Annotated in this window: 50 protein-coding genes (2 of these 50 running past the window's edge); 35 read left to right on the forward strand and 15 right to left on the reverse strand. The window is 72.6% G+C overall.

Annotated features, from left to right (window positions below; translation table 11 throughout):
- From ACQ1X7_RS03770 to guaA, 3 genes are all read left to right on the forward strand, one after another.
- Window positions 1–1,214, forward strand: the 3' portion of a protein-coding gene (locus ACQ1X7_RS03770; protein WP_432476814.1) for a succinic semialdehyde dehydrogenase. The gene continues 403 nt to the left of window position 1, outside the view; 1,214 of the gene's 1,617 nt are visible here — the last part of the coding sequence; its start codon lies beyond the left edge, outside the window; its stop codon occupies window positions 1,212–1,214.
- Window positions 1,211–2,917 (forward strand): GMC oxidoreductase, encoded by a 1,707-nt coding sequence (locus ACQ1X7_RS03775; RefSeq protein WP_432476815.1) that lies wholly within the window; start codon window positions 1,211–1,213, stop codon window positions 2,915–2,917. The genes ACQ1X7_RS03770 and ACQ1X7_RS03775 overlap by 4 nt, the downstream gene beginning before the upstream one ends.
- A 608-nt stretch (window positions 2,918–3,525) precedes the next feature.
- Window positions 3,526–5,109, forward strand: coding sequence for a glutamine-hydrolyzing GMP synthase (gene guaA, locus ACQ1X7_RS03780; protein WP_432476816.1), 1,584 nt, complete (start codon window positions 3,526–3,528; stop codon window positions 5,107–5,109).
- Between the two features lie 4 nt (window positions 5,110–5,113).
- Here the strand turns inward: guaA and ACQ1X7_RS03785 are convergent, their stop codons facing one another.
- Entirely contained in the window at window positions 5,114–5,965 is an 852-nt protein-coding gene (locus tag ACQ1X7_RS03785; protein ID WP_432476817.1) for a helix-turn-helix domain-containing GNAT family N-acetyltransferase, read from the reverse strand.
- Between the two features lie 84 nt (window positions 5,966–6,049).
- On the opposite strand from ACQ1X7_RS03785, the gene ACQ1X7_RS03790 reads away from it, so the two are divergent.
- On the forward strand, window positions 6,050–7,369 hold the full coding sequence (locus tag ACQ1X7_RS03790) for an FAD-dependent oxidoreductase (RefSeq protein WP_432476818.1): 1,320 nt from the start codon (window positions 6,050–6,052) through the stop codon (window positions 7,367–7,369).
- On the opposite strand, the gene ACQ1X7_RS03795 is transcribed toward ACQ1X7_RS03790, so the two are convergent.
- Entirely contained in the window at window positions 7,332–8,396 is a 1,065-nt protein-coding gene (locus tag ACQ1X7_RS03795) for a tartrate dehydrogenase (RefSeq protein WP_432476819.1), read from the reverse strand. The genes ACQ1X7_RS03790 and ACQ1X7_RS03795 overlap by 38 nt on opposite strands.
- Before the next feature lie 99 nt (window positions 8,397–8,495).
- Between ACQ1X7_RS03795 and ACQ1X7_RS03800 the strand changes: the two genes are divergently transcribed.
- From ACQ1X7_RS03800 to ACQ1X7_RS03845, 10 genes are all read left to right on the forward strand, one after another.
- Window positions 8,496–9,707, forward strand: coding sequence for a DUF6986 family protein (locus ACQ1X7_RS03800; protein ID WP_432476820.1), 1,212 nt, complete (start codon window positions 8,496–8,498; stop codon window positions 9,705–9,707).
- 2 nt (window positions 9,708–9,709) lie between these two features.
- On the forward strand, window positions 9,710–10,588 hold the full coding sequence (pucL, locus tag ACQ1X7_RS03805; protein ID WP_432476821.1) for a factor-independent urate hydroxylase: 879 nt from the start codon (window positions 9,710–9,712) through the stop codon (window positions 10,586–10,588).
- Window positions 10,585–11,088 carry a 2-oxo-4-hydroxy-4-carboxy-5-ureidoimidazoline decarboxylase gene (gene uraD / locus ACQ1X7_RS03810; RefSeq protein WP_432476822.1) on the forward strand — a complete coding sequence of 168 codons (504 nt, stop codon included), beginning with the start codon at window positions 10,585–10,587 and terminating at the stop codon, window positions 11,086–11,088. Before pucL ends, uraD begins: the two co-directional genes overlap by 4 nt.
- Window positions 11,088–11,384, forward strand: coding sequence for a hydroxyisourate hydrolase (gene uraH / locus ACQ1X7_RS03815; RefSeq protein WP_432476823.1), 297 nt, complete (start codon window positions 11,088–11,090; stop codon window positions 11,382–11,384). The genes uraD and uraH overlap by 1 nt, the downstream gene beginning before the upstream one ends.
- Window positions 11,374–12,711 carry an allantoinase AllB gene (allB, locus tag ACQ1X7_RS03820; RefSeq protein WP_432476824.1) on the forward strand — a complete coding sequence of 446 codons (1,338 nt, stop codon included), beginning with the start codon at window positions 11,374–11,376 and terminating at the stop codon, window positions 12,709–12,711. Before uraH ends, allB begins: the two co-directional genes overlap by 11 nt.
- The gene (locus tag ACQ1X7_RS03825) at window positions 12,708–13,538 is read left to right on the forward strand and encodes a bifunctional allantoicase/(S)-ureidoglycine aminohydrolase (RefSeq protein ID WP_432476825.1); all 831 of its coding nucleotides are present in this window, start codon (window positions 12,708–12,710) and stop codon (window positions 13,536–13,538) included. The genes allB and ACQ1X7_RS03825 overlap by 4 nt, the downstream gene beginning before the upstream one ends.
- Before the next feature lie 98 nt (window positions 13,539–13,636).
- The gene (locus ACQ1X7_RS03830; RefSeq protein ID WP_432476826.1) at window positions 13,637–15,076 is read left to right on the forward strand and encodes a xanthine dehydrogenase small subunit; all 1,440 of its coding nucleotides are present in this window, start codon (window positions 13,637–13,639) and stop codon (window positions 15,074–15,076) included.
- A 259-nt stretch (window positions 15,077–15,335) separates the two neighbouring features.
- Window positions 15,336–17,759 (forward strand): xanthine dehydrogenase molybdopterin binding subunit, encoded by a 2,424-nt coding sequence (gene xdhB, locus ACQ1X7_RS03835; protein ID WP_432476827.1) that lies wholly within the window; start codon window positions 15,336–15,338, stop codon window positions 17,757–17,759.
- A 1-nt stretch (window position 17,760) separates the two neighbouring features.
- Complete coding sequence (gene xdhC / locus ACQ1X7_RS03840) at window positions 17,761–18,579, forward strand: xanthine dehydrogenase accessory protein XdhC (RefSeq protein WP_432476828.1); 819 nt, start codon at window positions 17,761–17,763, stop codon at window positions 18,577–18,579.
- Entirely contained in the window at window positions 18,576–19,916 is a 1,341-nt protein-coding gene (locus tag ACQ1X7_RS03845) for a guanine deaminase (protein ID WP_432476829.1), read from the forward strand. The genes xdhC and ACQ1X7_RS03845 overlap by 4 nt, the downstream gene beginning before the upstream one ends.
- Here the strand turns inward: ACQ1X7_RS03845 and ACQ1X7_RS03850 are convergent.
- The 6 genes from ACQ1X7_RS03850 to ACQ1X7_RS03875 form a co-directional block, all read right to left on the reverse strand.
- A complete protein-coding gene (locus ACQ1X7_RS03850; protein ID WP_432476830.1) occupies window positions 19,844–20,458 on the reverse strand; it encodes a hypothetical protein in 615 nt (204 codons plus the stop codon). The genes ACQ1X7_RS03845 and ACQ1X7_RS03850 overlap by 73 nt on opposite strands.
- 234 nt (window positions 20,459–20,692) lie before the next feature.
- Complete coding sequence (locus ACQ1X7_RS03855) at window positions 20,693–21,853, reverse strand: acyl-CoA dehydrogenase family protein (protein ID WP_432476831.1); 1,161 nt, start codon at window positions 21,851–21,853, stop codon at window positions 20,693–20,695.
- Entirely contained in the window at window positions 21,850–22,890 is a 1,041-nt protein-coding gene (locus ACQ1X7_RS03860; protein WP_432476832.1) for an LLM class F420-dependent oxidoreductase, read from the reverse strand. The genes ACQ1X7_RS03855 and ACQ1X7_RS03860 overlap by 4 nt, the downstream gene beginning before the upstream one ends.
- Before the next feature lie 142 nt (window positions 22,891–23,032).
- A complete protein-coding gene (locus tag ACQ1X7_RS03865; RefSeq protein WP_432476833.1) occupies window positions 23,033–23,584 on the reverse strand; it encodes a YbaK/EbsC family protein in 552 nt (183 codons plus the stop codon).
- A gap of 9 nt (window positions 23,585–23,593) precedes the next feature.
- Entirely contained in the window at window positions 23,594–23,869 is a 276-nt protein-coding gene (locus ACQ1X7_RS03870; RefSeq protein WP_432476834.1) for a hypothetical protein, read from the reverse strand.
- A gap of 8 nt (window positions 23,870–23,877) precedes the next feature.
- On the reverse strand, window positions 23,878–25,080 hold the full coding sequence (locus ACQ1X7_RS03875; protein WP_432476835.1) for a PspC domain-containing protein: 1,203 nt from the start codon (window positions 25,078–25,080) through the stop codon (window positions 23,878–23,880).
- A gap of 144 nt (window positions 25,081–25,224) precedes the next feature.
- On the opposite strand from ACQ1X7_RS03875, the gene ACQ1X7_RS03880 reads away from it, so the two are divergent.
- The 5 genes from ACQ1X7_RS03880 (at window position 25,225) to ACQ1X7_RS03900 (ending at window position 29,613) form a co-directional block, all read left to right on the forward strand.
- The gene (locus ACQ1X7_RS03880; protein WP_432476836.1) at window positions 25,225–26,565 is read left to right on the forward strand and encodes an ATP-binding protein; all 1,341 of its coding nucleotides are present in this window, start codon (window positions 25,225–25,227) and stop codon (window positions 26,563–26,565) included.
- Window positions 26,555–27,229, forward strand: coding sequence for a LuxR C-terminal-related transcriptional regulator (locus tag ACQ1X7_RS03885; protein WP_432476837.1), 675 nt, complete (start codon window positions 26,555–26,557; stop codon window positions 27,227–27,229). Before ACQ1X7_RS03880 ends, ACQ1X7_RS03885 begins: the two co-directional genes overlap by 11 nt.
- 102 nt (window positions 27,230–27,331) lie before the next feature.
- Window positions 27,332–28,768 (forward strand): APC family permease, encoded by a 1,437-nt coding sequence (locus ACQ1X7_RS03890; protein ID WP_432476838.1) that lies wholly within the window; start codon window positions 27,332–27,334, stop codon window positions 28,766–28,768.
- A complete protein-coding gene (locus ACQ1X7_RS03895; protein ID WP_432476839.1) occupies window positions 28,768–29,232 on the forward strand; it encodes a universal stress protein in 465 nt (154 codons plus the stop codon). The genes ACQ1X7_RS03890 and ACQ1X7_RS03895 overlap by 1 nt, the downstream gene beginning before the upstream one ends.
- Window positions 29,233–29,256: 24 nt before the next feature.
- A complete protein-coding gene (locus ACQ1X7_RS03900; RefSeq protein ID WP_432476840.1) occupies window positions 29,257–29,613 on the forward strand; it encodes a hypothetical protein in 357 nt (118 codons plus the stop codon).
- Between the two features lie 237 nt (window positions 29,614–29,850).
- Here ACQ1X7_RS03900 and ACQ1X7_RS03905 read toward each other — a convergent pair whose 3' ends face one another.
- The gene (locus tag ACQ1X7_RS03905; protein WP_432476841.1) at window positions 29,851–31,677 is read right to left on the reverse strand and encodes a flavin-containing monooxygenase; all 1,827 of its coding nucleotides are present in this window, start codon (window positions 31,675–31,677) and stop codon (window positions 29,851–29,853) included.
- A 79-nt stretch (window positions 31,678–31,756) separates the two neighbouring features.
- On the opposite strand from ACQ1X7_RS03905, the gene ACQ1X7_RS03910 reads away from it, so the two are divergent.
- Window positions 31,757–32,887: a glutamate--cysteine ligase gene (locus ACQ1X7_RS03910; protein WP_432476842.1), complete on the forward strand. Its 1,131-nt coding sequence runs from the start codon at window positions 31,757–31,759 to the stop codon at window positions 32,885–32,887.
- Window positions 32,888–32,949: 62 nt separating this feature from the next.
- On the forward strand, window positions 32,950–35,370 hold the full coding sequence (gene pcrA, locus ACQ1X7_RS03915) for a DNA helicase PcrA (RefSeq protein ID WP_432476843.1): 2,421 nt from the start codon (window positions 32,950–32,952) through the stop codon (window positions 35,368–35,370).
- A gap of 12 nt (window positions 35,371–35,382) precedes the next feature.
- On the opposite strand, the gene ACQ1X7_RS03920 is transcribed toward pcrA, so the two are convergent.
- Window positions 35,383–35,940: an NAD(P)H-dependent oxidoreductase gene (locus ACQ1X7_RS03920; RefSeq protein ID WP_432476844.1), complete on the reverse strand. Its 558-nt coding sequence runs from the start codon at window positions 35,938–35,940 to the stop codon at window positions 35,383–35,385.
- A gap of 157 nt (window positions 35,941–36,097) precedes the next feature.
- A complete protein-coding gene (locus ACQ1X7_RS03925) occupies window positions 36,098–36,811 on the reverse strand; it encodes a M23 family metallopeptidase (protein WP_432476845.1) in 714 nt (237 codons plus the stop codon).
- 330 nt (window positions 36,812–37,141) lie between these two features.
- On the opposite strand from ACQ1X7_RS03925, the gene ACQ1X7_RS03930 reads away from it, so the two are divergent.
- From ACQ1X7_RS03930 to sucD, 4 genes are all read left to right on the forward strand, one after another.
- Complete coding sequence (locus ACQ1X7_RS03930; protein WP_432476846.1) at window positions 37,142–37,564, forward strand: cobalamin B12-binding domain-containing protein; 423 nt, start codon at window positions 37,142–37,144, stop codon at window positions 37,562–37,564.
- A gap of 124 nt (window positions 37,565–37,688) precedes the next feature.
- Window positions 37,689–39,959 (forward strand): catalase, encoded by a 2,271-nt coding sequence (locus ACQ1X7_RS03935; protein WP_432476847.1) that lies wholly within the window; start codon window positions 37,689–37,691, stop codon window positions 39,957–39,959.
- A 124-nt stretch (window positions 39,960–40,083) separates the two neighbouring features.
- Window positions 40,084–41,250 carry an ADP-forming succinate--CoA ligase subunit beta gene (gene sucC, locus ACQ1X7_RS03940; RefSeq protein ID WP_432476848.1) on the forward strand — a complete coding sequence of 389 codons (1,167 nt, stop codon included), beginning with the start codon at window positions 40,084–40,086 and terminating at the stop codon, window positions 41,248–41,250.
- 15 nt (window positions 41,251–41,265) lie between these two features.
- Window positions 41,266–42,159 (forward strand): succinate--CoA ligase subunit alpha, encoded by an 894-nt coding sequence (sucD, locus tag ACQ1X7_RS03945; RefSeq protein ID WP_432476849.1) that lies wholly within the window; start codon window positions 41,266–41,268, stop codon window positions 42,157–42,159.
- A gap of 9 nt (window positions 42,160–42,168) precedes the next feature.
- Here sucD and ACQ1X7_RS03950 read toward each other — a convergent pair whose 3' ends face one another.
- Window positions 42,169–43,467: a hypothetical protein gene (locus ACQ1X7_RS03950; protein ID WP_432476850.1), complete on the reverse strand. Its 1,299-nt coding sequence runs from the start codon at window positions 43,465–43,467 to the stop codon at window positions 42,169–42,171.
- Window positions 43,460–43,954, reverse strand: a complete 495-nt coding sequence (locus tag ACQ1X7_RS03955; RefSeq protein ID WP_432476851.1) for an RNA polymerase sigma factor — start codon at window positions 43,952–43,954, stop codon at window positions 43,460–43,462. Before ACQ1X7_RS03955 ends, ACQ1X7_RS03950 begins: the two co-directional genes overlap by 8 nt.
- A 218-nt stretch (window positions 43,955–44,172) precedes the next feature.
- Between ACQ1X7_RS03955 and ACQ1X7_RS03960 the strand changes: the two genes are divergently transcribed.
- Together ACQ1X7_RS03960 and ACQ1X7_RS03965 are read left to right on the forward strand one after the other, a co-directional pair.
- Window positions 44,173–44,856, forward strand: a complete 684-nt coding sequence (locus ACQ1X7_RS03960) for a hypothetical protein (RefSeq protein ID WP_432476852.1) — start codon at window positions 44,173–44,175, stop codon at window positions 44,854–44,856.
- A 194-nt stretch (window positions 44,857–45,050) separates the two neighbouring features.
- On the forward strand, window positions 45,051–45,941 hold the full coding sequence (locus tag ACQ1X7_RS03965; RefSeq protein WP_432476853.1) for a class I SAM-dependent methyltransferase: 891 nt from the start codon (window positions 45,051–45,053) through the stop codon (window positions 45,939–45,941).
- On the opposite strand, the gene ACQ1X7_RS03970 is transcribed toward ACQ1X7_RS03965, so the two are convergent.
- The gene (locus tag ACQ1X7_RS03970; RefSeq protein WP_432476854.1) at window positions 45,938–47,758 is read right to left on the reverse strand and encodes a hypothetical protein; all 1,821 of its coding nucleotides are present in this window, start codon (window positions 47,756–47,758) and stop codon (window positions 45,938–45,940) included. The genes ACQ1X7_RS03965 and ACQ1X7_RS03970 overlap by 4 nt on opposite strands.
- A gap of 91 nt (window positions 47,759–47,849) precedes the next feature.
- On the opposite strand from ACQ1X7_RS03970, the gene ACQ1X7_RS03975 reads away from it, so the two are divergent.
- From ACQ1X7_RS03975 to ACQ1X7_RS04000, 6 genes are all read left to right on the forward strand, one after another.
- Window positions 47,850–49,085 (forward strand): cell division protein PerM, encoded by a 1,236-nt coding sequence (locus tag ACQ1X7_RS03975; protein WP_432476855.1) that lies wholly within the window; start codon window positions 47,850–47,852, stop codon window positions 49,083–49,085.
- Window positions 49,086–49,105: 20 nt separating this feature from the next.
- A complete protein-coding gene (gene purN / locus ACQ1X7_RS03980) occupies window positions 49,106–49,699 on the forward strand; it encodes a phosphoribosylglycinamide formyltransferase (protein WP_432476856.1) in 594 nt (197 codons plus the stop codon).
- A 6-nt stretch (window positions 49,700–49,705) separates the two neighbouring features.
- Entirely contained in the window at window positions 49,706–51,265 is a 1,560-nt protein-coding gene (purH, locus tag ACQ1X7_RS03985; protein WP_432476857.1) for a bifunctional phosphoribosylaminoimidazolecarboxamide formyltransferase/IMP cyclohydrolase, read from the forward strand.
- A 124-nt stretch (window positions 51,266–51,389) separates the two neighbouring features.
- The gene (locus ACQ1X7_RS03990) at window positions 51,390–52,484 is read left to right on the forward strand and encodes a calcium-binding protein (RefSeq protein ID WP_432476858.1); all 1,095 of its coding nucleotides are present in this window, start codon (window positions 51,390–51,392) and stop codon (window positions 52,482–52,484) included.
- Between the two features lie 26 nt (window positions 52,485–52,510).
- The gene (locus tag ACQ1X7_RS03995; RefSeq protein WP_432476859.1) at window positions 52,511–53,356 is read left to right on the forward strand and encodes a bifunctional methylenetetrahydrofolate dehydrogenase/methenyltetrahydrofolate cyclohydrolase; all 846 of its coding nucleotides are present in this window, start codon (window positions 52,511–52,513) and stop codon (window positions 53,354–53,356) included.
- 2 nt (window positions 53,357–53,358) lie between these two features.
- On the forward strand, window positions 53,359–53,685 hold the full coding sequence (locus ACQ1X7_RS04000; RefSeq protein ID WP_432476860.1) for a DUF3017 domain-containing protein: 327 nt from the start codon (window positions 53,359–53,361) through the stop codon (window positions 53,683–53,685).
- A 310-nt stretch (window positions 53,686–53,995) separates the two neighbouring features.
- Here ACQ1X7_RS04000 and ACQ1X7_RS04005 read toward each other — a convergent pair whose 3' ends face one another.
- A complete protein-coding gene (locus tag ACQ1X7_RS04005; protein WP_432476861.1) occupies window positions 53,996–55,015 on the reverse strand; it encodes a malate dehydrogenase in 1,020 nt (339 codons plus the stop codon).
- A gap of 42 nt (window positions 55,016–55,057) precedes the next feature.
- Here ACQ1X7_RS04005 and ACQ1X7_RS04010 point away from each other — a divergent pair, with 42 nt between their 5' ends.
- Together ACQ1X7_RS04010 and ACQ1X7_RS04015 are read left to right on the forward strand one after the other, a co-directional pair.
- Window positions 55,058–55,813: a hypothetical protein gene (locus ACQ1X7_RS04010; RefSeq protein WP_432476862.1), complete on the forward strand. Its 756-nt coding sequence runs from the start codon at window positions 55,058–55,060 to the stop codon at window positions 55,811–55,813.
- A 9-nt stretch (window positions 55,814–55,822) separates the two neighbouring features.
- Window positions 55,823–56,685 carry the start of an NADP-dependent isocitrate dehydrogenase gene (locus ACQ1X7_RS04015; RefSeq protein WP_432476863.1) on the forward strand. The gene runs 1,378 nt beyond the window's last position, so only the first 863 of its 2,241 coding nucleotides appear in the window; its start codon is at window positions 55,823–55,825; its stop codon lies off the right edge, out of view.

Genomic DNA, 56,685 nt, shown 5'->3' on the forward strand with positions numbered 1-56,685 from the left:
CGGCCCGGTACTACGCCCGCACGGCGCACGACCACCTCGACACCCGCCGCCGCCTCGGCGTCGTACCCGGCCTGACCCGGGTCGAGGTCAACCAGGTGCCCAAGGGCGTGGTCGGGATCATCTCGCCCTGGAACTACCCGTTCACCATGGCGCTCTGCGACGGCCTCCCGGCGCTGCTGGCCGGCAACGCCGTGGTCACCAAGCCCGACGCGCAGACGATGCTGTCCGCCTTGCTGGGAGCCGAGCTGCTCGAGGAGGCGGGGTTCCCGCGCGACCTGTGGCAGGTGGTCGCCGGACCGGGCTCCCGGGTGGGGACGTCGATCGTGCAGCGCGCCGACTACGTCTGCTTCACCGGGTCCACCGCGACCGGCCGGCTGATCGCCACCCAGTGCGCGGAGCGGCTGGTCGGGTGCTCGCTCGAGCTCGGCGGCAAGAACCCGATGCTGGTGCTCCGCGACGCCGACGTCGAGCGGGCGGCCGAGGGGGCGGTCCGGGCCAGCTTCTCCAACGCCGGGCAGCTGTGCGTGTCGATGGAGCGGCTGTTCGTGGCCGACCAGGTCTACGACCGGTTCGTCGAGCGGTTCGTGTCCCGCACCGAGGCGATGACCCTGGGTGCGACCCTCGACTGGGGCACCGACATGGGCTCGCTCATCTCGCAGGCCCAGCTCGACACAGTGACCGCCCACGTCGAGGACGCCGTCGCCCGTGGCGCCCGGGTGCTGACCGGCGGCCGGCCGCGTCCCGACCTGGGACCGTACTTCTACGAGCCGACGATCCTGGAGGGCGTCAGCCCGCAGATGGCCTGCTTCGGCGACGAGACCTTCGGCCCGGTGATCGCGCTGTACCGCTTCCACGACGAGGCCGACGCCGTGGCCCGGGCCAATGACGGCGACTACGGGCTGAACGCAGCGATCTACAGCCAGGACGGCGCCCGGGCCCGGGAGATCGCCCGCCACGTCCGGTGCGGCACGGTCAACGTCAACGAGGCGTTCGGCGCCACGTTCGCCAGCATCGACTCGCCCATGGGTGGGATGCGGCAGTCCGGCATGGGACGCCGGCAGGGCAGCGAGGGGATCCTGCGCTACACCGAGTCCCAGACAGTCGCCACCCAGCGGCTGATCCGGTTCGCGCCGATGTACGGCATGTCCGACCAGACCTACGCGAAGGTGATGAACGCCCAGGTGCGGATGATGAGGAAGCTCGGCCGCCCGTGACCCTGCACTACGACGTCCTCGTCGTCGGGTCGGGGTTCGGCGGCTCGGTGACCGCCCTGCGGCTGACCGAGAAGGGCTACCGGGTCGGCGTCCTCGAGGCCGGTGACCGGTTCGACGACGGCGACTTCCCGGTGACGTCGTGGGACAACAAGAAGTACCTGTTCGCGCCGGCGCTCGGGATGTACGGCATCCAGCGCATCGACATGGTGCGGGACTGCATGATCGTGGCCGGGGCGGGGGTCGGGGGTGGCTCGCTCGTCTACGCGAACACGCTCTACGAGCCGCTGGAGGCGTTCTACCGCGACCCGTCGTGGGCGCACATCACCGACTGGAAGACCGAGCTGGCGCCGTACTACGACCAGGCGAAACGGATGCTCGGCGTGGTCGAGAACCCCGTGCGCACCCCGTCCGACGACGTGATGGAGAAGGTCGCGGGCGAGATGGGCGTGGCCGACACGTTCCACCCGACGCCCGTCGGGGTCTTCTTCGGCGGCGCGGGCGCCGACCCGGGGGAGCGGGTGGCCGACCCCTACTTCGGTGGCGCCGGACCCGACCGCAACCCGTGCCGCAACTGTGGCGAGTGCATGACCGGGTGCCGCCACAACGCCAAGAACACGCTGGTCAAGAACTACCTGTGGCTCGCCGAGCAGAACGGCGCCCGGGTCCACCCGCTCACCACCGCCACGCGCGTGCGGCCGCGGGCGGGTGGCGGCTACGAGGTGCAGGCACGCTGGACCAAGGCCAAGCTGTCGCGGCGGACGGCCGTGACGACGTTCACCGCCGACCAGGTGGTGTTCTCCGCAGCCGCGCTCGGCACCCAGAAGCTGCTCCACCGGCTCAGGCTCGAGGGCGACCTGCCGCACGTGTCGGACCGGCTCGGGCACCTGACCCGCACGAACTCCGAGTCGATCCTCGGGGCGATCGCCCCGGACACCACCGTCGACTACAGCACCGGCGTCGCCATCACCTCGTCGTTCCACCCCGACGCCGACACCCACATCGAGCCGGTGCGCTACGGCCGTGGCTCCAACTTCATGGCGCTGCTGCAGACGGTGCTCACCGACGGCGACGGCCCGTTGCCCCGCTGGCGCTCCTGGCTGCGCGAGCTGTGGGCGCAGCGGAGCAACGCGCGGTCGTTCTACGACTTCCGGCACTGGTCGGAGCGCACCGTGATCGCGCTGGTGATGCAGTCGCTCGACAACTCGATCACCACGTACCTCACCCGTACGCCGGTGGGCTGGCGGCTGACGTCGCGGCAGGGGCACGGCCGGCCCAACCCGACCTGGATCCCCGCCGGCAACGAGGCGGTGCGCCGGATGGCGGCTGCGATGGGCGGCACCGCCGGCGGCTCGATCGGGGACCCGTTCGACCGGCCGCTGACCGCGCACTTCATCGGCGGCTGCGCCATCGGCGACTCGCCCGACACCGGTGTGGTCGACCCCTACCAGCGGGTCTTCGGGCACCCCGGGCTGCACGTCGTCGACGGGTCGGCGATCTCGGCGAACCTCGGGGTGAACCCGTCGCTCACCATCACCGCCCAGGCGGAGCGAGCGATGGCGTTCTGGCCCAACCGCGGCGAGGCCGACCCGCGGCCACCGCTCGGGTCGGCGTACCGGCGGCTGCAGCCCGTGCCGCCCGGCGCTCCGGCGGTCCCGGAGCACGCGCCGGCCGCCCTCCGGCTGCCCATCGTGGGCGTCACGTGAGTCCCGTGAAAAAACTTCCGTCGCTCGCGTAACCACCCCCCGGAGCACTCGTTGCACCGAGCAGGGCCCGGTCGACACATGCTCCCTCCGTGAACCGGGTCAGATGGGTCCACGTCCTGCCCCTGCGGCGACGTGGACGTCTCAGGGCCCGGCCACCCTCCCTCCCCGGCCGGGCCCTGACCCATCTCCGAGCCCAGGTCCACGCGAGCGAAGCGAGCGGGGGCCGTCGGGCGAGGAGGTTGAGGAGGCGCCGAGCAGGTCGGAGCGAAGCGACGGACCGCCCACGCCGTCTCGAGATCCCCGCACCATTGCATGGCCTCGGCCATGGTCGCCGCCCCGCAGTTCTGCCGGGGTTTCGAGGCTCGGCGCCGGGGCGCCTCGCACCTCAACCTCCGGCGCCTCGCACCTCAACCTCCGGCGCCTCGCACCTCAACCTCCAGCGCCTCGCACCTCAACCTCCGGCGCGTCGCACCTCAACCTCCGGCGCCTCGCACCTCAACCTCCGGTGCGTCGCACCTCAACCTCCGGTGCCTCGCACCTCAACCTCCGGTGCGTCGGCCCTCAACCTCCGGTGCGAGGCGGACACCGGCCCCGGATAGGCTGCGGTCATGTCGGACGCCCCCGAGCACGACCTGGTCCTGGTGGTCGACTTCGGTGCCCAGTACGCCCAGCTGATCGCGCGGCGGGTGCGCGAGGCCAACGTCTACTCCGAGATCGTGCCCCACTCGCTGCCGGTCGCCGAGATGCTGGCGCGCCGGCCCAGCGCGATCATCCTCTCGGGCGGCCCGTCCAGCGTGTACGCCGACGGCGCGCCCGGCATCGACGACCACCTCTTCGAGGCGGGCGTCCCCGTGTTCGGGATGTGCTACGGCTTCCAGCTGATGGCGCAGGGGCTGGGCGGCCAGGTCTCGGCGACCGGCGCCCGCGAGTACGGCCGGACCAGGGTCGCCGTCGCCAGCGGCGGCACCCTGCTCGACGGCCTCCCGGGAGCCCACACGGTCTGGATGTCCCACGGCGACTCGGTGACCGGGGCGCCCGCCGGGTTCGACGTCCTCGCGTCCACGACGGTCACGCCGGTGGCCGCCTTCGAGGACGTCGACCGGCGGATGGCCGGCGTCCAGTGGCACCCCGAGGTGATGCACACCGAGCACGGCCAGCGGGTCCTCGAGCACTTCCTGCTCGAGATCGCCGGCTGCCGACCGACCTGGACGATGCTCAACATCATCGACGAGCAGGTCGACCGGATCCGCGAGCAGGTCGGCGACGGCCGCGCGATCTGTGCGCTCTCCGGCGGCGTCGACTCCGCCGTGGCCGCGGCCATCGTGCAGCGGGCCATCGGCGACCGGCTCACGTGTGTGTACGTCGACCACGGGATGATGCGGCAGGGCGAGACCGACCAGGTGCGCCGCGACTTCGAGGCGGTCTTCAGCGACCTCGACGTCGTCGACGCCGCCGACCAGTTCCTCGACGCCCTCGACGGGGTGAGCGATCCCGAGGAGAAGCGGAAGATCATCGGGCGGGAGTTCATCCGCACGTTCGAGGCCGCCGAGGTGCGGGTCTTCGCCCCCGTCGCCCAGGGCCTCGAGGACGGCACCCAGGAGACGGCGTACCTCGTGCAGGGCACCCTCTACCCCGACGTCGTCGAGTCCGGCGGCGGTGCCGGCACCTCCAACATCAAGTCCCACCACAACGTGGGCGGGCTGCCCGACGACCTGCAGTTCGAGCTCGTCGAGCCGTTGCGGACGCTGTTCAAGGACGAGGTCCGGGCCGTCGGCGAGCAGCTCGGCCTGCCGCCGACGATGGTGTGGCGGCACCCGTTCCCGGGCCCCGGCCTCGGCATCCGGATCATCGGCGAGGTCACCCGGGACCGGCTCGACGTGCTCCGCCGCGCCGACGCGATCGCCCGCGAGGAGCTCACGAACGCCGGCCTCGACCGCGACATCTGGCAGTTCCCGGTCGTGCTGCTGGCCGACGTCCGCTCGGTCGGCGTCCAGGGCGACGGCCGCACCTACGGCCACCCGGTCGTGCTGCGACCGGTCACCTCCGAGGACGCCATGACCGCCGACTGGGCGCGGTTGCCCTACGACGTCCTGGAGACGATCTCCACCCGGATCACCAACGAGGTGCCCGAGGTCAACCGGGTCGCCCTCGACATCACCAGCAAGCCGCCCGGCACCATCGAGTGGGAGTGACGGCTCAGGCGACCTCGCTGCGGCGCTCGAGCAGCACCGTGTCGCGCCAGACGCCGTCGAGCCGGGCGATCCGGGTCCGGACCGCGAGCGTCCGGTACCCGGCGGAGCGGTGCAGGGCGAGGCTGGCCCGGTTCTCGGGGAAGATCGCGGTCTGCAGGGTCCACATGCCGGCCGCGTCCGCACCGTTGACCTGGGCGTGGAGGAGCGCGGTGCCGACTCCCCGGCCGCGGGCCGCCTCGGTGACGTACACCGACGTCTCGCCGACACCTGCGTAGCACTCCCGGCCCGACGTCGGCGTCACGGCGGTCCAGCCGACGACCTCACCGTCGAGCTCGGCCACCCACGCCAGGCCGGGCAGCCACCGCGCCCTCATCTGCTCGGCGGTCGGGACGGTGGTCTCGAACGTCGCGTTGCGGGTCGCCAGGCCCTCGCCGTAGATGGCGAGGACCCGCTCCATGTCGGCGTCCTCGACGGGGCGGACGTGGACGTCGGCGGGGAGGTCGGTGGGGCAGCAGGGCTGCGCGCCCAGGGTGCCCATGACGACGTCGGCGGCGTGGGGCAGGCCGGTGCAGCAGGCGGCGTTGACCGACACCATGGACGCGTTGCCGACCTTGTCGACGACCACGAAGCCCACCTTCCGCAGCAGCTCCACGTGGTGGGAGCAGGTGGACTGGCTGATCCCGAGCCGCCGGGCCAGCTCGCCGACCCGCAGCCCACCGGACTCGGACGTCGAGAGCACGTGCAGCAGCCGGACCCGGGTCGGGTCGGCCAGGGTCGCGAACCAGCCGGCGTACTCCTCGGCCCGGGCGGCGGTGAGCGCTCCCGTGGTCGGCGGGGGGTCGGTCGTCAGGCTCATGCGAGGAGTCTACCTTGTGTTCATCGATGTACGTCGATACAGTCTTCATCGACAACCGTCGATCAAGATGCGAGGGAGCTGACCGTGACCCACCACCCCGTGGCCGTCATCGGGGCCGGCCCGATCGGGCTGGCCGCCGCCGCCCACGCCGCCGACCGCGGCCTGGACTTCGTCGTGCTCGAGAGCGGTCCCCACGCGGGCGCCGCCGTCGCGGAGTGGGCGCACGTCCCGCTGTTCTCCGCCTGGCGCGAGCTGGTCGACCCCGTCGCGCGCCGGCTCCTGGAGGCGGCGGGCACCTGGCGGGCGCCGGACGAGGACGCCTACCCGACCGGTGGCGAGTGGTGCGACCGCTACCTCCAGCCGCTGGCCGACCTGCTCGACGCCCGCCCCGGCGGCCGCGTGCGCTACGGCGCCACGGTCACCGGCGTGGGCCGGGCGGGGCGCGACCTGCTCGTCGACTCGGGCCGGGAGGACGACGACTTCGCCGTGCACGTCGAGACCGCCGACGGCGCCGAGCGGCTGGTCGCCCGCGCCGTGGTGGACGCCTCCGGTACCTGGCGCTCACCCAACCCGCTCGGCGCCGACGGCTACCCCGCGCTCGGCGAGCGCGACCACGCCCACCGGATCACCTACGGCACGCCCGACCTCGCCGAGCCGACGGTCGCGGCTCGTTACGCCGGCAAGCACGTCGCCCTCGCCGGCAAGGGGGCCTCCGCCCAGGGGGCGCTGGTCGGGCTCGCGCGCCTGGCCGAGACCGACCCGGGCACCCGGGTCACCTGGCTGCTGCGCCGTCCGGTCGTCGGCGACGCCTTCGGCGGCGGCGACAACGACCAGCTCGAGCAGCGGGGCCGACTCGGCCAGGCTGCCCGGTCGGCGGCTGACGGCGGCGCGGTCGCGACCGTGACCCGGTTCCGCACGGAGGCGGTCGTGCCCCAGGAGGACGGTCGACTGACGCTGACCTCGGTCGACGGGCAGCAGGTCACCGACGTCGACGAGGTGATCGTCGTGACCGGCTTCCGGCCCGACCTCCGGTTCCTGAGCGAGGTGCGGCTCGACCTCGATCCAGCCCTGGGCGCGCCCCGGGTGCTGGCCGATCAGATCCACCCCGACCACCACAGCTGCGGCGACGTGGCGCCCCACGGGCACCGCGAGCTCGCCCAGCCCGAGCCCGGCCTCTACCTCGTCGGCATGAAGTCCTACGGCCGGGCGCCGTCGTTCCTGGCGATGACCGGTTTCGAGCAGGTCCGCTCGGTCGTGGCCGCCCTCGACGGCGACCTCGAGTCGGCCGACCAGGTCGAGCTGGTGCTCCCCGAGACCGGTGTGTGCCACGGCGCCGGGGCGTTCGACGCCCCCGCGCCGCGGCTGGTCACCCTGGGCCGATCCCGTCCAGCACCCGCTGGGTGAACTCGTCGGTGGAAGCCGTGCCGCCCAGGTCCGGCGTACGCGGCCCGTCGGCGGCGAGGACCGAGGCGAAGGAGTCGAACACCTCCGCGGCGGCCTCGGGGTGGCCGAGGTGGTCGAGCATCATGGAGGCCGACCAGATCGCCCCCAGCGGGTTGGCGACGCCCTTCCCGGCGATGTCGGGCGCCGAGCCGTGCACCGGCTCGAACATCGAGGGGAAGTCGCGCTCGGGGTTGAGGTTGGCGGCGGGGGCGATGCCGATGCTGCCCGCCACCGCTCCCGCGAGGTCGCTCAGGATGTCGCCGAACAGGTTGGAGCCGACGATCACGTCGAAGCGGGTCGGGTCGAGCACGACCTTGGCGACCAGCGCGTCGATGTGCTCCTGCTGCCACGACACGTCGGGGTAGCGCTCGCCGGTCTCGGCGACGATCTCGTCCCAGAACGGCATGGTGTGGATGATCCCGTTGGACTTGGTGGCCGAGGTGACCGAGCCGCCGCGCTCCCGGGCGGTGTCGAACGCGTAGCCGAGGATCCGCTCGGTCCCGGCGCGGGTGAACACCGCCTCCTGGACCGCCATCTCCTCCGGGAAGCCGCGGTGGAGCCGGCCGCCGATCTCGGAGTACTCACCCTCGACGTTCTCCCGGACGACCACGAAGTCGACGTCCGCCGTGCCGCGCACCAGCGGGCTCGGCACCCCCTCCAGCACCTTGATCGGCCGCAGGTTGACGTACTGCCGGAACTGCCGGCGGATGGGGATCAGCAGCCCCCACAGCGACACGTGGTCGGGGACGCCGGGCCAGCCGACGGCGCCCAGCAGGACGGCGTCGTGGTCGCGGAGGCGGTCGATCCCGTCCTCGGGCATCATCGCGCCCTCGGCGAGGTAGCGCTGGCAGGACCAGTCGAGCTCGTCGTAGCTGAGCTCGATGCCGTGCAGCTTGCCGACGGCGTCGAGCACGGCGCAGGCGGGCGGCAGCACCTCGGTGCCGATGCCGTCCCCGGGGATGAGGGCGATGCGGTGGCGGGTCGTCATGCCTCCATGCAAACGTCTCGACCGCGGGCTGTCCAAGGCGGGTCCGCGCGCGGCAGGTCGCACGCACCGTGCGAGCGCGCCGCACTAGAGTGCCGAGGCATGGATGTGGACGCGCTCGCGGCCGAGCTCGACCAGCTCCTTGCCGACGCCGACGAGGCGCTGACGCGGCACTACCCGGGGGAGCGGCCGAGCCGGCAGCCGGTGCACACCTACTACCAGCCCGCCGACCGGTTCGACGAGCGCTTGGTCCACGACGTCGGCCGCGAGGCCGAGCAGGTCGTCCTCGAGCACGCCGAGGAGCTGCTCGAGGTGATCGGCGGCGACGAGGACGTCATGGCCCGGCTCCTCACCAAGCTCGACACCGAGCCGGTCGAGGACCTGCGCATCGACTTCGAGGACGGGTACGGCGACCGCCCCGACGCCGAGGAGGACGCCGCCGCGGAGGCGGCCGGCACGGCCCTGGCCACCGCGCTCGACGACGGTCACGCACCTCCGTTCACCGGCATCCGGATCCGCAGCTTCGAGCCGGCCACCCGGGCGCGCGGCCTGCGGACCCTGGTCGGGTTCCTCGACTCCCTCGGCCGGGTGCCCGACGACTTCGTGGTCACCCTCCCCAAGGTCACCTCCGCCGAGCAGGTCGAGGCGATGGTGCACGCGTGCGAGCACGTCGACAAGCACCTCGGCGGCCACCTCCGGTTCGAGGTCCAGGTCGAGACCCCGCAGTCCGTGCTCGGCCCCAAGGGCCAGGTGCTCCTGTCCCGGATGATCCGCGCCGGCGAGGGCCGGCTCACCGCCTTCCACTACGGGACCTACGACTACAGCGCCGCCTGCGGTATCGCCGCCGGCCAGCAGGCGCTCGACCACCCGGTCGCCGAGCACGCCAAGACCGTGATGCAGGTCGCCGCGGCAGGCACCGGCGTACGCCTCTCCGACGGCTCGACGAACCTGCTGCCGGTCGGTGACCAGCTGGTCCCGGCCTGGCAGGAGCACCTGCGGCTGGTGCGCTACTCCCTCGCGCGCGGCTTCTACCAGGGCTGGGACCTCCACCCCGCGCAGCTGCCCACGCGCTACGCCGCGACCTACGGGTTCTTCCGCGACGGGTTCCCGGCGGCGGCCGAACGGCTGCGCGGCTACGTGGGCCGTGAGGACTCCTCGATCCTCGACGAGCCGGCGACGGCCCGGGCTCTCTCCGACTTCGTGGTCCGCGGTCTCGACTGCGGCGCGCTCGAGGAGGCAGAGGTCGTGGCCGCGACGGGGCTGGAGACCGAGACGCTGCTGATGATGGCCCGCCGACCCCGAGCGGGGGACTGAGGGTGGGCATCCGGCTCGGAGCCAACCGCTACGGCAAGGCGGAGAGCCGCGTCGTCCGGATCGTCCGCGACACCGAGCGGCACGAGATCCACGACCTCAACGTGTCGACCTCGCTGCGCGGCGACTTCGAGGCCGCCCACGTCGACGGCGACCAGTCGGCGGTGCTCCCGACGGACACCCAGAAGAACACCGCGTTCGCCTTCGCCAAGGAGCACGGTGTCGCCTCGATCGAGGACTACGCCCTCGCGCTCGGCCTCCGGCTGCTCGAGGCGACCCCGGCCGCCACCGGCGCCCACGTCACCGTCGAGGAGTACACCTGGGACCGGATCTTCGTGGGCGGCGACACCTGGGAGGGCCACGACCACGCCTTCGTACGGCGCGGCGGCGAGGTCCGGACGGCCGAGGTCGACGTCACCGCTGACGCGATGACGGTCTGCTCCGGCCTGACCGACCTGGTGGTGCTGAAGTCGACCGGCTCGGAGTTCAAGGGCTTCCTGAAGGACGCCTACACGACGCTCCCCGAGGCCGACGACCGGGTGCTCGCCACGTCGCTGACCGCGTCGTGGCGCTGGGCGCTCGAGCGTCACGACCAGATCCACGACGTCGACTGGAACGCGGCGTACGGCGAGATCCGCTCGACGCTGCTCGAGCAGTTCGCGACCACGTACAGCCGGGCGCTGCAGGAGACCCTGTGGGTGATGGGGCGTGCCGTGCTGGAGCGGCGGCCCGGCATCGCCGAGATCTCCTTCGCCGCCCCCAACAAGCACCACTTCCTCGTCGACCTCTCGCCCTTCGGCGTCGCCAACGACGGCGAGGTCTTCGTCGCCTCCGACCGCCCCTACGGGCTGATCGAGGCCACGATCACGCGGGACGACGGATGAGCGACCCGATCACCCTCGACGAGCTCAACGCACTGCCGGAGGAGGCGGCCCGCGAACGGCTGGCGGCGTGCCTCGACGTGGAGCGCTGGGTCGACGCGGTCCTCGTCGGCCGGCCGTACGCCGACCTGGGGGCGCTGACCTCGGTCGCGGCGACGGCCGCGGGCTCCCTCTCCGACGACGAGCTGGAGTCCGCCCTCGCCCGTCACCCGCGGATCGGCGAGCGCGCCGGTGCGCGTCACGACGCCGCCCACTCCGCCCGCGAGCAGGCGGGGGTCGACCACGACGACGCCGACGTGACCGCGCGGCTCGCCGAGGGCAACCGCGCCTACGAGGAGCGCTTCGACCGGGTGTTCCTGATCCGGGCCGCCGGCCGGGATGCCGACGAGATCCTCGCCGAGCTCACCCGCCGCCTCGGCAACGACGACGCGACCGAGCGTGAGGAGTCCGTCACCCAGCTGCGCGAGATCGCGTTGCTGCGGCTGGAGGGGCTGGTGACCTGATGGCCACGCTGAGCACCCACGTCCTCGACACCGCCGCCGGCCGTCCCGCGCAGGGCGTCCCGGTGACCCTGTCCGACGCCGACGGCGCCACCCTCGCCGAGGCCGTGACCGACGCCGACGGCCGGGTGGGCTCGCTGGGCGGCGAGCTGGCGACCGGCAGCTACCGGCTGCGGTTCGTCGTCGACGGCGCGTTCTACCCGGAGGTCGTCGTGGCCTTCACCATCTCGGCCGACGAGCACCACCACGTCCCGCTGCTGCTCAGCCCGTACGGCTACTCCACCTACCGTGGCTCCTGAGCCGTACGACGCCGTCGTCCGCGCGGTCCGCGCCGTCGTCGGCGGCGTCGAGCGGCCGGTCACGCTCGGCCTCCGCGCCGGCCGGATCGCCACCCTGGACGCCGTCCTCCCCCCGGGTCGCGAGCCCGACCTCGAGCTGGCCGACGACGAGGTGCTGCTGCCCGGCCTGGTCGACACCCACGTCCACGTCAACGAGCCCGGGCGCACCGAGTGGGAGGGCTTCGACTCCGCCACCCGTGCCGCGGCCGCCGGCGGGGTGACCACCGTCGTCGACATGCCCCTGAACTCGATCCCGCCGACGACCACCCCGGACGGCCTGCGCACCAAGCGTGCTGCTGCCGCTGGCCGGGTGCACGTCGACGTCGCCTTCTGGGGCGGCGCGGTGCCCGGCAACCTCACCGACCTGGCCCCGCTGCACGAGGCCGGGGTGATGGGCTTCAAGTGCTTCCTGCTGCCGTCGGGCGTCGAGGAGTTCGCCCACCTCGACGACGCCGGTCTCCGCGAGGCGATGACCGAGCTGGCACGGCTCGACGCGCTCCTGATCGCGCACGCCGAGGACGAGACGGAGGTCGACGCGGCGCCGTGGCACAGCCGGGCGTACGCCGACTTCGTCGGCACCAGGCCGCCGCGCGCCGAGGTGGTCGCGATCGAGCGGCTGGTCGCCGCCGCCGAGGCGACCGGTGCCCGCGTGCACGTGGTCCACCTGTCCGCGGCCGACGCGCTGCCGACGATCCGGGCCGCGCGCCGGCGCGGCGCCCGGCTCACCGTCGAGACCTGCCCCCACTACCTCACCCTGGTCGCGGACGACGTGGCCGACGGGCACACCGAGTTCAAGTGCTGCCCGCCGATCCGCGACGCCCGCAACCGGGACCGGCTCTGGGAGGCGCTCGGTGACGGCACCCTCGACCTCGTCGTCTCTGACCACTCGCCCTGCACCCCCGAGCTCAAGCGGTTCGACACCGGGGACTTCGGCGACGCCTGGGGCGGCATCGCGTCGGTGCAGCTGGGGCTCCCGGCCGTGTGGACCGAGGCCCGCCGCCGCGGCTTCGGGCTCGCCGACGTGGTGCGGTGGATGGGCGAGGCCCCGGCTGACCTGGTCGGGCTGGCGCGCAAGGGCCGGCTGGCGGTCGGGCACGACGCCGACCTGTGCGTCCTCGCACCGGACGAGATGTTCACCGTCGACCCTGCCGCCCTCCACCACCGCAACCCGGTCACGGCGTACGCCGGGCGTACGCTCACCGGCACGGTGCGCCAGACCTGGCTGCGCGGGGTCCGCGTCGACGGCGTCGCGCCAGCCGGTCGGCTGCTCAGCAGAGGAGAAGCATGAACTACCACGTGCCCCGCGGCGGACTGCCCGGACAGGACGAGCTCACCACCGACCGGGCGGTGTTCACCGAGGCCTACGCCGTCATCCCGCGCGGCACGATGCGCGACATCACCGCCAGCCGGCTGCCGCACTGGGACGACACCCGCGCCTGGGTGCTGGCCCGGCCGCTCTCCGGCTTCGCCGAGACCTTCAGCCAGTACGTCGTCGAGGTCGGACCCGGCGGGGGCAGCGGCCGACCCGACGACGACCCGCGGGCCGAGGCGGTGCTGTTCGTCGTCGACGGGACCCCGACGCTGACGATCGACGACGCCGACCACGCCCTGCGACCCGGCAGCTACGCCTACCTCCCGGCCGGCGCCACCTGGCGGCTGCGCAACGGCAGCGACGCCACGGCCTCCTTCCACTGGATCCGCAAGGCCTACGAGCCCGTCGAGGGGATCGACACCCCCGAGGCCTTCGTCACCCACGAGGACGACGTGCCGCCCGTGCCGATGCCCGGTACCGACGCCTGGGCCACCCAGCGGTTCGTCGACCCCGACGACCTGCGCCACGACCTGCACGTCAACATCGTGTCCTTCGAGCCCGGCGGGGCGATCCCGTTCCCGGAGACCCACGTGATGGAGCACGGGCTCTACGTACTCGAGGGCAAGGCCGTCTACCTGCTCAACCGCGACTGGGTGGAGGTGCAGGCCGGCGACTTCATGTGGCTGCGTGCCTTCTGCCCGCAGGCCTGCTACGCCGGCGGCCCCGGCCGGTTCCGCTACCTGCTCTACAAGGACGTCCACCGGCACGCCCGGTTGGTGCCTCCTGTGACGCCGCTCACGTAGACTCAGGGGTGCGGGCCGTCGTTCGGCATGGATAACCGACACCCGTGGAGTGAAGGAACCATGCGCCGGAGCCGACGTGCGCGCGTGGAGGGGAACCGATGAGTCGACCGCCGACGATCACCGTCAACGGCACCGAGCGGCCGCTCACCGGTGCGCGGGTCCACACCACGCTGCTCGACTTCCTGCGCGACGCCGGCCCGACCGGCGCCAAGGAGGGCTGCGCCGAGGGCGAGTGCGGCGCCTGCTCGGTGATGGTCGCGAGACCGGACAGCGACGGCGGAACCCAGTGGACGGCGCTCAACGCCTGCCTGGTCCCTGCGGCGGCGTACGACGGACAGGAGGTCGTGACGTCCGAGGGACTCGGCGGCCCCGACGACCTCCACCCCGTGCAACGGGAGATGGCCCAGCGGGGCGGGTCGCAGTGCGGCTACTGCACGCCCGGCTTCGTGTGCAGCATGGCCGCGGAGTACTACCGCCGCGACCGGACGGCCGGCGAGCACCGCGAGCAGGGCGACCACCAGGCCGACCACGGGCCCAACGGCTTCGACCTGCACGCGCTCGGCGGAAACCTCTGCCGCTGCACCGGCTACCGGCCGATCCGCGACGCCGCGTGGGCCCTGGGCGAGCCCGATCCCACCGACCGGTGGGCGGCACGACTGGCGGAGCCCGCGCCCGAGACGGTGGCGACCCGGTTCGCGGCGGGCGACGGCGACTTCGCCCGGCCGGCCGACCTCGCCGAGGCGCTGGCCCTCCTCGACGAGCGACCCGGCTCGGTGGTGGTCGCCGGGAGCACCGACTGGGGCGTCGAGGTCAACCTGCGCGGCCGCCGGGCCCTGTCGCTCGTCGCCGTCGACCGGGTGCCGGAGCTGCGCGGCTTCGAGGTCACCGACGACGCGGTCACCCTGGGCGCGGCGCTCACCCTGACCGAGCTGGAGCGGCTGCTCGCGGGACGGCTGCCGCTGCTCGACCTGGTCTGGCCGCAGTTCGCGTCGCGGCTGATCCGCAACGGCGCCACCCTCGGCGGCAACCTGGCGACCGCCTCGCCGATCGGCGACACCGCGCCGGCCCTGCTCGCCCTCGAGGCCGACGTGCTGCTGGCCTCCGGCCGGGGCGAGCGGGAGGTGCCGCTCGCCGACTTCTTCACCGGCTACCGGCACACGGTCCGCGAGCCGGACGAGCTGATCCGCGCGGTCCGGGTCCCGCTCCCGGCCAGCCCGGTCGTCGGCTTCCACAAGATCGCCAAGCGGCGGTGGGACGACATCTCCAGCGTCGCGATCGGGTTCGCGCTCGACGTCGCCCACGGCGAGGTCGTCAAGGCCCGGATCGGACTGGGCGGCGTCGCTGCCACCCCGGTGCGGGCCCTGTCCACCGAGGCGGCCCTCGAGGGCAGGCCCTGGACCGAGGAGACCGTCGCTGCCGCCGCCGAGGTGCTGCGGTTCGAGGGCACCCCGATCGACGACATGCGGGCCAGCGCCGCCTACCGGACCGCGATGCTGGCGAATGCGCTGCCCAGACTGTGGGCGGAGGTGTCGTCGTGATGGGCGTGACGCCGCAGTGGAGGTCGAGGTGCGAAGGCCGTCAGGGCCTGAGCCTCGAAACCCCCGCGCCTGCGCAGACTGGTCTCCGCCCTGCGCCCGGTCCCGGGTTTCGAGGCTCGGCGCTGGGGCGCCTCGCACCTCAACCTCCGAGGGTGGTTTCGAGGCTCGGCGCTGGGGCGCCTCGCACCTCAACCTCCGAGGGTGGTTTCGAGCCAGGCGGCAGCGCGCCTTCCTCGCCCACCGGGGACGGGGTGCGGTCATGAGCCGGCTGTCGGAGCGACCGGAGCGGGCGGTGGTCGGCGAGCAGCTGCCCCACGAGAGCGCCGCGCTCCACGTGACCGGGCACGCCCTCTACACCGACGACCTGGTGCAGCGGACCCCTCGGGTGCTGCACGCCCACCCGGTCTGCTCGCCGCACGCGCACGCGCACGTCACCGACCTCCGGGTCGGGCCGGCGTACGGCGTCGCCGGGGTCGTCCGGGTGCTCACCGCCGCCGACGTCCCGGGCGTCAACGACGCCGGCGTCAAGAACGACGAGCCCCTGTTCCCCGACGAGGTGATGTTCGTCGGCCACGCCGTGTGCTGGGTGCTCGGCGAGACCGCCGAGGCGGCCCGGCTGGGCGCCGCGGCCGTCGAGGTCGACTACGAACCACTGCCGTCGCTGGTCGGGCTGCGCGAGGCGATCGCCGCCCACTCGTTCCAGGGCGGGCAGCCGACCGTCGAGCGTGGGGACGTCGAGGGAGGCATCTCCGGGTCGGCCCACGTGTTCAGCGGCGTGACCGAGATGGCGGGGCAGGAGCACTTCTACCTCGAGACCCACTGCTCGCTGGCCCAGGTCGACGAGGCCGGGCAGGTGTTCGTGCAGTCGAGCACCCAGCACCCCACCGAGACCCAGGAGATCGTCGCCCACGTGCTCGGCGTGCCGAGCCATGCCGTGACGGTGCAGTGCCTGCGGATGGGGGGCGGGTTCGGCGGCAAGGAGATGCAGCCCCACGGGTTCGCCGCGGTGGCCGCGCTCGGCTCCACCCTCACCGGCCGGCCGGTGCGGCTACGGCTGTCCCGCCAGCAGGACATGACGATGACCGGCAAGCGTCACGGCTTCCACGCCGAGTGGCGGGTCGGCTTCGACGCCGAGGGCCGGTTGCAGGCGCTCGACGCGACGCTGACCTCCGACGGCGGCTGGAGCCTGGACCTGTCCGAGCCGGTGCTGGCCCGGGCGCTGTGCCACGTCGACAACGCCTACTGGATCCCCCACGTGCGGGTGCACGGCCGGGTCGCGCGCACCCACAAGACCTCGCAGACCGCGTTCCGCGGGTTCGGCGGGCCGCAGGGGATGTTGGTGATCGAGGACGTCCTCGGCCGCTGCGCGCCGCTGCTGGGCCTCGACCCCGGCGAGCTGCGGCGACGCAACTTCTACGTCGACGGGCAGGACACGCCGTACGGCATGCCGGTGCGGCACGCCCATCGGCTGGTGAACGCCTGGGACCAGCTCCATGCGTCGGCGGAGGTGGCGCGACGGCAGCAGGAGGTCGCGGCCTTCAACGCCGAGCACCCGCACACCAAGCGGGGCCTGGCGGTCACGCCGGTGAAGTTCGGGATCTCGTTCAACTTCACGGCCTTCAACCAGGCCGGCGCGCTCGTCCACGTCTACAAGGACGGCTCGGTGCTGGTCAACCACGGCGGCACCGAGATGGGGCAGGGCCTGCACACCAAGATGATCCAGGTCGCGGCGACCGCGCTCGGGGTGCCGCTGGAGCGGGTCCGGCTGGCGCCGACGCGCACCGACAAGGTGCCCAACACCTCGGCCACCGCGGCCAGCTCGGGCGCCGACCTCAACGGCGGCGCGGTCAAGGACGCCTGCGACCAGATCCTGGAGCGGCTGGAGCAGGTGCGCGCGGGTCGCGACCTCGGGTGGGAGGAGCTGGTGCGCGAGGCGTACTTCGCGCGTGTGCAGCTGTGGGCGGCAGGGTTCTACCGCACCGAGGGGCTTCACTGGGACTCCACGGTGATGCGCGGGCACCCCTTCAAGTACTTCGCGTACGGCGTCGCCGCCGCCGAGGTCGAGGTCGAGGGCTTCACCGGGGGCTACACGACGCGGCGGGTCGACATCGTCCACGACGTCGGCGACTCGCTGTCCCCGCTGGTCGACCTCGGTCAGATCGAGGGCGGCTTCGTGCAGGGGGCCGGCTGGCTGACCCTGGAGGACCTGCGCTGGGACGAGTCCGACGGCGCGGGCCGCGGCCGGCTGACGACCCAGGCCGCGTCGACGTACAAGCTGCCGGCGTTCTCGGAGATGCCCGCCGTGTTCAACGTCTCGGTGCTGGAGGACGCCCACGAGGACGGCGTCGTCTACGGGTCCAAGGCCGTGGGCGAGCCGCCGCTGATGCTGGCGTTCTCGGTGCGCGAGGCGTTGCGGCAGGCGGTGACCGCCTTCGCTCCCGGGGTTTCGAGGCTCGCTCCGCTCGCACCTCAACCTCCGGTGAGCGTCGAGCTGGCCTCGCCCGCGACGCCCGAGGCGGTGTGGTGGGCGCTCGAGCAGGCCCGGGCCGGCGGGCAGCAGCCGGTCGCGGGCGCGCCGGGGGTCGAGCCCGAGCAGCCCGACGCCGACCGGCCGCTGCTGCGGCCCCGCTCCGAGCACGCCGGCGTCGTCCCCGCCGGTCAGCAGAGCAGGGAGGGCGACTGACGTGCACTGGACCGAGGCCGTCCGTCGGCTGCGACGCGACCGGGTCGCCGGGGTGCTGGTGACGCTCGTCGACGTGCGCGGTCACGCGCCGCGCGAGGCCGGCGCGAAGATGGTCGTCTCCGCCGGCGACACCTGGGGCAGCGTCGGCGGCGGCAACCTCGAGGAGACCGCCGTCAGCCGGGCCCGGGCGTTGCTCGAGACCGCGTCCACCGAGCCGGAGATGATGACGGTGGCGTTGTCCGACAAGGCCCGCACCGACCACGGGCGACAGTGCTGCGGCGGCGAGGTGACCGTGCTCCTGGAGCCGCTACCGGTGGTGCCCGCGGTCGCGGTGTTCGGCGTCGGGCACGTCGGCCTCGAGCTGGCCCGGATCCTGGCGCGGCACGACGTCGAGCTGCACCTGGTCGACTCGCGGGCCGACCAGCTCTCCGACGACCGCCTGGCCTGCCTCGGCGACGCGCTGGCCACCGTCCACGTCCACCACGCGCCGGTGCCCGAGCTGGTGCTCGGCACCGTCCCCCCGGGGACCCACGTGCTGGTGCTGACCCACGACCACGCCGAGGACTTCGCGCTGTGCGACGCCGCTCTCCGCTGTTCCCACCTCGGCACGATCGGGCTGATCGGGTCGGCCGCGAAGTGGACCCGCTTCCGTCGGGGCCTGCTCGTGGAGGGCCACCCCGAGTCGGAGGTCGACCGGATCACCTCGCCCATCGGCTCGCCGGACGTGGGTGGGAAGCAGCCGGCCGCGATCGCGGTCTCGGTGGCCGCCTCCCTGGTCGCGTCCTTCGCCGACGCCGGCCGTCGGCAGGCGTCCCGGTGACGATCTACCGGACCCGGGTCCTCGACGTCCCCGACGACCCGTTCAGCGGCGGCGTCCTGCGCAGCTCCGACGACTGCGCGCTCGCGGTGGTGGACGGCGTCATCGCGGCCCGCGGCGCGCTGTCCGACGTACGCCGGGGGCGACCGGACGACCTCGTCGTCGACCTCCGCGACGGCTGGCTGCTCCCGGGACTGGTCGACACGCACGTGCACTACCCGCAGGTCCGCGTGATCGGCGCCCTCGGCATGCCTCTGCTGGAGTGGCTCGACCGGTGCGCGCTGCCCGAGGAGCAGCGGCTGGCCGACACCGGCTACGCACAGGTGGTCGCCGAGGAGTTCTGCCAGAGCCTGGTCGCGGCCGGCACCACCACCGCCCTGGTCTTCGGCTCCCACTTCGCCGGGGCGGTCGACGCCCTGTTCACGGTCGCCGAACGGCACGGCCTGCGCGTCACCAGCGGCCTCGTCGTGAGCGACCGCGGCCTGCCCGAGCCGTTGCTCACCACGCCCGAGCGCGCGCACGAGGAGTCCCTGGCGCTGGCCTGCCGCTGGCACGGCAACGGCCGGGCCCGCTACGTCGTGACTCCGCGCTTCTCGCTGTCGGCGAGCGAGCCGATGCTCGAGGCGTGCGCGGCCGCGGTCGCCGACGTCGACGGGGCGTGGTTCACCTCCCACGTCAACGAGAACCTCGCCGAGGTCGCCGAGGTGGGCCGTCTGTTCGGGGGCGCCGACCACTACACCGCGACGTACGACGACCCCGGGCTGCTCGGCGAGCGGTCGGTGCTGGCCCACAACGTGCACGCCTCGGACGTCGAGCTCGACCTGCTGGCGGGACGCCGGACCTCGGTGGCCCACTGCCCCTCCAGCAACTCCGCCCTCGGCAGCGGGCTGTTCCCGCTGACCCGGCACGTCGACCACGGCGTCGGCGTCGCGCTCGGCTCCGACGTGGGCGCCGGGACCGGCTTCTCCCTGTTCAAGGAGGGGCTGCAGGCCTACTTCATGCAACGCCTCCTGGGCCCGGACGGGCTGCCGCTCACCCCGGCCCACCTGCTCCACCTCGCCACCGCCGCCGGCGCCCGCGCCCTGGGGCTCGCCGACCGGGTCGGCGACCTGTCGGTCGGCAAGGAGTTCGACGCCGTCTGCCTGCGCCCGGTGCGCGGCACCGAGCTCGACATCGGGTTGCGCCACACCGACTCCGCGGAGGAAGCCCTCGGCAAGATCTTCGCGCTGGCCTCCGACGCCGACGTGGCCGACGTGTGGGTCGGCGGTCAGCAGATCGCGTCGGGCGGGTTCGTACGCGGAGTGCTCCCCGGGGGGTCCGGCAGCCCCCAGAGCAGGTAGCGGTTGCCGGCGCCTGCGGGCAGGACGCGCCCGGCGAAGGCGCTCGTGAACCAGGCTCCCGGAGGCCGCGTGTGCAGGGTCCACAGCCGCGGTCGCCCCGGCCACGCCCGCGCGCGCTCGACCTCGGGATGGTCGTCGGGCACCGGGAGCACGTCGAGCAGCTCGGCGCCCGCCACCACGAAGTGGTTCATCAGGACCACGAGTGGGTACCACCCCTGTCCGGTGGGCGGCAGCAGCCGGGTGAGGGCCTGGGTGATGAGCGACATCCTTCCCGGCCCGCTGATCGCCCGGATCGGTTCCGTCACGGCGGTGGTGCGGGCCAGCAGCACCCCGCCGGCGCACTCCGGGGGCAGGGACGTCCGCGGCCCGACGAGTCTGCGGTCGGTGAGCTCCACGACCCGCGTGCGATCGTAGAGGAGCGAGGCCGAGGTCCGCCGGGGCGTGCCCGCGAGCCCGGCGTTGAGCAGGCCGGTTGCGGCACGGCGCGTGATCCCGGTGCGCTCGCCGATCAGGGCTGCCGCTTGCCGCTGCGTGAGGAGCATGGTCGGGACGCTAGGTGGATGTCGCTCCCGCGGGGACGGGTCGTCCACAGGCCCTCGGGCCGACTGAGCCTCCGGCGAGAGTGTCCCCAACGACCAAGCGCGCCGGTGGTGGGCCTGCCGCGGGCGGCACAGACCGTCCTGCCCTCGATCCGATCGGGTCCCTCCGCTCGACCCTCGCCGGAAGACACCCATGTCGCGCACTGGCTCGTTGGGGACACGGCCCTTCCGGAGCCCTCAGACGCCGAGCGACCGCCCGATGATCTCCTTCTGCACCTCGGTGGTGCCGCCGTAGATCGTCGAGACCCGGCTGTCGACGAAGGCCTTGGCGATCGGGAACTCCGTCATGTAGCCGTAGCCGCCGTGCAGCTGGACGCCCTGGTTGACGATCTTGTTCTGGAGCTCGGTGGCCCACCACTTGATCATCGCGGCGTCCACGGCCGTGAGCTCACCGTCGAGGTGACGGGCGACGCAGTCGTCGAGGAACGCCCGGGCCACCCGGGCCTCGGTGGCCATCTCGGCGATCAGGAACCGGTTGTGCTGGAACTTCCCGATCGGTCGGCCGAACGCCTCCCGGGTCTGCGCGTAGTCGACGCACAGCTCGACCACCGCCTCGATCGCGGCCACCGCCTGGGCGCCGATGATCAGACGTTCCTGGGGCAGGTTCTGCATCAGGTAGAGGAAGCCCTGGCCCTCCTCCCCGAGCAGGTTGTCCTTGGGCACCCGGACGTCGGTGAAGGAGAGCTCGGCGGTGTCCTGCGCGTGCAGCCCGATCTTGTCCAGGTTGCGGCCCCGTTCGAACCCCTCCGTCCCGCGCTCGACGACCAGCAGGCTGATGCCCTGGTGGCCGGCCTCCGGGTCGGTCCGTGCGACCACGATCACGAGGTCGGCGTTGATGCCGTTGCTGATGAAGGTCTTGGACCCGTTGAGCACGTAGTGGTCGCCCCGATCATCAGCACTGGCGACGGCCGTCGTACGCACCCCCTGGAGGTCCGAGCCCGCCCCCGGCTCGGTCATCGCGATGGCGGTGATCGTCTCCCCGGTGACGCATCCCGGCAGCCAGCGCTGCTTCTGCTCGTCGGTCCCGAGCGAGGTGAGGTAGGGGACGATGATGTCGCTGTGGACCGAGAAGCCCGGTCCGGACGCCCCGCAGCGGGTCTGCTCCTCCGACAGCACGACGTTGAACCGGAAGTCGTCGATCCCCGGGCCGCCGTACACCTCGGGGACGTCGAAGCAGAGCAGGCCCGCCTCGCCGGCGGCCCGCCACACCTCCCGCGGGACGATCCCGTCCGCCTCCCACTGCGCGTGGTGCGGCACGACCTCGCGCTCGTAGAACGTGCGTGCGGTCTTGCGGAAGTCCTCGTGCTCGGCCTCGTAGAGCGGCTGGCGGTGGGTCACGCCACCCACTCCTTGACCTGGGCCACGGTCGCCGCCGGGTCGTCGCTGGCGGGAAGCACCGTGAGGTGGGTGACGCCGGCCTCGCGGAACGCCTCGATCCGCTCCCGCACGTACGACGCCGGACCGACCAGGTTGGACGCCTCGAGCCAATCCTGCGGCACCAGCGCCTCCGCCTCCTTCTTCTTGCCGGAGAGGTAGAGGTCCTGGATCTCCTCGGCCTCCCGCTCGTAGCCGTAGGCCCGGGCGACGTCGTTGTAGTAGTTCTTGCCCTTGGCGCCCATGCCGCCGACGTACAGCGCGAACACCGGGCGCGCGAGGTCGAGGAGCGCCTTGGTCTCGGGTCCCTCGCCGATGGCCACCATCCCGCCGGCGGTGATCTGCAGCGGGTCGAGGTCGGCCGAGCGCTGCTTGGCGCCCGCTGCGAGCGCCTCGCCCCACACCAGGTGCGCCTTCTCGGGGTGGAACAGGTGCGGGATCCAGCCGTCCGCGATCTCCGCGGTCTGCTCGACCGACTTCGGGCCGAGCGCGGCGATCCAGATCGGGATCGCGTCGCGCTCGGGGCGGTTGAGCAGCTTGAGCGGCTTGCCGAGCCCGGTGACCGCTCCGTGCTCCTTGCTCAGCGGCAGCTGGAACAGGCCGTCGTGCTCGAGCACCTCGCGCCGGAGCCCGCGGCGCACCAGGTCGACGATCTCCGCCGTGCGGGTGAGCGGCCTGGCATAGGGCACGCCGTGGAACCCCTCGATCACCTGCGGCCCGGACGCGCCGAGTCCGAGCACCGCGCGTCCGCCGGAGACGTTGTCGAGCCCGGCCGCGGTCTGCAGCAGGGCACTCGGCGTACGGGAGAAGATGTTCAGGATCGCCGAGCCGATCTGGACGCTCCGGGTGCGGGCGGCGAGGTAGCCCATCAGCGTGGGGGAGTCGAAGCCGTAGGCCTCCGCCACCCACACCACGTCGATCCCGGCCTGCTCCAGTCCTGCCACCTGGTCGGCCGCCGCGCGCGGGTTGCCGTCGTACATCAGGGTGTAGGAGAGCTTCACGCCGTCATCGTGACAGTAACGCTGTCACGATGACAAGGAGACCCAGCCGGTGGTTGAGGAGGGCCGCCAGGCCCGTCTGGAAACCACCCACAACAGGACAGCGGGTCGTAGGTGGTTTCGAGACGGTTGCAGAGCAACCTCCTCAACCACCGGCTGCGGCGAGCCCGTCCACGACCTCGGCACGCGGCAGCTCGGCCAGCAGCGCGCCGGGCAGCAGCAGCTTGGAGCGGCGCACGCCGGAGCCGATCAGGGCGACGTCGAGCTCGACGGCGCGGCTGTCGACCAGCAGCCGCCACCCGTCGGGCAGCCCGACCGGCGTGATCCCGCCGTACTCCATGCCCGACTCCTCGACCGCGCGGTCCATCGACAGGAACGAGCACTTGCGGACGTCGAGCAGCTTCTTGACCCGGTTGTTGACGTCGGCCCGGGTGTCGGCGCGGACGACGCATGCTGCGACCCGCTCCTGGCCGTCGCGACGGCCAGCCACGACGACGCAGTTGGCGCCGGCCTCGAGCGGGACGTCGTAGGCCTCCGAGCAGGCCGCCGTGTCCGCGAGCTCGGGGTCGATCTCGGCGACGCCGACCCGGTCGGCGGCCGGCCAGCCGGCGAGCGCCGCGAGGACGGGGGACGGCAGCAGGTCCGGCCGGTCGGTGACCGGCCGGACCTGCAGGGTGCCCAGCTGGGGGAGGCTCATGCCTCCACTCTAGGAACTCGCGCGGCGGCGGGCCGCCACGGCGGTGGCGACGAGCCCGGCACCCCCGGCGAGGACCCACGGCACCGGCAGCAGCCACCGGACGTCCTCGTTCGGGATGTCGGTGCCCACCACGACCGCCCAGATCACGACCAGGCCCAGGAAGGCCAGGCCCATCACCAGGTGCCCGATGTTGACGGGGTGTCGCCAGGGGTGCTGCTCGGTCCCGTCGTCGTCCCTGAGGTCGGGACCTGCGTCGTAGTCGTACTCGTGGTCGTAGTCGCTCATCGTCGTCCTCACTCGGTCGTGACTTCGATCTCGCCGACGGCGAGCCGGGTGTCGATGGTCAGGCTGGGGGCGTCGACCACGTCGGAGTCGTGGGTGGCCGACCGGGTCCAGTCGATCCCGCCGCCCTGGGCGCCGAACAGGTCGTAGCCGCCGGGGCCCTCCATGGTGGCCTCCACGTCGGCGTCCACCTCGTCGGGGAGGACCACCTCGAGGCGACCCGCCTCGCCGGTCAGCGAGATGGTGCGCCCGTCGAGCTCGTCGAGGTCGGAGACGTCGGTCAGGTCGAGGACCAGGTCACCCCGCTCGATGTCGTAGGAGTCCTGCACCTCCGCCGCCGACGTCGGGTTCACCTCGACGTGATCGCCGTCCCAGCGGTCGGCGACCGTGGTGCCGACCAGCGCGGTGCTCGCGACCAGGCCGATCAGGATCAGGCCTCCGGCACGGCCCATGACCGAGCCGACGAGGAGCATCACGCCGGTGACCCCGACGGCCAGCGCGGCGTACGCCGAGTCGGCGACCGGGACGCCGGCCAGGTCGACGACCCCGAGGACGCCGAGCGCGAAGGCGATCAGCGCCAGCGTGAACCAGAACAGCAGCGGGCCACGCTTCCGCGGATCACGGGCCCGTCGCGGGGGCGCGTAGGACGTGGACTCCGTCGGGCCACCGGTCCAGCTCGCGGCGGCCGGGAGCGGCTCGCCGGTCTCGGGGTCGACCTCGGGCTGCGGGGGTGGCACCGGTCGGCCGCGGCTGCCGACCGCGAGCCACACCACGCCGACGACGGCCGCGACGACGATCAGGGGCCAGGGAAACCAGAACCCGCCTCCCCAGCTGTCGCCGACCAGGGCGAGCGCGGCGATCACGGTGAGCGCGACGAGGGCCACGGTGCGGCTGCGCTCGTCGAGGTCGACGGCCGCGCGGTCGCGGTCCTCCTCGGGCACCAGCGCCCAGGCCGCGCCGTACAGGATCAGGCCGGCGCCGCCGAAGAACGTCAGGACGACGAACGCGACGCGCAGGATGACGGGGTCGATGTCGAGGTGCCGGGCGAGGCCGCCGGCCACGCCCGCGACCTTGCGGTCGGTGACGCTGCGGCGGAGGCGACCGAGGTCGCGCATCTCGTCCCGGCTCGTCCGGGGGCCGGAGTCGCCGTGCTGGTCCGGGCCCTGCTTCTCGGGGCGGGGCTCGTGCGGAGCCTCGGGTGGTGTCGTGGTCATGGCTCCACTCTCGGCTCGCGCGGGCCCGCGCACCATCGGGGACGACCCTGAACGGGCCCGGTGGCGGCGGCCGTGGTCTCGGGGTCGGGTCGGGGTCGTTCCTCATGGTCCGGCCCCCGGCCCTGTGTGACGATTGAGTCAACCATGACGACGGCCACTCCCCATCCCGGGACCTCCGCTGGACGTCCCGGCCACGCCGGGGCGGGAGCCGCTGCGCCCCGGGACGTACGTCGGGCGACGCGCGACACCGAGGCGCCGATCATCGGCGGCGTCGCCGCCGGCCTGGCCCGTCACCTGGGGCTGCCCGTGCTGTGGGTCCGGGTGGGGTTCCTGGTCGCGACGGCGTTCGGTGGGCTCGGCTTCTTCTTCTACGCGGGCCTGTGGATGGTCCTGCCGGCGGACAGCAGGTTCGAGACGGGTGCGCCCGGGCTGGAGGGGGCCACCCGCGACGGTCGGCGTCCCGGCCGGATCCGGCGCCTCACCGACGTCGGGCCCGCCATCGCCCTCGCCGCGCTCGCACTGGGTGTGGTCCTGATCGCCCAGGCGATGCTCGGCGGCGCGGCGGTGTTCTGGCCGGTGCTGCTCGGCGTCGCCGGGCTGGCCCTGGTCTGGCGCCAGGCCGACGAGGCGCAGCGGGAGCGGTGGGTCGACAGCACCGGACGCATCGAGCCGGCGCGGCTCGTCTTCGGACGCGGTGGCTGGGCGTCCTGGACCCGGCTCGGCCTCGGCCTGGTGCTGATCGTCGCGGCCATGGTGCTGGTCTCCCTCGAGGGCGGCTCGCTGACGGTCGCCCGCGACACCCTGCTCGTCGTGCTGCTGGCCGTGGCGGGGCTCGCGCTGGTGGCGGGGCCGTGGATCTACCGGCTCGCCGCCGACCTCACCGCCGAGCGCACCGAGCGGGTCCGCAGCCAGGACCGAGCCGACGTCGCCGCCCACCTCCACGACTCGGTCCTGCAGACCCTGGCCCTGATCCAGAAGAACTCCCACGACGGCCCGCTCGTCGCCCGGCTCGCCCGCTCGCAGGAGCGGGACCTGCGGGCGTGGCTCTACTCCGAGGAGACGGCCGACGAGCGCACCGTCGCCGGCGCGCTCAGGGCGGACGCCGCCGCCGTCGAGGACGCCCACGGCGTCGCGGTCGAGGTGGTCGTCGTGGGCGACCGCGACCACGACGAGTCCCTCGTGCCGATCGTCCAGGCCACCCGGGAGGCGGTCACCAACGCGGCCAAGCACGCCGGCGTACCCCGTGTCGACGTGTACGCCGAGATCACCGACGACGCGGTCGACGTCTTCGTGCGCGACCGTGGGGTCGGGTTCGACCCCGCCACCGTCCCCGACGACCGCTACGGCGTCCGCAAGAGCATCCGCGACCGGATGGCCCGCCACGGCGGCACGGCCGAGATCCGCTCCGAGCCCGGTGAGGGCACCGAGGTGCGCCTGCACCTCTCGTCCGACGCATCCCCCAGAGGAGACGACGATGACCAGTGACGACCACGCCGGCGACCGGACCCGCGGCCCGATCCGCGTGCTGCTCGTCGACGACCACGCGATGTTCCGCTCCGGCGTCCGCGGCGAGCTCGCAGGATCCCCGCTGGTGGAGGTGGTCGGCGAGGCCGGCGACGTCGACACCGCGGTGGCCGCCGTCGCCGAGCACCGGCCCGACGTCGTCCTGCTCGACGTCCACCTGCCGGGCGGGGGCGGCGCCACGGTGATGAAGCGGTCCACCGTCGCCGACAGCCGTTACCTCGCGCTCAGCGTCTCCGACGCGGCCGAGGACGTGATCGGCACGATTCGCGGCGGTGCCCGCGGCTACGTCACCAAGACCATCACCGGCCCCGAGCTGGTCGACGCGATCCGCCGCGTCGCCGACGGCGACGCCGTCTTCTCCCCGCGCCTCGCCGGCTTCGTGCTCGACGCCTTCGCGGGATCGATCGACGTGGCCGCGGTCGACGAGGACCTCGACCGGCTCACCGAGCGGGAGCGGGAGGTGATGCGGCTCATCGCCCGGGGCTACGCCTACAAGGAGGTGGCGCGGGAGCTGTTCATCTCGATCAAGACCGTCGAGACCCACATGTCGTCGGTGCTCCGCAAGCTGCAGCTCTCCTCGCGGCACGAGCTCACCCGGTGGGCCTCCGACCGCCACCTGCTCTGACGCCTCCGCCGTTCACCCCATCGGATGAGGGACGTTGACATCGTCCGGACAGTCCGATTCGGTGGCAGGGCCCGCGACACCCCTCCCCGGAAGCGAGTCCCCGTGGCCGAGTCCAGCACCTCCACCACCGACGACGAGCAGGAGGGCGGCCTCCGGCGGTCGATCACCGGGAAGCAGCTGTTCTTCTACACCCTGGGCGACGTCCTCGGGTCCGGCATCTACGTCCTGATCGGCCTGGTGGCCGCCGCCGTCGGCGGCGCCTTCTGGATCGCGTTCGGGGTCGGCGTCACGATCGCCGCGATCACGGGCACGGCGTACGCCGAGCTGGTCACCAAGTACCCGAAGGCTGCCGGCGCCGCCCTCTACGTCAACAAGGCGTTCGGCAACAAGGTGCTCACCTTCCTGATCACGGTGTCGTTCCTGTCGGCGAGCTTCGCGGCCGCCGGCGCGCTGGCCGACGGCTTCGCGTCGTACTTCGCCGAGCTGTGGGCCGGACCGCCGGCGCTGCTGGTCACGCTGGCGTTCGTCGCGGTCCTGACCGTCATCAACTTCATCGGCATCAGCGAGTCGGTCGTCATCAACATGGTCATGGCGTTCATCGAGATCGCCGGCCTGATCATCGTGATGGCCATCGCGCTCGTCCACATCGCCCGTGGCGACGCCGACTTCGGGGTGCTGACCGAGTTCACGACCGAGAGCGGCACCAGCCCGGCGCTGGCGATCCTCGCCGGCGTGGCACTGTCGTTCTTCGCCATGACCGGCTTCGAGAACACCGCGAACGTGGCGGAGGAGACGATCGACCCCCACCGCAACTTCCCCCGTTCACTGATCGGGGGCATGGTGACCGCCGGCGTGATCTACGTGCTGGTGTCGATGTCCGCGGCCCTGACCGTGCCGACCGACACCCTGGCCGGGTCCGAGGCGGCGCTGCTCGAGGTGGTCAGGAGCGGGATCCTGGGCTTCGCCCCGGACGTCATGGTCACGGTGTTCTCGGTGATCGCCATGGTCGCCATCTTCAACACCACGCTGGTGGCGGTCGTGACGCAGCCCCGGATCCTCTACGGCATGGCCAACGAGGACGTCGTGCCGGCCGTGTTCGCCAAGATCCACCCCAACCGCCGCAGCCCGTGGGTCGGGCTGCTGTTCAGCGCCCTCGTGGTGGCCGCGCTGCTCGTGGTCGGGACCTTCGCGCCGAACGTCGAGGGCACCAGCCTGATCGAGCGGCTGTCGCTCGTCACGGTCCTGTTCCTGCTCTTCATCTACGCGCTCGTGATCGTCTCGTGCCTGAAGCTGCGGGGGCGGGACGAGGACGAGCGGACCTTCCGGGCCAGCACCCCGCTGCTCGTGGTGGGCCTGGTCGGCAACGCGGCGATCTTCGCGTGGTCGGTCCTGGACGACCCCACCTCGCTGATCTGGTGTGCGGGGCTGCTGGCGATCGGGGTGGTGCTGTTCCTGGTCGAGTACTTCTTCGGAACGCGCAACCGGCCTCCCGGCGCCGAGCGCGACGAGCCCACGGCCGGGTCGAGGAGTGAGGTCTGATGCACGTCGTCGTCGCCACCGACGGGAGCCAGCAGTCACTGCGGGCCGCCAAGCAGCTCAAGTCGTTCGCCGACCCCGCCAAGATCACCGACATCTCGGTGGTCGCGGTGATCCGGCCGCTGGCCGCGGTCGCGTTCGCCGACGACCTGTCGACCCAGGAGCGACGCCGGGCCGACCTCGAGACCGGCGGCTTCCGTGCCGCCGCCGAGTCCTCGGTCGACGCAGTGGCCGCCGTCTTCGACGGCTGGGGGCCCAAGGTGCACAAGCGGATCCGGTCCGGCTCGCCGGCCAACGAGATCATCAAGGCCGCCAAGCAGCTGGGCGCCGGCCTGGTCGTCGTGGCGGCCGGTGGGCGAGGCATCAGCGACACCGTGCTCGTCGGCAGCACCGCACAACGGGTCCAGCACTACGCCCCGTGCCCGGTCCTCGTGGTCCGGCCGGCCCCCCGGCGTACGAGGAAGTGACCTCCACGACCTAGGCTCCGTCCCATGGAGCTCGCCCGGCAGATCCTGCTGTTCGTCCACATCCTCGGGTTCGCCGCGCTCTTCGGCGGGCTCGTGGTGCAGGCGCGGGACCCCGAGAAGCGGGTCAACGGCGCGATGCGCGACGGCATCGGTACGGCGTTCCTCGCCGGCCTGCTGCTGGTCGGAGTCCTCGAGGCCGGCGACGGTGACGTCGACCGGGTCAAGATCGGCGTGAAGTTCGCCGTCGGCCTGGTCCTGCTGGTGCTGGTGATGGCCAACGTCCGCAAGCCGCGCATCCCGCAGGGCCTGTGGCTCGGGCTGCTGCTGCTCACGATCGGCAACATCGCGGTGGCGGTGTTCTGGAGCCCCGTCCACGCCTGAGCCCTGCACAGGTGCGGGGGTTTCGAGGCTCGGCCGTGACCGGCCTCGCACCTCAACCTCCGGCGGAGGCTCGGCCGTGACCGGCCTCGCACCTCAACCTCCGGCGGAGGCTCGGCCGTGACCGGCCTCGCACCTCAACCTCCGGCGGAGGCTCGGCCGTGACCGGCCTCGCACCTCAACCTCCGGCGGAGGCTCGGCCGTGACCGGCCTCGCACCTCAACCTCCGGCGGTGGGTGGTCAGCCGGTGTGGTGGACCTCCTGGAGCGCGTAGACCGGCGTCGGGATCCCCTCGAGGCGGGCCTTGAGCTGCAGCGCCAGGTAGAGCGAGTAGTGCCGCGACTGGTGCAGGTTGCCGCCGTGCATCCAGAGGTTGTCGACCTGGGTCGGCTTCCACATGTTCCGCTGCTCGCCCTCCCACGGTCCGGGGTCCTTGGTGGTGTCGGAGCCGAGTCCCCAGCACTTGCCGAGCCGGTCGGCCGTCTCCTGGTCGATGAGGTCGGCGACCCACCCGTTCATCGAGTTGTAGCCGGTCGCGAACACCACGACGTCCGCAGGCAGTGACGTGCCGTCCTCCAGCACCACGGCGTCCTCGGTGAGGTGGTCGACCTGCCCCTGGGCCAGCTTCACCTCACCGCTGCAGACGAGCTCGGCGGCGCCCACGTCGATGTAGTAGCCCGAGCCGCGGCGCAGGTACTTCATGAACAGGCCCGAACCGTCGTCGCCCCAGTCGTGCCGGAACCCGGCCTTCTCCAGCCGCTCGTAGAAGTCCTTGTCCCGCTCGGCCATCGCCTCGTACGCCGGGATCTGGAAGGTGTGCAGGATCCGGTAAGGGAGCGAGGCGAAGATCATGTCGGCCTTCTCGGTCGTGACGCCGGCCGCGAGCGCCCGCTCCGAGTAGAGGTCGCCGAGGCCGATGTCCATCAGGGTGTCGCTCCGCACGATGTGGGTCGAGGAGCGCTGCACCATGGTCACGTCGGCGTCGTGCTCCCACAGCGCCCCGCAGATGTCGAAGGCGGAGTTGTTGCTCCCGATCACGACCGCCCGCTTGCCGGCGTACGCGTCCGGACCGGGGTGGGCGGAGGAGTGGTGGACGTCGCCGCGGAAGACGTCGAGGCCGGGGAGGTCCGGCATCCGGGGCTTGCCGCTCATGCCGGTGGCGAAGACCAGCTGCTTGGGGCGCAGGGTGAGCGGCGTCCCCTCGCGCTCGACCTCGACCGTCCACTCGCCGGTCTCGTCGGACCAGGACGCGCTGGTCGCGACGGTGCTCGACCAGTAGGGGACCTCCATCACCGTGACGTAGGACTCCAGCCAGTCGGCGATCTTGTCCTTGGGGGCGAACACCGGCCAGTTGTCGGGGTACTTCAGGTAGGGCAGGTGGTCGTACCAGACGGGGTCGTGGAGGCACAGCGACTTGTAGCGGCTCCGCCACTGGTCCCCGGGGCGGGGGTGCTTGTCCACGACCAAGGCGGGTACGCCGAGCTGGCGGAGCCGGGCGCCGAGGGCGATGCCACCCTGGCCGCCACCGATGACCAGCACGTAGGGCTGGGTGGTGCTGCCGAGGGTCTCGGCCTCTTGCTGCCGCTGCTCCTTCCACGTCGTCCGGTCCTTGAACGCGCCGTGCCGGGTGCCCATCGGCCGGTGGGTGCCCCGCGGCTCCTCGTGCCCCTTGAGCTCGTACAGCGCGGTGAGCAGGGTCCACGCCCGCGCCTTGCCGTCCTCCTCGACCAGCCTGAGCAGGCCGTTGCCGCGGCCGGTGGCGGTCTCGAAGGTGATCCACGCGGTCGTCACGCCGTCGGCCTCGGTGGGCGACTCGCTGGTCGCGAAGCTCGTGGGAGCGGTCGACGCCAGGGTGTGCTCGAGGAGGTCACGTACGCCGGCGGGGTCCTCGACGGTGGTGATGTTCCACGAGAAGGAGATCAGGTCGCGCCAGAAGCTCGTGGACGCGAACAGGCGGCTCGCCCGGTCGGCGTCCGCCGCCGTCAGGGCCTCCTCGAAGTCGGTGAGCCAACGGTCGACGCGCTGCTGGGGGTCAGTGCTCGTGCTCGGTTCCACGGTCTGGGTCATGGGGGCTCCCTCGGTCGATCTCTGTCCTTGCCTACGCCCGGGTGGGTTGGAAAACGGTTGTCTGCCCCACAATGGCCGGGTGGCCGTCGAGTTCACCAGCTCCGCCCGACCGACGGTCGGCGTCGAGTGGGAGTTCGCGCTCGTGGACCAGCGGACCCGGGACCTCTCCAACACCGCCGCCGAGCTGTTCGAGGCGGTCCACGCCCGCGGGGCGAGCGTGGTCGACGAGTCCAAGCTCCACCGGGAGCTGCTCCGCAACACCGTCGAGGTGGTGACCGGCATCTGCGACGACGTCCCGGAGGCGCTGGCCGACCTCGCCGACACGATGGGGGTGGTCCGGCGTACGGCGCGCTCGCTCGGCATCGACCTGTACGCCGCCGGCACCCACCCCTTCGCCGAGTGGTCGGTGCAGCAGCTGACGCCCGGCCACCGCTACGAGGAGCTGATCTCGCGCACCCAGTGGTGGGGGCGGCAGATGCTGATCTGGGGCCTGCACGTCCACGTGGGGATCCGCCGCAGGGAGCACGCGCTCCCCATCGTCAGCTCGCTGCTGAACCAGTTCCCGCACCTGCAGGCGCTGAGCGCGTCCTCGCCGGTCTGGAGCGGCACCGACACCGGGTACGCGAGCAACCGCGCCATGATGTTCCAGCAGCTGCCGACGGCCGGCCTGCCCTTCCAGTTCGAGACCTGGGAGGAGTACGAGGGCTACGTCGCCGACGCGTTCCACACCGGCGTCATCGAGCACATCAACGACATCCGGTGGGACGTCCGGCCGTCCCCGGCGCTCGGCACCATCGAGGTCCGGATCTGCGACGGCGTCTCCAACCTGCGCGAGCTCGGAGCCCTCGCCGCGCTGACCCACTGCCTCGTGGTCGACCTCGAACGACGGCTGGAGGCCGGCGAGCAGCTGCCGGTGATGCCGCCGTGGCACACCCAGGAGAACAAGTGGCGCTCGGCCCGCTACGGGCTGGACGCCGAGATCATCCTCGACGCGGCCGGGGCCGAACGGTTGGTGACCGACGACCTCGACGACCTGCTCGAGCGGCTCACCCCGCTCGCCCGGGAGCTCCGCTGCGAGGACGAGCTGCGGGACGTCGCCCGGATCCCCGTCGTCGGCGCCTCCTACCAGCGGCAGCGGCGCGTGCTCGACCGGACCGGGGGCGACCTCGTCGCCGTGGTCGACTCGGTGGTGGCCGAGCTCGACGACTGAGCCTCGGCCCGGCCGGGCGCCCGGCCGGGGTGTCGGCGCGGCGCCGTAGGGTGGAAGCCGACATGAGCACGCCCATCCCCATCCCCGGCCTCGAGGACGCCGACGAGCGACCCGCCCGCCGGGGACCCTCCCCCGAGGAGCTGCTCGAGGGGCTCAACGACCAGCAGCGCGCGGCCGTCGTCCACGCCGGCCACCCCCTGCTCGTCGTGGCCGGCGCCGGCTCGGGCAAGACCCGCGTCCTCACTCGGCGGATCGCCTGGCTGGTCTCCGAGCGGGGCGCCCACCCGGGGTCGATCCTGGCGATCACGTTCACCAACAAGGCCGCCGCCGAGATGAAGGAGCGTGTCGAGGCGCTCGTCGGTAGCCGCGCCCGCGTGATGTGGGTCAGCACCTTCCACTCGGCGTGCGTCCGGATCCTCCGCAAGGAGATCGAGAAGTTCGGCTTCAAGTCCAACTTCTCGATCTACGACGCCGCCGACTCCAAGCGGCTGATGACCATCGTCGCCAAGGACCTCGACCTCGACCCCAAGCGCCACCAGCCCAACGCACTGCTCCACTGGATGTCCGACCACAAGAACGAGCTGCGTGACGCCGAGGAGGCGACCCGCGACGCCCGCAACGGGTTCGAGGAGTCGGCCGCCGCGGCCTACACGATGTACCAGAAGCGGCTGCGCGAGGCGAACGCCCTCGACTTCGACGACCTGATCATGACCACGGTGCACCTCTTCCAGGCGTTCCCCGACGTGCGCGAGACCTACCGTCGCCGGTTCCGCCACGTCCTGGTCGACGAGTACCAGGACACCAACCACGCCCAGTACGCCCTGGTCCACCAGCTCTGTGGTGACAACCCCGAGGACCTCGACCCCGAGGCCGAGCGGGTCGCGCCGAGCGAGCTGATGGTGGTGGGCGACGCCGACCAGTCGATCTACGCCTTCCGGGGCGCCTCCATCCGCAACATCCTCGACTTCGAGCAGGACTTCCCCGACGCCGAGACCATCCTGCTCGAGCAGAACTACCGCTCCACCCAGAACATCCTGAACGCCGCCAACGAGGTGATCGGTCACAACCGGGGCCGCAAGCCGAAGCGCTTGTGGTCCGACGCCGGCGCCGGTGAGCGGATCGTCGGCTACGTCGCCGACGACGAGCACGACGAGGCGCGCTACGTCTCCGAGGAGATCGACCGGCTGGTCGACGACACCGACCTACGCCCGGCCGACGTGGCGGTCTTCTACCGCACCAACGCCCAGTCCCGGGTGTTCGAGGAGGTGTTCATCCGGACCGGCCAGCCCTACAAGGTCGTGGGCGGGGTGCGCTTCTACGAGCGGCGCGAGGTCCGCGACGCGCTGGCCTACCTCCGGATGCTCGTCAACCCGGCCGACGAGATCTCGCTGCGGCGGGTGCTCAACACCCCCAAGCGCGGGATCGGCGACCGGGCCGTGGCCTGCGTGACGGCGCTGGCCGAGCGCGAGGGCATCATCTTCTGGGAGGCGCTGCGCCGGGCGCGGGAGGCCACCGAGCTGGCCTCGCGGTCGCTCAACGCCATCAACGGGTTCGTCGGCCTGGTCGACGAGCTGCAGTCGATGGTCGACGCAGGGGAGCGGCCCGACGTGGTGCTCGAGACCGTGCTCGAGCGTTCGGGCTACCTCGCCGAGCTGGAGGGGTCCGACGACCCGCAGGACCAGACCCGGGTGGAAAACCTCGCCGAGCTGGTGGCGGTCGCCCGCGAGTTCGCCGACGACCCGGTCGCCGGACCGAGCGCCGACCCGGCCGACGTGGACGCCGGCACCGTCGCCCCCGGGCTCGGCGACTTCCTGGAGCGGGTCGCGCTGGTGGCCGACGCCGACCAGATCCCCGACGCCCCTGACGGCGACGCCGCTGATGACGCGGGCGTGGTCACCTTGATGACCCTGCACACCGCCAAGGGCCTGGAGTTCCCGGTCGTGTTCCTCACCGGGCTCGAGGACGGCGTCTTCCCCCACGCCCGCTCCCTCGGCGACCAGCCCGAGCTCGAGGAGGAGCGCCGGCTCGCCTACGTCGGACTCACCCGCGCCGAGCAGCGGCTCTACGTCAGCCGCGCCGTGGTGCGCTCCGCGTGGGGAGCGCCCTCCCACAACCCCGCGTCACGGTTCCTCGACGAGCTGCCCGTCGACCTCGTCGACTGGCGCCGCACCGAGGCCGCCCAGGCGCAGTGGGGCCGCCCCGACCTGGCGTCGGGCAGCCCCGCCCGGCTCGGGACGCCGACCGCCGCCGGGCGGCGCAACTTCTCCTCGGCCGCGGCCCGCGCCGACGCGCTCGCCAAGTCGCGACCGACCCGCACCATCCCCGACCTCGACCCGGGCGACCGCGTCCTCCACGACTCCTTCGGCATGGGCACGGTCGTCGCCGTCGAGGGCAGGGACGACAAGCGGGTCGCCTCCATCGACTTCGGCAGTGAGGGGGTCAAGCGACTGCTGCTGCGCTACGCCCCGGTCGAGAAGCTGTAGCCGCGCGGGCGCTCAGCGGTCCCGCAGGTGCGCGGCGTTGCCGGTCACGCCGGGCGCCACCTCGGGATGCAACCGGATCTCGTGGTCGTAGTGGTCGTCGGTCATCGGCAGGTAGGGGATCGGTTCCTCGTCGACGACGCTCTCGAGCCGCCCGACCAGCCCGCGGTCGACGTCGGCGACCTGGGCCGGCGTGAGGTCCTCGGCACTCGTCACCACGTGGGGACGCAGGGCCGCCGTGCCGGTGTCCCAGTAGGTGCCGTGGAGCAGCGGCCAGAGCACGTCGTCGATGCTGCCGCTGATGCCGCGCGGCCCGAGCGAGCCGGGCCGGTCGCCGGCCGTGACGACGGTCAGGGCCCGCTTGCCGGAGAGGCCTCCGGCGCCGTACTTGAGCAGCGTGCCCGTGACGGGGTCGGGGACGTCGTAGGCGAAGCCGGACTCGAAGACCCGGTCGATCCAGCCCTTCAGGATCGCGGGAACGCCGTACCACCACAGGGGGAACTGCAGCACGAGCAGGTCGGCGGCTCCCAGCTTCTCCTGCTCGCGGACCACGTCGCTGCCACCGGCGTCCACCAGGACCGGGTCCGCTCTGCCGGTTCCGCGTGGTTGCGGTCGGCGTGGGTCTCACCGGGTCTCGACACGCCGGTTCGCCGCCATCGCAGGCTCAGTCGGCGACGGCTCGCTCGACCACCCTCAGCCGGTGCGCCCTCGCGCCGCTCGGACGTCCCGGCTACGGCGTGATGCCGTGGACGACGAACGCGTCGCGGGGGTCGACCGGGTCGCCGCCGCCGGGGCGTACCTCGAGGTGGAGGTGGGAGCCGGTGACGTTGCCGGTGGAGCCGATGGAGCCGATGACCTCGCCGGCGGTGACGGTGTCGCCCTCGCTGACGCCGAAGGAGCTCTGGTGGCAGTACCAGATCTCGGTTCCGTCATCGAGGGTGACCACGGTCTTGTTGCCGTAGGAGCCGTCGTAGGAGGCGGAGGTGACCACGCCGTTGGCGACCGCCATGATCTGCTGGCCCTCGGACCCGTTGAAGTCCAGGCCGGTGTGGTAGCTGGCCCAGAGGCCGTACTCACCGAACTCGGCGGTGGTGGACGACGGGTTGACGGGCAGCACCCACTGGTTCAGCGCCAGCTTCTTGGACCGGGCCTCGGCCTTCTGGGCGAGATTGACGAGGGCCGCGTTGCGCTGCTCGGTCATCGCCTCGGCCTCGGCGACCAGGTCGGCGTCGGCCGCGTCGTCCATCGCGTCGCGGCGCGAGTCACGGGAGACCACGACGCCACGCCCGTCGAGCAGGTCGCTGCTGGACTGGCCGCTCGCACCGCTCAGCGCGTTGGCGGCCACCAGGCGGTCGTTGCTGCCGCCCAGGAGCTGCTGGTCACCCGCGGTGACCGCGCCGGTCACGGCGAGCCCGAGCGCGGCGACGCCGGCGAGGACGGACACGGAGGGCAGCCCGCGGAACAGCGGACCGCGGGAACCGGAGTGCTTCGACGCCCGCCTGCGACCGCCGGCAGGTGGGATCGCCGGGGTCGCTGCAGTCGTCGTGCGTCGGCGCGCCGAGCCGCGACGATCCGCGCGATGGTGACCCATACGTGAACGTGCTCCCGATCGGGGGTGGGGGTGGAGAGACAACGAGCCACGACTGTAACGGATCGGCAACGGGCTCGGAAATCCCGTCACACGCGTGTGTGGACGACGCACGACCCGGGACGCCGCCGCCTGCGGGGCAACCGCCCCGCGGGTGGCGGGAATCACGTCGGCTAGCCTGCCGTCATGACCTCGACCAGCACCGGAAGCCGGATCCGGATCGTCGTCGGCAAGCCGGGGCTGGACGGCCACGACCGGGGCGCCAAGATCGTCGCCAGGGCGCTCCGCGACGCCGGGCACGAGGTCATCTACACCGGTCTCCACCAGACCCCGGAGCAGATCGTCGAGACCGCCATCCAGGAGGACGCCGACCTGATCGGGCTCTCGGTCCTGTCGGGCGCCCACATGACGCTGTTCCGCACCCTGGTCCGGCTGCTCGCCGAGCGCGACGCGTCCGACATCGTCGTCTTCGGCGGCGGCATCATCCCCGACGAGGACATCCCGGTCCTCGAGGAGCTCGGCGTGGCCAAGGTGTTCACGCCCGGCGCGCCGACCCACGAGATCACCGACTGGGTCGCCGCGCACTTCGCCGCGGAGGATGCCTCCTAGCGGACCCCGGTGCTGGAGAGCCGCGAGGCCTGAGCTGCGACATCGCCGGCGCCGCCCGACGGGTGTGGCCGCCCGGTGTGGGGGTACGGGTCGGGCTCGATCCCGACAACGCGAGGAGAGCAGCATGGATCCGTCGAAGCCTGCCAAGGCTGCGGGCAAGGTCGTTCGCACCACCGCCGAGGTGCTCGCCGAGAAGGCAGTCTCCCTGCTGGAGTCACCGGTGCCCGGGGCCCCCGCGAGCGAGCCTCCGAGCCTCGAGGAGCCGACGGAGCCCAGCGGACCGCCTCCCGCAAAGTCCGATCAGGGATCCCCGCAGCTGAGGAGTGCCACCGGAGAGCCCGCTGGCTCCGACCCGGCCGTGCGCGCGCAGCAGGAGAGCTTCCTGACCACGGCGCAGGGAGCCAGGCTCCGCGACACCGACCACTCGCTGAAGGCCGGACCACGCGGCCCGACGCTGCTGCAGGACCACCACCTGCGCGAGAAGATCACCCACTTCGACCACGAACGGATCCCCGAGCGGGTCGTGCACGCGCGAGGCGCCGGTGCCCACGGCGTGTTCGTCGGGTACGGAACCGCTGATGACGTCTGCGAGGCCGCCTTCCTCCGTCGAGACGTGGAGACTCCGGTCTTCGTCCGGTTCTCCACGGTGCTGGGATCCCGCGGTTCGGCGGACACGGTGCGGGACACCCGCGGCTTCGCGACGAAGTTCTACACCGACCAGGGCACCTTCGACCTCGTGGGGAACAACATCCCCGTCTTCTTCATCCAGGACGGCATCAAGTTCCCGGACGTCATCCACGCCGGCAAGCCCCATCCGGACCGGGAGATCCCTCAGGCCCAGAGCGCCCACGACACCTTCTGGGACTTCGTCTCGCTCCACACCGAGGCACAGCACCACACCCTGTGGAACATGTCGGACCGGGGCATCAGCCGCTCCTACCGGATGATGGAGGGCTTCGGCGTCCACACCTTCCGGTGCCTGAGCTCCGCCGGGGAGAGCTCACTGGTGAAGTTCCACTGGAAGCCGAGGCTGGGTGTGCACTCCCTGGTGTGGGAGGAGGCGCAGCTGCTCGGGGGCTTCGACCCCGACTTCCACCGCCGGGACCTGTACGACGCCATCGAGGCCGGTGCTCACCCGACCTGGGAGCTCGGGATCCAGGTCTTCCCCGACACCCCGGAGCAGACGTTCGCCGGCATCGACCTGCTCGACCCCACCAAGATCGTGCCCGAAGAGCTGGCGCCCGTGCAGCCGATCGGCCGGATGACGCTGACCCACAATCCCACGAACTTCTTCGCGGAGACCGAGCAGGTGGCCTTCCACGTGGGGAACCTCGTGCCGGGCATCGACGTGACCGACGACCCCCTCCTGCAGGCGCGGCTCTTCTCCTACGTCGACACCCAGCTGACCCGGCTGGGCGGACCCAACTTCAGCCAGATCCCCATCAACCGACCCCACGCCCCCGTCAACGACATGCTGCGGGACGGTTTCCACCAGCACGGCGTGCACGTCGGCGCGGCGCCCTACCGGCCCAACTCGCTGGACGGGGGCTGCCCCTTCCACGCCGGAGCCGAGGACGCCGCGTTCCTCGACGTTCCCGTCCGCGTCGCGTCGTCCACGAAGACCCGGGAGAACCCCGCCTCCTACGACGACCACTTCAGCCAGGCCCGCCTCTTCTGGCGCAGCATGACTCCCGTCGAGCAGGACCACATCGTCCACGCCTACACCTTCGAGCTCGGCAAGTGCTACGAGCAGGCGATCAAGGAGCGCCAGCTGCGGGCCCTGGCCAACATCGACGTGCGCTTGTGCGCCCAGGTGGCGACCGGGCTGGGGCTTCCAGCCCCCGAACCGACGGTCTCCTTCGACGAGGAGCCCGCGCCCAGCCCGGCACTGTCCCAGGTCGGGAAGACCTGGCCGACCGACGGCCGGATGATCGGCATCGTGGTGGATCCGGCCTCGGACCTCGCGGACGTCGCCGCGGTCCGGCGCACCCTTCTGGCCGAGGGCCTGCTCCCCCTGGTAGTGGCACCGCACGGCGGCGAGCTCGGGGCGGGAGTGGTCGCGCAGCGCACGTTCGCCACCGTTCGCTCCGTCGAGCTCGATGGGTTGCTTCTCGCCGGGGCCGCCCCGCCGGCTCCCGACGCAGTGCGACCCAGGGACCCGAAGTCCGACGGGACGGACGGTGCCGTCGATCCTCGCGTGCAGCTGCTGGTGGAGGAGTGCTACCGCCATGCCAAGGTGGTCGGAGCCTGGGGTGGTGGCCGCGACGTGCTGGCCACCGTCGGCCGCGCCGGACCCGGCTTCGTGGACTCCGAGACGGCGGAGGAGGTCGTGGAGCGGCTCCAGGACCTGCTCGGCGGCCACCGGGTGTGGGAGAGGCTCGACCCGGCCGGCTGATCCACGTCCGCGACTCGGGGGAGGGTCGTCGGCGACGACCCTCCCTCGGCGTGTCCGCAGCCACGGGACTAGGGTGCGAAGCGCGCAACCGCGGCTTGTCGAGCAGAACAGGACTGGGCGAACAGTGGACTTGATGGAGTACCAGGCGAAGGAGCTCTTCGCCAAGCACGGTGTGAAGGTGACGCTCGGGAGGACCGTCGAGACTCCCGAGGACGCACGGGCCGCCGCCGAGGAGATCGGTGGCGTGTGTGTGGTGAAGGCCCAGGTCAAGGCCGGTGGCCGGGGCAAGGCGGGAGGCGTCAAGGTCGTCAAGACGCCCGACGAGGCCGAGCAGGCCGCACGCACGATCCTGGACCTGGAGATCAAGGGCCTGCCGGTCAACCGGGTGCTCGTCGTACCGGGCGCCTCGATCGAGGAGGAGTACTACTTCTCGTTCCTCCTCGACCGCGGCAACCGCTCCTACCTCTGCATCGCGAGCGTCGAGGGCGGCGTCGAGATCGAGGAGGTCGCCCGGACCAACCCCGACGCGGTCAAGAAGATCGCGATCAACGCCGGGACCGGGGTCGACCAGGCCAAGGCGGAGGCGATCGTCGACGAGGCGGGCTTCCCCGCGCCGCTGCGCGACCAGGCGGTCGAGATGGTCCGGAAGCTGTGGACGGTCTTCGTGGAGGAGGACGCCACGCTGGTCGAGGTCAACCCTCTCGCCCGGCTCTCGGGCGACGTGCTCGAGGCGCTCGACGGCAAGGTGTCCCTCGACGACAACGCCGACTTCCGCCACGAGGACCACGCACGGTTCGTGATCCGCGAGGAGTCCGACCCGCTCGAGGCGAAGGCCAAGGACAAGGGCCTCAACTACGTCAAGCTCGACGGCGAGGTCGGGATCATCGGCAACGGCGCCGGTCTGGTCATGTCGACCCTCGACGTCGTCGCGTACGCCGGTGAGAGGTACGGCGGGGTGAAGCCGGCCAACTTCCTGGACATCGGAGGCGGAGCCAACGCGCAGGTGATGGCCGACGGTCTCGACGTGATCATCCACGACGCGCAGGTGAAGAGCGTGTTCGTCAACGTGTTCGGCGGCATCACCGCGTGCGACGAGGTCGCGAGCGGCATCAAGGGCGCGCTGGAGATCCTCGGCGACGAGGCGAGCAAGCCGCTCGTGGTGCGCCTCGACGGGAACAACGTCGACAAGGGCCGGCAGATCCTCCAGGAGCTGGACCACCCGCTCGTGACCATGGTCGACACGATGGACGGCGCCGCCGACAAGGCGGCCGAGCTCGCCCACGGCGCCTGAGGACGGAGAGAAGAGATGTCGATCTACCTGAACAAGGACTCCAGGATCATCGTCCAGGGCATGACGGGCGGCATGGGCTCCAAGCACACCACCCTGATGCTCGACGCCGGGTCGAACATCGTGGGCGGCGTGAACGCCCGCAAGGCCGGGACCTCCGTCGAGCTCGGCGGCCAGGAGCTGCCCGTCTACGGCACCGTGAAGGAGGCGATGGCCGAGACCGGCGCCGACGTGTCGGTCGTCTTCGTGCCGCCGGCCTTCACCAAGGACGCCTGCATCGAGGCCATCGACGCGGGCATCGGCCTGCTCGTGGTGATCACCGAGGGCGTGCCGGTCCAGGACTCCGCCGAGGTGTTCGCCTACCTCGAGGGGTCCAGCAACCACGGGGGCACCCGGATGATCGGCCCGAACTGCCCGGGGATCATCACGCCCGAGGAGTCGCTGGCCGGGATCACGCCGCACACGATCTGCGGCAAGGGGCCGATCGGGCTGGTGTCGAAGTCCGGCACCCTCACCTACCAGATGATGTTCGAGCTGCGTGACCACGGCATGTCGACCGCCATTGGCATCGGTGGTGACCCGGTCATCGGCACCACCCACATCGACGCGCTCGAGGCGTTCGAGAACGACCCCGACACCAAGGCGATCGTGATGATCGGCGAGATCGGCGGGGACGCCGAGGAGCGGGCGGCGGCGTACATCAAGGACCACGTGACCAAGCCGGTCGTGGGCTACGTCGCGGGCTTCACTGCTCCCGAGGGCAAGACCATGGGTCACGCCGGTGCCATCGTGTCGGGATCCTCGGGCACCGCCGCCGCCAAGAAGGAGGCGCTCGAGGCGGTCGGGGTGAAGGTCGGCAAGACGCCGTCGGAGACCGCGGAGCTGATGCGGGACATCGTCAAGAGCCTCTGACGGCGGCCGTCAGTCCCTCAGCTCCTCCAGGGCGGCGAGCTGCGGCTCGATCAGGTCCCGGGTGTCGGTGACCGCGTCGGGACCGGCGCCGGCGTACGACTCGCTGAGCAGCAGTGCCGGGCCGACGCGGACCACGTGGACGAGCATGGCCGTCGGTGGCTCGCCGGCGTACGTCGTCCGGATGGTGCGACCGGGCCAGCCGTCGGTCCCCGGGAGCACCTCGACCTCGCTCCCGGGCACGTCACCGCGCGGACAGCGCTGCGCGCTGGAGACCAGGGCGGCCTGCGCGTCGTCGGCCACCGACTCCTCGGAGAACAGGAGCACGGTCCGTGTCTCGCTGGTCTCGCCGCCGGCCAGCCGGGCCGAGCGTGCGTCGACGGCGTCGACCGCGGAGAGCGGGCGCTCCCCGCAGAGCTCGAGCTCCTCGGCGAGCAGCGCCCGGCCGGGGAACACGCGCGGGTCGGACATCCCTGCGCCGATGGGGAGGCCGGCCGGGAGCTCACTCGGCTCCTCGGGACCACCGTCACACCCCTCGACGGCGAACACGCACATCGCGGTGACGAGGTCCGCGCTGGTCGCGGACGCGTCCTCGATGCCGGCGGGCACGGTGGAGCCGAGATCCCACTCGCCGCCGAGGTCGACCGCGAGGATCGCGTTGCCGACCCGCGTGAGCTGGTAGACGTCGCCGCCGAGGCCCAGCTCGAACGTGCGGCTCAGGGTCAGCGACTCGTCGCCGACTCCGCTGCTCTCGTGCACCGTCCACCGGGTGTCGCCGTCGCCGCACCGCGCCACCCGGTCCCGGATGGTCGCGAGCACCGCTGTGGCGGCCCGGTCGTCGGGGAACGTGACCAGCTCGCGCGCGTCGAGGAGCTCCGGGCCGCTGGCACTGGCGGCCAGGCGCTCGACGTAGTCGCCCGGCCACTGCGCGGGACCGTTGCCGTCGTCCTCACAGATGTCCAGGGGCGCGATCCCCCGGGCCCGGGCGCCGGGACCGGAGATCGGATCGCCCTCAGGAGCCCGGAGGCCGCGCTCGAGGGGGAAGCCGGACGGAATGTCGGTCCGCCACTCGTCGGCCGACTGCGGCGGGGACGAAGGGGAGCCGGCGGGAGGCGCCGAGCGGCGGCCCTGGTCGACCAGACCGGTGCCGGCGACCGCGACGACGGCCACGGCAGCGGCGGCTCCGAGGGAGACAGCAGCGGCACGACGTCGGCGTCGGCGGTCCCCGCGACGGCGTACCTCGGCGGCCGGCAGGGGCGTGACCTCCACGGCGCCGGGGTCGAACAGGTCGAGCGGAGTCTGCTCAGGCATGACGCTTCTCCGGGGTGTCGGCGATGAGTGCGGCCAGGGCGTCGCGACCGCGGGAGAGTCGGGCCTTCACGGTGCCCTCGGGGGAGTCCACCTCGCGGGCGACCTCGTGCACGGGCAGGTCGGCGATGTGGTGGAGGACCAGCGCTCGCCGCTGCGGCTCCGGGAGCTTCCGGAGTGCGGCGACCAGCGCGACGTGCGCCTCGTCCGGCGGATCCGCGGTCAGCGCCGGGGACACCGCCCGATCCGGGCTGCGACGGGCGCGCACGGCGCGGCGCCAGCGGCTCACTGCCAGGCGGTACGCCGTCGTCCGGACCCAGGCCTCGGGGTGGTCGGCGGTTCGCAGCCGGCGCCGGTGGGACCAGGCCCGGACGAAGGCCTCCTGGACGCAGTCGTGCGCCTCCTCCCGGTCGCCGATCATGGCGTAGAGCTGACCGACCAGGCGCGGGAACGACGCGGTGTAGAAGGCGTCGAACTCGGTCTCGTCCATGCGCTCCGTCCCCTCCTGGTCCGCCTGCCCGGCGGTGTGCACCGTCGCCTCTGATACGCACGGAGGACCGGTCGGGTTGCACCAGGCGACGGACTTCGCCGCCCGGACAGACGACCTCCGTGCGGCACGGGGGTGGGTGGGCAGCGTCGCGGCGGCCCGCCATGGAAGTCTGTCAGGGTGGGCGACGCACGTGGCCGGAACACGGGAGCGGACCGGGTGTGACGAGGCAGCTCCCGCACCTGCTCGTGCTGCCGAGCCCGTTCCTCGGGCCGACGCCCTACGAGCGGCTGGCGGCGGCGCTGTCGTCGCAGAGGTACGCCGCGTCGGTCGCGCCCTCCCCCGACACCCCGGACGCCCTCGACCTGGTCTCGTCGTGGTCCTCGCTGGCGGCCGGGCTCGGCGAGGTGGTGCTGGTGCCGCACAGCAACGCGGGCTACCTCGCACCTGTCGTGGCTGCCGCGCCCCTAGGGGTCCCGATCGTCTTCGTGGACGCCGCGCTGCCCACCACCGAGGGGTCCACGGGACTGGCGCCGGCCGGGTTCCGTCCGCAGCTCGCCGAGCTGGCGGGCCCGGACGGCAGGCTACCGAGGTGGACCCGGTGGTGGCCGCGCGCGGACGCTGCCGCGGTGCTGCCCGACCCGTGGCTGGACCGGGTCGACGCCGTCGTCCCGGAGGTCCCGCTGATCTACGTCGACGCCGAGGTGCCCGTGCCGGCCGGCTGGGCCGAGGGCGGGCGTGGCTACCTGGCGTTCGGGTCGACGTACGCCGACGAGCTGGCCTTCGCCGAGCGGCACGGCTGGCCGTACCGCCGGCTGGACGGCGCGGGCCACCTGCACCTCCTGCTGGAGCCCGACGAGACCGCGTCGGCGGTCGCGGACCTGGTGGCTCAGCTGACCGGCTGAGGCACCGTGGCTCGCCCGGTGGTCTGGAGGTCGTGGGTCATCCGGGCGATGGCCTGGTCGAAGGGGTCCGCGCGGGGCGTCGCCGTGTCCCTTGCGACCGATCCGTGTCTTCGGTTGCATGGCGGGAACGGAGACCGTCTGAGAACCAGCAAGGGAGAGGGAGACAGATGTTCGCCGAGGACTATCCACGATTCATGGAAGTCAGCGACCTCGCACCGCAACCCCACCGGACGAACGAGCGCTACGAGGCGGTGTTCGCCAGCAACCGGGACATCTTCGAGGGGGCGCGGGTGCTCGACCTGGCCAGCCACGACGGGCGCTTCTCGTTCGCCGCGCTGAAGACCGGGGCTGCGCACGTGACCGGGGTGGAGGTCAGGCAGAGCCTGATCGACAAGGCCGAGGAGACCTTCGCCTTCTACGGCCAGGACCCGGAGACCTACCGCTTCGTCTGCGGCGACCTCTTCGAGGTGCTGGCCCGTGAGAGCTTCGACGTCGACGTGGTGCTGTGCCTCGGGTACCTGTACCACACCTACCGGCACACGGAGCTGATGTACCGGCTCCACCACCTGGAGCCCAAGCACCTGATCGTCGACACCATGGTCACGGCGGACGCGGAGCAGGACCTCCGGGTGATCGGCGAACCGAACGCGAAGGACATCCGTAGCGCCTCCCAGGACGACTGGTCGGTGGGGCGGGTGCTCGTGCTGCGGCCCTCGGTGCCGGCGGTGCAGATGCTGATGCACGCCTACGGCTTCGAGATCGAGTCCATGTACGACTGGCAGGGACGGCTGGCCGGACGACCCGTCGAGGCCGGCCTCAAGGGCTACGCCAGGGGCGAGCGGGCGACCGTGCGCTGCCGCTTCCGCAAGGAGATCATCCAGGAGGCCTGGGACCCGGTCGTGGCGCTCCCGGGCGTCGCGAGCCCACCGGCACCACCGCGAGCGGGCGGCGCGCGGAACGAGCCCGACCCGGCCCCCGCCCCGCCGGCCGGAGGGTGGCGCGAGCGGGTCAACAGGGTGCTGGCGAGGGCCACGGGCTACGAGCTGCACCGAGCGGGCACCGGGGCAGGAGGCGGGCAGGCCTAGCGCCGCAGGTAGGCCAGCCGCTCGCCGGCCCGGAGCACGAGCTCGACGAACGGGTCGGGGCCGATGGTGACGTTCCGCCCGGGGATGAAGCCGAGCTGCGCGACGGTGTCGCCACGACGGACGACGCCCATCAGGTAGGTGACGGTCTGCCGGTCGTCGATCTCGACGGTGACCCGCCACGCGGCGTGCTCGGCGCCCTTGTCGGCCTCGGACGCGATCGGCTCCACGTCGGCGCCGAGGTCGCGGTCGGCACAGCTGGCCATCTTCCGGCGCACGGTGGCCACGAACTCGCGCGCCTCGGCGTCCGAGCCGAAGGAGCCGGCGGTCTCGGTGACGCCGAAGGTGGCCGGCAGCCGTGCCTCGGGGATCAGGAAGGTGCGGGTGACGCCGTCGCGCACGGGCTTGCCCGAGAAGTCGGTGCGGTCGCAGTTGGTCGCCGCCACGTTGTCCCGGGCCTCGCGGGGTTCGGTGCCGACCCAGGGGCGGGCGACGCGGGGCACCATCGGCAGGTCGACGCTGGCCAGCAGGCCGGGCACCTCACCGACCGGCACGGGCGGGACCTCCTCGGCGTGGGGGACGGTGGCGCAGCCGTCACCCTGCGGGGTGGGGCACATGCCGTTGACCGCCAGCACCAGCATCCGCGTGGCGCCCGCGACGTCGGGCTCGGCGTTGTCGTCGGTGCGGTAGAAGATCGTGGTGGTGATCTGGCCGGTCCGGGCCACGCCGGCGAGGTAGGTCTTCCCCTTGCTCCAGTCGCGCAGCCGCAGCAGCATCGCCTGGTCCCCGACGTCGTCGACCCGGTGGGTCGACTGCAGCTGCACCTGCGGCGCGGTGCACCCGGCGTACCAGGCCAGCGACTGGCGATACGTACGCCGGGCCGAGCGGACGTTCTGCGACAGCTCGGCCGTCTGGACCGCGGAGACCTTCGGCTCGCCTCGTGCGGGCTTGGTCGTGTAGGAGCGGACCAGCGCGGCGCGGGCGGACGGGTCGGCGTACCGGCGCTGCTGGCACGGGGTGGCCAGGCCGTCGCCCTCCCGGTTGTCGCTCGTCCGGGTGGCGCGCCAGCCGGTCCCGTCGACCGCCAGCCCGAGCTCGCCGTCACCCACCAGCGCGTCGGCGTCGAACCGCACGGGGTCGGCGTCGGCGGTGACCGACCGGCTGTTGTCGATGGCGGCGTGCGGCAGCTCGGTCCGCCCGTCGGTGCCGTCGACCAGCAACCCCGTGCCGACGACCGCTGCCAGCCCGGCGACCGCCCCGACGAGCGTGTGCGTACGTCGGCGCGCCGCTCCCGAGCGCCGCAGGATCGAGGCGCGCGGCCAGCTGACGTTGCCCACCTGGGCGTGCAGCGCCTCGAACAGCCGTGGCACGTCGCCCGCCTCGACGTCGCGGAGGGCGGTGAACCGCTCGCAGGCGGTCCGGGTCTGCCGCTCGGCCTCGGGGCGGGTCAGCCCGAGCTCGCGGGCCCGGTCGGCGAGCGGCAGGGCGGTGAGCGCCTCGAGGAGCAGCGCCTTGCGCTGTCCGACCGACAGCTTGCCGAGCGACTCCAGGGTCCTCGCGACGTCCGGGTCGAGGTTGCGGTCGCGGTGGAAGATCCGGGTGGTGTGGCGGCGCTGCGCGTGGGTCCACGCGTGCGGACGCACCCACGACTCGGGGTCGGCCAGCCGGCTCACCTTGCGCCAGTGGTGCCAGGTGACCACGAACGAGTCGCGCACCGCGGACCGGGAGGCCGGGAGGTCGCCGGTCAGCGCGTAGGTCTGGAGCAGCAACCGGGTCCGCGCGCTCTTGTAGAAGGCGTCGAACTGGTCGGGCTGCGTCATGACCGACCCACCATACGGGTGAGGCGGGCGGCCGGGCACATCGGCGTGGGAGCGCTGAACGGGCGTGGGGCCGCGCGAGGATGGCCGCGCCATGACTTCGCTGCTCTCGGCTCCCGACCGCCCCGCCGTCACGGCGAGTGACCTCCGCCACCGGCGCCCGCTCACCCTCGTCGCCGCCCTCGGCGGGGTGGCCGCCGCCGGCACGCTGCTGACGGTCTGCCTGGCGCTCGGCGTGACCGGGTGGTTCCTCGCGGACGCAGGGACCCACGGGCAGCCGCGCGACGCGTTGCGGGTCGGAGCGCTGGCGTGGCTGATGGCGCACGGGTCGGGGGTGGTGGTGGCCGGCGTGACCGTCACCGCCGTACCCCTGCTGCTCACGCTCGCCGCCGGCTGGCTGGTGTGGCGGCTCGGCCACACCGTCGGCGACCTGGTGTCCGGGCACGGGCCCGACTCCGACCAGATCTCCGACGGTGAGCGTGACTGGACGGTGCCGTCGGCGACCCTTCTCTTCGCCGTCGGGTACGCCGCCGTGACGTCCCTCACCCTGGCGCTCGCCGGAACCCCGGCGACCGCGCCCTCGGGACCCCGGGCGCTCGGCTGGTCCCTGCTGCTGGCCCTCCTGGTCGGCGGACCCGCCATCGCGGTCGGCAGCGGCCGCGCCGCGATCTGGGCTGCCGTCGTGCCGGCCCACCTCCGCGCGGCCGCGGCGACCTGCGGCGCGATCGTGCGTACCTTCCTGCTCGTGTCCCTGGTGGCGCTGCTCGCGGCGCTGGCGCTCGACCTCGGGACCGCAGCCAACGTCGTGTCCGGCCTGCACCTCTCGGCGGGCGAGACCTCCGTCTACGCCCTGGTGTCGGCCCTGCTGCTGCCCAACGCCACGGTCTTCGCCGGCAGCTACCTGTTGGGGCCGGGCTTCGCGGTCGGGACCCAGACCCTGGTCAGCCCGACGATCGTCCTGACCGGGCCGCTCCCGGCGTTCCCCCTGCTAGCGGCGCTTCCGGACAGCGGCCCGACACCGGCCTGGACGGTGTGGCTGGTGGCGCTCCCCGCCCTGGTCGCGGCGTACGCCGCAGCCCGGGCCCAGCGCCGCCGCCCCACGCTGCGCTGGGACCGCGGCGCTCTCCGGGGCTGCGTCGGCGGCGTCTCCGCGGGCGTCGTGATCGCCCTGCTCGCCGGCGTGGCCGGGGGTGCCGTCGGGCCGGGCCGGATGCAGGTCGTCGGGCCGGTCGCCACCGAGGTCATGGTGCATGCGGTCACCTCCTTCGGCATCGGCGGCCTGGTCGGTGGGCTGCTGATGACGTGGTGGCAGCGCCGCTCCCGCGCCTGAACGTCATCTAGGGTGCGGTGGTGCGCCTCGTCGTCCTCGTCTCCGGCACCGGCACCAACCTCCAGGCACTGCTCGACGCCTGCGCCGATCCCGCGTACGGCGCCGAGGTGGTCGCCGTCGGGGCCGACCGGGACGGGATCGAGGGGCTGGCCCGGGCCGAGCTGGCCGGCGTGCCGACGTTCGTGTGCCGCGTCGGCGACTTCGCCGACCGCGGTGCGTGGGACCGGGCGCTCGCCCAGGCGGTGACCGCCCACCGACCCGACCTGGTCGTCTCCGCCGGCTTCATGAAGCTGGTCGGCCCGCCCCTGCGGTCCCGCGTGGCGATGGTCAACACCCATCCGGCGCTGTGCCCGGCGTTCCCGGGCATGCACGGCGCCGCCGACGCCCTCGCCTACGGCGTCAAGGTCACGGGTGCGACGCTGTTCGTGGTCGACGACGGGGTCGACACCGGCCCGATCGTCGCCCAGGTGCCGGTGCCGGTCGCGGACGACGACACGGCGGAGTCGCTCCACGAGCGGATCAAGGTCGCCGAGCGGGCGATGCTGGTCGGGAGCATCGGGCGGATGGCCCGGGAGGGATGGTCGCTCGACGGGCGCCGGGTGCGGATAGGCTGACTGCCCGTGTCAGACACTCGCATCCCGATCCGTCGCGCGCTGGTCTCCGTCTACGACAAGGCCGGGCTCGACGACCTGTCCCGGGGCCTACACGAGGCCGGTGTCGAGCTGGTCTCCACGGGGGGATCGGCGGCGCTGATCGAGGGGCTGGGCCTCCCGGTCACGAAGGTCGAGGACCTCACCGGGTTCCCCGAGTGCCTCGACGGCCGGGTCAAGACGCTGCACCCGAAGGTGCACGCGGGCATCCTGGCCGACCGGCGCCTGGACACCCACGTCGCGCAGCTGGCCGACCTCGGCGTCGAGCCCTTCGACCTCGTGGTCTCCAACCTCTACCCGTTCACCCAGACCGTCGCCTCCGGTGCGGCGCCCGACGAGTGCGTCGAGCAGATCGACATCGGCGGCCCCTCGATGGTCCGCGCCGCCGCCAAGAACCACCCGTCCGTCGCGATCGTCACCGCCCCCGCCCGCTACCCCGACGTGCTCGCCGCCGTGGCGGCGGGCGGCTTCACGCTCGAGGAGCGGCAGCAGCTCGCGGCCGAGGCGTTCGCCCACACCGCCGCCTACGACGTTGCGGTAGCGGGCTGGATGGCCCAGGAGCTGGCCGGCGACGAGACCGGCTGGCCCGCGTTCGCGGGCCTGGCGCTGGAGCGCTCCGCGGTGCTGCGCTACGGCGAGAACCCGCACCAGCGGGCCGCGCTCTACGTCGACCCCGACGCCGGGGCCTCGCTGGCCACCGCCGAGCAGCTGCACGGCAAGGAGATGTCCTACAACAACTACGTCGACGCCGACGCCGCGCTGCGGGCCGCCCACGAGCAGGGCGACGTCCCGACGGTCGCGATCATCAAGCACGCCAACCCGTGCGGCATCGCGGTCGGCGCCGACGTGGCCGACGCGCACCGACGCGCCCACCAGTGCGACCCGGTGTCGGCCTTCGGTGGCGTGATCGCGGTCAACCGCCCGGTGTCCGTGGCGATGGCCGAGCAGGTGGCCGAGGTGTTCACCGAGGTGATCGTCGCGCCGGCGTACGACGACGGCGCCGTCGAGGTCCTCCGGGGGAAGAAGAACATCCGGATCCTCCGCACGTCCGGGCACGGCGGCGTCGGCCTGGAGTACCGCCAGGTCTGCGGCGGTGCCCTGGCGCAGCTCGCCGACACGGTCGAGGCCGAGGGCGACGACCCGGCGACGTGGACGCTGGCGACCGGTGCGGCGGCTCCTGCGGAGGTGCTCGCCGACCTCGCCTTCGCCTGGCGGGCCTGTCGGTCGGTCAAGTCCAACGCCATCCTGCTCGCGAAGGACGGCGCCTCGGTCGGCATCGGCATGGGGCAGGTCAACCGGGTCGACTCCTGCCGGCTCGCCGTCGAGCGGGCGGGGGAGCGGGCTGCCGGGTCGGTCGCCGCCTCCGACGCGTTCTTCCCCTTCGAGGACGGCCCCCAGATCCTGCTCGACGCCGGCGTCACCGCTCTCGTGCAGCCGGGAGGTTCGGTCCGCGACGAGCTCACGGTCAAGGCGTGCGAGGCGGCGGGTGTGACCATGTACCTCACCGGCACCCGTCACTTCGCCCACTGACGACACCGGTCCAGACCGGTCCCCACATCTTTTCTCACCGGACCCTGTCCGGAGCGGCTACGCTGCACGCACCTGTCGGCAGGCTCGGGCTGCTTGCATCCGAAGCCAGACCCGGGGGAAGCCGATGTTCGTCCGTCTCGCACTCACGTCCGTCCTGAGCGTCGTGGCGCTCGCGCTGCCGCTGCTGCCACTCACGTCCGCCGCAGCGGCGACGCCCGCGGCGGCGACGTCGACGGCCGCGCCCGCGGCCAAGGCGGCCGCCGCGCGTCCTACCTGCGGAGGAGTGCGGGCGACGTGGGTCGGCACGAACGGCCGCGACCGGTTCAAGGGCACCGGGAAGCGTGACGTGGTCGTGGCCCTGGGGGGCCGCGACCGGATTCGTGGCATGGGCGGACGGGACGTCATCTGCGGTGGTGGCGGAACCGACAACCTCGCCGGTGGGCCCGGCAACGACCGGGTCCTCGGGGGTCCGGGCGCCGACGTGCTGTCCGGCGGCGACAACAGCGACACGCTCCGTGCCGGCCCCGCGGCCAGTGCGCCCGACGTCCTGCGCGCCGACAAGGGTGCCGACGTGCTGGTCGGGAACGGCGACTCCCGCCTCGTGATGGGGACCGCTCCCCAGGGCGTGACCGTGAATCTGGCCGCCGGGACCTCGACCGGGCGTGGCCCCGACCGGCTCTCCGGGATCACCCGGGTGCGCGGCAGCTCCGGTGACGACCGGATCATCGGCAGCCCGGCTGCCGAGGCCCTCGACGGCGGTGGCGGCGACGACGTCGTCAAGTCGCGTGGCGGCGCCGACCGGCTGCTCGCGAACGCCGGCCGCGACCGGCTGCGCGCCGGTCAGGGCGCCGACGTGATGGTCCGCTCGCGCGCATCCGGCACCGCCCGCCTCGGCTCCGGCGGTAAGGGCAACGACACCTTCCTGGTCGCCGGTGGCACGGTCATGTTCACGGGCGGGCCGGGGACGGACACGCTGTCGCTCGCGTCGGCGTCGGGCGGCGTCGACGTCGACCTGAGCGTCACCCCCCAGACCGCGTCGCGCGCGGTCAGGGGGACCTTCGACTCGATCGAGGACGTCATCGGGTCCGCGTTCAACGACGACCTCATCGGCAGCGACGCCGACAACGTCCTCGACGGCCGCGACGGCGTCGACAGCGCGACGGGTGGCCCCGGGACCGACACCTGCGTGGCCGAGACCGTGTCCGAGTGCGAGGCCTGACCGGTCCCGGGCCTACACTCCGGCAGGTGACCGCGAAGACTCTCGACGGAGCCGCCACCCTCGCGGCGATCAAGGCCGAGCTGACCCAGCGGGTGGGCAAGCTCAAGGAGCAGGGGATCGTGCCCGGCCTGGGCACAGTGCTCGTCGGGGACGATCCCGGCAGCCACTGGTACGTCGGCGCCAAGCACAAGGACTGCGCCGAGATCGGCATCACCTCCCTGCGGAGGGACCTCCCCGCGACGGCCACCCAGGCCGAGGTCGAGGCGGTCATCGACGAGCTGAACGCCGACCCCGCCTGCACCGGCTTCCTGGTGCAGCAGCCGACCGGGCTCGACGAGTTCGCGCTGCTGTCCCGCGTCGACCCCGACAAGGACGTCGACGGTCTCCACCCCGTCAGCCTCGGCAAGCTCGTCCTGGGTGAGCCCGGGTCGCTCCCGTGCACGCCCGTCGGGTGCATCGAGCTGCTGCGCCGCCACGGCGTCGAGCTCGCCGGCGCCGAGGTCGTCGTGGTCGGTCGTGGCATCACGGTCGGCCGCCCCCTGGGCCTGCTGCTGACCCGGCGCACAGAGAACGCGACGGCCACCCTCTGCCACACCGGCACCCGCGACCTGGCGGCCCACACCCGCAACGCCGACGTCGTGGTCGCCGCGGCCGGCGTACCGGGCATCATCACCGGTGACATGGTCAAGCCCGGCGCGGCCGTGCTCGACGTCGGCGTCTCGCGGGTCGACGGCAGGATCGCCGGCGACGTCGATGCCTCGGTGTGGGACGTGGCCGGCTGGGTCTCGCCCAACCCCAAGGGCGTCGGACCCATGACCCGGGCGATGCTGCTCTCGAACATCGTCGAGATCGCCGAGCGGTCCCTGGGGTGACGGTGGACGAACGACCGGACGCCGGGATCCCGGTCCCGCCCGAGGAGCCGCCGCGACGGTACCCGTCGACGATCGGTGGCGCGCTCTACCTGGTCTCCCTGCTCGGCGTCGGCTGCGGCCTGGTGATCGTGATGATCGGCGACTGGCGGCTCGGGGTCCGGTTCGCCGGCGGCTCGCTGCTCTTCGCGGCCGCGTGCCGGCTGCTGCTGCCGCGCCACCACGCCGGGATGCTGGCCGTCCGCAACCGGTGGTTCGACACCGCGGTGCTGAGCCTGCTCGGCGGAGCGCTGGTCGTGCTCGCGGGGTCGATCCCCAACCAGCCCCTCTGACGCTCGGAGGTTGAGGTGCGAGCGTCAGCGAGCCTCGCAACCCCCGCACCACGGCAGGGGCGAGCGCGGCAGGGTTCCGGCCCTGCGCCCGTCACCGGGTTTCGACGCGCGCATCGCGAGCTCGCAGGCTCGCTCGCGGCGCTTGCTCAGCCTTCGCAGGCGACGGGACTGCGCTCGTTCCTCGCGCTGGCCCTGCCCGTCACGGGGTTTCGACGCGCGCATCGCGAGCTCGCAGGCTCGCTCGCGGCGCTTGCTCAACCTTCGCGGGCGACGGGACTGCGCTCGTTCCTCGCGCCGTCCCTGCCCGCTCTCAGATCAGGCCGAGCTCCGAGACGGCCTTCCGCTCGTCCTCGAGCTCGGCGGCGGTGGCGTCCATCCGGCCCCGTGAGAAGTCGTCGATCTCGAGACCCCGGACGATCTCCCAGTCGCCGTCGCGGGTGGTGACCGGGAAGGAGTAGACCAGGCCCTCCGGGACGTCGTAGGAGCCGTCGGAGCGGACCGCCATCGAGACCCAGTCGTCGTCGGCGGAGCCGTACAGCCAGTCGCGGGCGGCGTCGATCGTCGCGGACGCGGCGGAGGCCGCGGACGACGAGCCACGCGCCTCGATGATCGCGGCGCCACGCTTGGCGACGGTCGGGATGAAGTCGTTCTCGATCCAGGCTTGGTCGTCGACGACCTCCGCGGCGTTGCGGCCGCCGACCTCGGCGTGGAACAGGTCGGGGTACTGGGTGGCCGAGTGGTTGCCCCAGATCGTCATGTGGCGGATGTCGGTGACGGCCGCCCCGGTCTTGGCGCTCAGCTGCGAGATCGCCCGGTTGTGGTCGAGCCGGGTCAGCGCCGAGAACCGCTCGGTCGGGATGTCGGGGGCGTTGCTCATCGCGATCAGAGCGTTGGTGTTGGCCGGGTTCCCGGTCACGCCGATCCGGACGTCGTCGGCCGCGACCTCGTTGAGCGCCTTGCCCTGTGCCGTGAAGATCGCGCCGTTGGCCTCGAGCAGGTCGCCACGCTCCATGCCGGGTCCGCGGGGGCGGGCACCGACGAGCAGCGCGAGGTTGACCCCGTCGAAGATCTGGGTGGCGTCGGCACCGATCTCGACCCCGGCCAGCGACGGGAACGCGCAGTCGTCGAGCTCCATCACGACGCCCTCGAGCGCCTTGAGGGCCGGCTCGATCTCGAGCAGCCGCAGCTCCACCGGACGGTCGCCCAGCGCGCCGCTCGCGAGGCGGAACAGCAGGCTGTAGCCGATCTGGCCGGCGGCGCCGGTCACGGCCACCTTCAGCGGACCCCGGGCGTGAGCGTTCACGACGTGCTCCTTGAGGCTGTTGTTCATGGGACGGGCCCGACGCTAGCAGCGGTGCGACATGCTGTGCCCATGCCCCCACGTCGCCTGCTGGCGCTCCCGGCGCTCGTCCTGGGCGGCGTCGGGCTCACGGGCTGTGGTGCTGCCGGAGACCCGCCCACGGTCTCGCCCGGCGGCGTGGACATGCTCCAGGTCCCCACACCCTCGCCCGATCCCGACGACTTCGTCGCACGCGTCGACAACCCGTGGCTGCCCCTGCTCCCGGGGGCGGAGTGGGTCTACGAGTCCACCGACGGCGAGACGATCACGGTCACCGTCACCGACCGGACCCGCGAGGTGGCCGGTGTGACGACGACGGTCGTCCGGGACGTCGTCACCGACGAGGAGGGCGAGGTCGTCGAGGAGACCGACGACTGGTTCGCCCAGGACCGCGCGGGCAACGTCTGGTACTTCGGCGAGGACACCGTCGAGTACGACGACCGCGGCCGCCCCGACCGGGCGGGGTCGTGGGAGGCCGGCGTCGACGGGGCGCAGGCGGGCGTCGTGATGCTCGCGAGGCCGCGTCGGGGCGACGGCTACCAGCAGGAGTACGCCGCGGGCGAGGCCGAGGACCGCGCGACCGTGCTGGCCCTCGACGAGGCGCGGGCGGTCGGGTCGGAGTCCTACACCGACCTGCTCCTCGTCGAGGACACCACGCCCCTGGAACCCGGCCTGGTGGAGCACAAGTACTACGCCCGCGGCACCGGGCTGGTCTTCGAGGAGACGGTGTCCGGAGGCAACGGAGAGGCCGAGCTGGTCGAGTTCACCCCGGGCGAGGCGGCACGATAGTTTCGTGGGGTGACTGACTCGACGGACCAGCCCGCTCCCGCCTCTCGGATCATCTACACGCTCACCGACGAGGCGCCGCTGCTGGCGACGTACTCGTTCAAGCCGATCATCGAGGCGTACGCCGCGAAGGCGGGCGTCGACGTCGAGACCCGCGACATCTCGCTGGCCGGCCGGATCATCGCGCAGTTCCCCGACCGGCTCACCGACGAGCAGCGGATCGACGACGCCCTGGCCGAGCTGGGCGAGCTCGCGACCAAGCCCGAGGCGAACATCATCAAGCTGCCCAACATCTCTGCCTCCATCCCGCAGCTCAAGGCGGCGATCAAGGAGCTGCAGGAGCAGGGCTACGACCTACCCGACTACCCCGAGAACCCGCAGTCCGACGAGGAGCGCGACGCCCGCGCGAAGTACGACAAGGTCAAGGGCTCGGCGGTCAACCCGGTGCTGCGCGAGGGCAACTCCGACCGTCGCGCGCCCGCGTCGGTGAAGAACTACGCACGCAACCACCCCCACCGGATGGGGGCGTGGTCCGCGGACTCGCGCACCTCGGTGGCGACGATGGGCCAGCGTGACTTCCGCTCCAACGAGAAGTCGGTCGTCGTCGACGGTGACGACACCCTCCGGATCGAGCACGTCGCCGCCGACGGCACGACGACGGTGCTGAAGGAGGAGGTGAAGGTCCTCGCGGGCGAGGTCGTCGACGCCACCTTCATGGACGTCGCCGCGCTGCGCCGGTTCCTCACCGAGCAGATCGCGCGCGCCAAGGCCGACGACGTGCTCTTCTCGCTGCACCTGAAGGCCACCATGATGAAGGTCTCCGACCCGATCATCTTCGGCCACGCGGTGCAGGCGTTCTTCCCCACGCTCTTCGA

Source organism: Nocardioides sp. GXQ0305 (assembly GCF_050880345.1).
GTDB lineage: Bacteria > Actinomycetota > Actinomycetes > Propionibacteriales > Nocardioidaceae > Nocardioides.

What these genes read in the sequence shown, in the direction of transcription:
- ACQ1X7_RS03900 (WP_432476840.1), top strand. Translation starts at nt 29,257, where the DNA reads ATGGAGCTCGCCCGGCAGATCCTGCTGTTCGTCCACATCCTCGGGTTC.
- ACQ1X7_RS03785 (WP_432476817.1), bottom strand. Translation starts at nt 5,965, where the DNA reads ATGAGCCTGACGACCGACCCCCCGCCGACCACGGGAGCGCTCACCGCC.
- ACQ1X7_RS03865 (WP_432476833.1), bottom strand. Translation starts at nt 23,584, where the DNA reads ATGAGCCTCCCCCAGCTGGGCACCCTGCAGGTCCGGCCGGTCACCGAC.
- ACQ1X7_RS03795 (WP_432476819.1), bottom strand. Translation starts at nt 8,396, where the DNA reads ATGACGACCCGCCACCGCATCGCCCTCATCCCCGGGGACGGCATCGGC.
- ACQ1X7_RS03895 (WP_432476839.1), top strand. Translation starts at nt 28,768, where the DNA reads ATGCACGTCGTCGTCGCCACCGACGGGAGCCAGCAGTCACTGCGGGCC.
- pcrA (WP_432476843.1), top strand. Translation starts at nt 32,950, where the DNA reads ATGAGCACGCCCATCCCCATCCCCGGCCTCGAGGACGCCGACGAGCGA.
- ACQ1X7_RS03905 (WP_432476841.1), bottom strand. Translation starts at nt 31,677, where the DNA reads ATGACCCAGACCGTGGAACCGAGCACGAGCACTGACCCCCAGCAGCGC.
- ACQ1X7_RS03800 (WP_432476820.1), top strand. Translation starts at nt 8,496, where the DNA reads ATGGATGTGGACGCGCTCGCGGCCGAGCTCGACCAGCTCCTTGCCGAC.
- uraH (WP_432476823.1), top strand. Translation starts at nt 11,088, where the DNA reads ATGGCCACGCTGAGCACCCACGTCCTCGACACCGCCGCCGGCCGTCCC.
- ACQ1X7_RS03830 (WP_432476826.1), top strand. Translation starts at nt 13,637, where the DNA reads ATGAGTCGACCGCCGACGATCACCGTCAACGGCACCGAGCGGCCGCTC.
- ACQ1X7_RS03950 (WP_432476850.1), bottom strand. Translation starts at nt 43,467, where the DNA reads ATGCCTGAGCAGACTCCGCTCGACCTGTTCGACCCCGGCGCCGTGGAG.
- ACQ1X7_RS03975 (WP_432476855.1), top strand. Translation starts at nt 47,850, where the DNA reads ATGACTTCGCTGCTCTCGGCTCCCGACCGCCCCGCCGTCACGGCGAGT.
- ACQ1X7_RS03955 (WP_432476851.1), bottom strand. Translation starts at nt 43,954, where the DNA reads ATGGACGAGACCGAGTTCGACGCCTTCTACACCGCGTCGTTCCCGCGC.
- ACQ1X7_RS03880 (WP_432476836.1), top strand. Translation starts at nt 25,225, where the DNA reads ATGACGACGGCCACTCCCCATCCCGGGACCTCCGCTGGACGTCCCGGC.
- ACQ1X7_RS03935 (WP_432476847.1), top strand. Translation starts at nt 37,689, where the DNA reads ATGGATCCGTCGAAGCCTGCCAAGGCTGCGGGCAAGGTCGTTCGCACC.
- uraD (WP_432476822.1), top strand. Translation starts at nt 10,585, where the DNA reads ATGAGCGACCCGATCACCCTCGACGAGCTCAACGCACTGCCGGAGGAG.
- ACQ1X7_RS04005 (WP_432476861.1), bottom strand. Translation starts at nt 55,015, where the DNA reads ATGAACAACAGCCTCAAGGAGCACGTCGTGAACGCTCACGCCCGGGGT.
- ACQ1X7_RS04010 (WP_432476862.1), top strand. Translation starts at nt 55,058, where the DNA reads ATGCCCCCACGTCGCCTGCTGGCGCTCCCGGCGCTCGTCCTGGGCGGC.
- ACQ1X7_RS03825 (WP_432476825.1), top strand. Translation starts at nt 12,708, where the DNA reads ATGAACTACCACGTGCCCCGCGGCGGACTGCCCGGACAGGACGAGCTC.
- sucD (WP_432476849.1), top strand. Translation starts at nt 41,266, where the DNA reads ATGTCGATCTACCTGAACAAGGACTCCAGGATCATCGTCCAGGGCATG.
- ACQ1X7_RS03875 (WP_432476835.1), bottom strand. Translation starts at nt 25,080, where the DNA reads ATGACCACGACACCACCCGAGGCTCCGCACGAGCCCCGCCCCGAGAAG.
- ACQ1X7_RS03990 (WP_432476858.1), top strand. Translation starts at nt 51,390, where the DNA reads ATGTTCGTCCGTCTCGCACTCACGTCCGTCCTGAGCGTCGTGGCGCTC.
- xdhB (WP_432476827.1), top strand. Translation starts at nt 15,336, where the DNA reads ATGAGCCGGCTGTCGGAGCGACCGGAGCGGGCGGTGGTCGGCGAGCAG.
- ACQ1X7_RS03870 (WP_432476834.1), bottom strand. Translation starts at nt 23,869, where the DNA reads ATGAGCGACTACGACCACGAGTACGACTACGACGCAGGTCCCGACCTC.
- ACQ1X7_RS03930 (WP_432476846.1), top strand. Translation starts at nt 37,142, where the DNA reads ATGACCTCGACCAGCACCGGAAGCCGGATCCGGATCGTCGTCGGCAAG.
- ACQ1X7_RS03970 (WP_432476854.1), bottom strand. Translation starts at nt 47,758, where the DNA reads ATGACGCAGCCCGACCAGTTCGACGCCTTCTACAAGAGCGCGCGGACC.
- ACQ1X7_RS03965 (WP_432476853.1), top strand. Translation starts at nt 45,051, where the DNA reads ATGGAAGTCAGCGACCTCGCACCGCAACCCCACCGGACGAACGAGCGC.
- ACQ1X7_RS03885 (WP_432476837.1), top strand. Translation starts at nt 26,555, where the DNA reads ATGACCAGTGACGACCACGCCGGCGACCGGACCCGCGGCCCGATCCGC.
- ACQ1X7_RS03850 (WP_432476830.1), bottom strand. Translation starts at nt 20,458, where the DNA reads ATGCTCCTCACGCAGCGGCAAGCGGCAGCCCTGATCGGCGAGCGCACC.
- guaA (WP_432476816.1), top strand. Translation starts at nt 3,526, where the DNA reads ATGTCGGACGCCCCCGAGCACGACCTGGTCCTGGTGGTCGACTTCGGT.